The sequence below is a fragment of the Caulobacter sp. GW821-FHT09H08 genome (assembly GCF_059415885.1).
This window is the reverse complement of sequence record NZ_JBWKOC010000005.1, coordinates 286,127-340,388: the sequence shown is the minus strand read 5'-3', so window position 1 is coordinate 340,388 and position 54,262 is coordinate 286,127. Positions and strand designations below refer to the sequence as shown.

The window sequence follows — 54,262 nt, the reverse complement described above, 5'->3', positions numbered from 1 at the left end:
AGGGTGCGGGTGTCGCCCGACCATAGGGCCGAGCCGGCGGCGGAGGCGACCTCCTCGAACCGACCCCGTTCAAGGGCGTCGGCCAGCACGGTCTGCAGTCGCCGCGTAGTCTCGGGATCGGGCAGGGCGGCCTTGGCCGGGAAGCCCAGGCCCCGGGCCCGCGCCAGCCGCATCGCGTCGCGCAGGCCGTAGGCGCGAAGGCGCTCGCGGTCCGGGGCGGCGGAATCCTCGGGCGGCGGGACCAGCCACGGCTCGATCTCGACCGCATAGCGCGCCCGCAGCCGGGGCAACATCTGCACCGCCAGATGCGAATAGGGGTCGTCGGCCTGGTGGAAGTAGCGGATGGTCGGCTTCTCGCCGCCCAGGCGGGCGCGGAGCGCGGCGACGTCCCGCGCCATCCGGCGGCGGGCGGGGCTGGTCAGGGCGGTGGTCACGCCTCGCATGAGTTGGGTGCGCAGGGACACGGGCTGAACCTCCGGGATGTCGGGTGGATGACATCTAGCGGCACGATGAATGTCAATATATGCTCTCGCCAACGATATAAGGGAGGCGCGCGTGAAGGCCTGGAAGGCGCTCGTGGCGATTGTTGTCGTCCTGGCCGTGGCCGGGGTGGCGGCCTGGCATTTCCGTTTCGACCTCATCATTATGGTCGCCAAGTCGCGGCTGCCGAAGATCGAAGCCAACCAGCCGGTGACCTGGGCCAAGGGCCCCGAGGCTCCGCCTGCTGGAGAGCGCCCGCCGAACGTGGTGTTCATCCTGGCCGACGACCTTGGCTACAACGACATCACCCTGAACGGCGGCGGCGTGGCCGGCGGGACGGTTCCGACCCCCAGTATCGACTCGATCGCCCACCAGGGCGTGACCTTCGCCAACGGCTACAGCGGCAACGCCACCTGCGCCCCGTCGCGCGCGGCGATCATGACCGGCCGCTACGCCACCCGCTTCGGCTTTGAGTTCACCCCGACACCCGTGGCTTTCTCGCGCGTGGTCGGCGGCCACGGCGGCGACCCGCTGCATCCGACGCGCTTCAACAAGGCCGAGGTCAAGAACGCGCCCGAGGACGACAATTCCGAAGCCGTGCCCTCGACCGAGATCACCATCGCCGAGGCGTTGAAGACCCGCGGCTACCACACCGTCCATCTGGGCAAGTGGCACCTGGGCGGCATTAAGGGCTCGCGGCCCGAGGACCAGGGCTTCGACGAGAGCTTGGGCTTCATGGCCGGCGCCTCGATGTTCGCCCCGCCCGGCGATCCGTCGGTCGAGGAGTCGCGCCAGGACTTCGATCCGATCGACAAGTTCCTGTGGGGCGCCGCGCCGTTCGCCGTGCAGTTCAACGGCGGCAAGATGTTCCATCCGTCGACCTACATGACCGACTACCTGACCGACGAGGCGATCAAGTCGATCGACGCCAACAAGAACCAGCCGTTCTTCATGTACCTGGCCTACAACGCGGTCCACACGCCGCTGCAGGCGCCCAAGGCCGACTATGCGGCGCTGTCGCACATCAAGGATCACCGCCTGCGGGTCTATGCGGCCATGGTCCGTAACCTCGACCGCAACATCGGCCGGGTGCTGCAGGCGCTGAAGGACAAGGGCCTGGACGACAACACCCTGGTGATCTTCACCTCCGACAACGGCGGCGCGAACTATATCGGCCTGCCCGACATCAACCGTCCGTATCGCGGCTGGAAGGCGACCTTCTTCGAGGGCGGCATCCATGTGCCGTTCCTGCTGCGTTGGCCCGGCCAACTGCCGGCGGGCGCGGTCTATCGCAGCCCGGTCGGCCACGTGGACATCTTCGCCACCGCCGCCGGCGCGGCGGGCGCGACTCCGCCGAAGGACCGGGTGATCGACGGCGTGAACCTCGTGCCTTTCGTGAAGGGCGGCGCCAGCGGCGATCCGCACAAGGCGATGTACTGGCGCTCGGGCCGCTACAAGACCGTGCTGGCCGGCGGATGGAAGCTGCAGGTCGCCCAGGAGCCCAACAAGATCTGGCTGTTCGACCTGTCGACCGACCCGACCGAGCGCCACGATCTCTCCAAGGCGCGGCCTGACAAGGTCCGGGAGTTGCAGGCGACCCTGGCCCAGTTGGACGGCCAGATGCAGAAGCCCGCCTGGCCTTCGCTGGTCGCCGGCGCCTTCTATATCGACCATCCGGGCGGCCAGAAGCCCAAGCCGAGCGACGAGTACATCTATTGGGACAACTGAGGGCAGGTCTCGCCTTCCTGGCGGCCCTGACGCTGGCCGGCTGCGGTGAGCGCGCGCCCAAGGCTTGCCTGGCCGGCCTGCCAATCCCCGATCCCGCCCATCGCACGGCGGGCATGATCAAGATGTCGGGCGGCGATTTCTTGATGGGCGCGACGGGGATGCGCCCGGAGGAGGGCCCCGCCCAGGTGGTCAAAGTCCCGCCGTTCTGGATCGACCGGACCGAAGTCACCAATGCCGCCTTCGCGCGGTTCGTCGAGGCCACGGGGTACCGCACCGTGGCCGAGCGGCCGCTCGATCCCGCGCGCTACGCCCAGCTGACGGCGGCGCAGCGGAACCCGGCCTCGCTTGTCTTCGTGGGGGCGAAGGCGGCGAGGTCGGACGACCCTTCGCAATGGTGGCGGGTCATGCCCGGCGCCGACTGGCGTCACCCGGACGGGCCACGCTCGAACATCAGGGGCAAGGAGGCCTGGCCGGTCGTCCACATCGCCTGGGAGGACGCCATGGCCTACGCCAAATGGCTGGGCCGCGACCTGCCGACCGAGGCCGAGTGGGAGTACGCCGCGCGCGGGGGTCTGGTCGGCAAGCGCTATGTCTGGGGCGACCAGCCGCAGGACGCCGCCCATCCCCGCGCCAACACCTGGCAGGGCGCATTCCCGGCCCAGGACCTGGGCGGCGACGGCTTCAAGGCCAAGGCCGCGCCGGTCGGCTGCTACCCGCCCAACGGCTATGGCCTAGTCGACATGGCCGGCAATGTCTGGGAATGGACGAGCGACTGGTTCAAGCCGGGCCTCGATCCTGTCAGCGTCATCGAGACCGGCGGCCCGCCTGAAATCCGCGCCCTGGATCCCGACGAGCCGAACACGCCCAAGCACGTGATCAAGGGCGGCTCGTTCCTGTGCACCGACGACTACTGCTTCCGCTACCGGCCGGCGGCGCGTACGCCTGGACCGGCAGACAGCGGGGCCTCGCACATCGGCTTCCGCACCGTGCTGCGCGCGCCGAAGGGCTAGAAGCCGGGCGCGGGCTTGGTGCGGATGTTCAGCTGGCCCGCCAGGCCGGCTTTGCGGTGGTGCTCGATGGCGTGCATTTCGGCGGACAGGGCCATCTTCTGGAAGGCGGCCAGGGACGGGTACTCGGCCAGGGCCACGGCGTCCCACATCTCTTCGACCTCGCCGATCATCAGGTCCGTGACCGGCCCGCTGTAGCGGATCTTGCCGCCCAGGGCCGTGACCAGCTTGGCGACTTCCACGCCGTAGCGGTTATAGGCCTCGCGACCCGACAGCTCGGGCTCCGATCCGTCCTCATACTCGGCCTTCGCCTTGAACTTCAGCAGGTTGACCATCACGAACGGCCCGTCCTCGGCGCCGCCGAAGAAGGCCTGGAACTGCTCGGGCGAGGGGAAGACGTGATTGACGACGTTCATTCCGCTGGCTCCGGTTCCTTGAGGCTGGCGACGACGCCGTCCAGCAGGGCGGCGATCTCGGCGGGGCTGTCTTCCTGGACGAAGTGGCCGCCCTTCAGCGTGGTGTGGGCGACGTTCCGCGCGCCCGGCACGCGGGACTGGAACACGGTCTCGCCGCCCTTGGTGATCGGGTCCGCATCGCTGAAAGCGGTGATGAAGGGCTTGTCGAACTGTTCCAGCACCTGCCAGGCCGCCTTGTTCTCGGCGACGGACGCATGCTCGGGCGTGATCGGCACCAGGGCCGGGAAGATCCGCGCGCCTTCCTTGTAGCGCTCGTCGGGGAAGGGGGCGTCGTAGGCCGCGCGCTCGGCGTCGGACAGCTCGCGCGCCGTCCCGCCGTTCAGGATGAAGCCCACCGGCAGCTCGGGGACGCTCTGGCTGAAGTTCAGCCAGGCCTCGAAGCCGGCCGTCTTGCCCGAGCCGACCGGCAGGCCGGTGTTGGAGACGACGACGGCGGAAAATCGCTCCGGGAAGGCCGCGACCAGCCGCAGACCGATCAGCCCGCCCCAGTCCTGGCAGAACAGTACGATGTCGGTCAGCTCGTTGCGGACCAGCCAGTCGCTCATCCAGGCTACGTGCTTCTCGTAGGTGTAGTCGGCGCGGGCGGCCGGCTTGTCGGAACGCCCGAAGCCGACCAGGTCCGGCGCGATGGCCCGACGTCCCTTGGCCGCCAGCTCGGCGATCACGCCGCGATACAGATACGCCCACGACGGCTCGCCGTGCATCAGCAGGATCGGCCGCTGGTCCTTGGGGCCCTCGTCGACGTGATGGATGCGTAGGGATGCGCCGTCGGCGTCGAAGACCGGGGTGTAGCGCGGTGCATACGGCCAGTCGGTCAGGCCTTCGAACCGCTCGTCCGGGGTGCGCAGGACGTCCATGGGCTCCTCCCTCCGTTTTTGACGGATTGATATTGGCATTATGCGTGCCATTATATCTTCCGACGGTCAAGGAGGCGGACATGCGCAAGATCTGGGTCGGGCTAGGGGTTGTGGGCGTCGTACTGGCCGTGACGCTTGGGGCGGCCTGGCTGTTCCGCGAGCGCCTGGCGCTGGTCGCCATGCGCAAGGTCTACGCCCAGGCGCTGGCGACCGATCCGATCGCCGAGCTGCCGGACGGCCTGCATGTCGGCCTTTGCGGGGCGGGGGCGCCGATGCCTGATCCGACCCGGGCGGGACCCTGCGTGGCCGTGCTGGCGGGCAAGGACCTGTTCGTCGTCGACTCCGGCTCTGGCTCGGTGCGCAACCTGCTGCTGATGAACCTGCCGCCGCCGCGCCTGAGCGCGGCCTTCATCACCCACTACCACTCCGACCACATCGCCGACCTGGGCGAGCTGATGCTGCAACGCTGGGGCGGCGGCGCGACCCATGCGCCGCTGCCGATCTACGGGCCGGCAGGGCTGGACCAGGTCGTGAAGGGTTTCCAGGACGCCTACACCCTGGATCGCGGCTACCGCATCGCCCACCACGGCGAGGCCGTGATGCCGCCTTCCGGCTTCGGCGGCGCACCGCACGCCTTTACGGCCGATCTGAACGGACCCGACGTCCTGGTGCTGGAAAAGCCCGGTCTGAAGGTCTGGGCCTTCCCGGTCGCGCACCACCCTGTCGAAGGGGCGGTCGGCTACCGCTTCGAATACAAGGGGCGCAGCGTGGTGATCAGCGGCGACACCGGTCCCTCGGAACGCCTGACCCGCGCCGCCAAGGGCGTCGATCTCCTGGTCCACGAAGGCCTGGCCCCGAACCTGGTGGCCATCCAGCAGGCGGAGGCGGAGAAGGCCGGTCGGGCCAACTATGCCAGCATCTTCCACGACATCCTGGACTATCACGCCGCGCCCGAAGCCGTGGCGGGCGAGGCCAAGACGGCGGGCGCCAAGGCGATCCTCTTCTACCACATCATCCCGCCACTGCCGGTGCGGGCCCTGGAGGGACCGTTCCTGGGCCGCTCGCGCCAGATTTTCGGCGGGCCGATCAAGGTGGGGCGGGATGGTGACTTCGCGTCGCTGCCGGCCGGCTCGGACAAGGTTCTTTGGTCGAACCGACTGAACATGTTCCAGTTTTGAGGTTTTGGGTTGGCCGTTCGTCTCCGGCCGGTCTAAGCAAAGGGTAGGAGAGGGAGAGCCTGGGCCGTGAACGCCGCCGCGCGACATCTTCACCGGGAAACCGAGGCCGAGGCTCCGGACGCCGACGGCCGTCGCCGCCGCTCGCAGGACAGCCGCGCCCGCATCGTGCAGGCCATGCTGGAACTGGTCCACGGCGGCGACCCGTCACCCTCGGCCGAGTTGGTGGCCGCGCGCGCCGATGTCGGCCTGCGCACCGTCTTCCGCCACTTCAAGGACCTCGACAGCCTGTATCGCGAGATGTCGGCGGTCATCCAGAGCGAGCTGATGGCGCTGGTGCATACGCCCTTCAAGGGTGTGACCTGGCGCGAGCGGGTGCTGGAACTGGTCGAGCGTCGCGGCTGGGCCTACGAGAAGATCGGGCCGTTCCGGCGAGCGTCGGAGGTGCACCGCCACCACTCGCCGGCCCTGGAGGTCGATCACGTCAAGCTGGTCCAGATTTCGCGCGAAATCCTGCGGCGCGAACTGCCCGCCGACTTCGCCAAGGACCGTATCCGGTTCGAGGCCATCGACCTGCTGCTCAGCTTCGACGCCTGGAACCGTCTGCGTCGCGACCAGGACCTGAGCCCCAAGCGCGCGACCGAGGTGTTGCAGTCGGTCATCGCCGGTCTGCTCGACGCGCCGCTGCAGGACTGAGATTTTCCGAGAAAGTGGAGGGTCGTCGGTCGGAGCTGCTCAATTCTCCGACCGACAGGCTCGCCGACGGTAAGGGGCAGCCGGCGTCCTCCGATAGAGAGACGCCTCTGCAAACGTTCTCCCTCCATCGCGCGCACGAATTAACCCCTCAATCTGGGTATCATTTGTTCAAGCCTTGCGGATCGGCTCCTGACACAGCGTGTCAGCAACTCGGCGCGGCCTGGCTTGTCACGAAGGGTTGGAACACCGAAGTTCCGGGAACGTTGTCGTGGCTGGGGCTGTAGCGAGGCCTGGCTGTGGTCCCGCAGGAGTATTCATGACCCCGGATGATCTGCCCGCGATGACCCTTTCCGAGGTTTCCGCCGACGCGCTCGTCGATCGCTATCGCCAGGTGCGTCGTCGCACCGAGGCTCTGGCCGCGCCGCTATCGCCCGAGGATCAGTCGGCCCAGTCCATGCCGGACGCCAGCCCGACCAAGTGGCACCGAGCCCATACGACCTGGTTCTTCGAGACCTTCCTGCTGACGCCGTTCCTGCCGGGTTACGCGGCCTATGACGCGGCGTTCGGCTACCTGTTCAATTCGTACTACGAAGCCGTCGGCCCCCGTCAGCCGCGCCCACAACGGGGCCTGCTGACCCGGCCCTCCGCCCAGGCGGTCGGCGCCTACCGCGCCCATGTCGACGCTGCCATGATCCGCCTGCTGTCAGGCCCGCTGATGGCCGAGATCCGCGAGCGGGTCGAGCTCGGCTTGAATCATGAGGAACAGCATCAGGAGCTGATCCTGATGGACATCCTGCATCTCTTCGCCCAGTCGCCGCTCAGCCCTGCCTATCAGGCCGGCGTCACGACGGTGCGCGCCGACGCGGGACCGCAGCGCTTCCACCGCTTCGCCGGCGGCCTGGTCGAGATCGGCGCCTGCGAGGCGGGGTTTGCCTTCGACAACGAGCGCCCGCGCCACAAGACCTATGTCGCCCCGTTCCGGCTGTCCGATCGACTGGTGACCAATGGCGAGTGGCTGGCCTTCATCGAGGCCGGCGGCTACGGCCGCGCCGACCTGTGGCTCTCAGAGGGCTGGGCCAGGGTCAACGAAGAGGGCTGGGAAGCTCCGGGCTACTGGCGTCGCGACGAAGCCGGCGCCTGGACCACCATGACCCTGCGCGGCCGGCATCCGGTCGATCCGAACGCGCCGGTCGTCCATGTCAGCTACTACGAGGCCGCGGCCTATGCCGCCTGGGCGGGCCGTCGCCTGCCGACCGAGGCCGAGTGGGAGGCTGCCGCCACCGCTACGGGCGTGACCGCCCTGCGCCAGCTCTACGGCTCGACCTGGCAGTGGACCGCCAGCGCCTACGGGGCCTATCCGGGCTTCAAGCCAGGGCCGGGCGCGCTGGGCGAGTACAACGGCAAGTTCATGGTCAGCCAGATGGTGCTGCGCGGCGGCTGCGAGGCCACGCCCCCCGGCCATACGCGGGCGACCTACCGCAACTTCTTCCCTCCCGGCAGCCGCTGGATGTTCGGCGGCGTGCGCCTGGCCGACGACGACCGCCTGGTCGAGGTCATGCCCGGCGACAGCTTCCTCAACGAGGTGGTGGCGGGGCTGTCGGCCACGCCCAAGACCTTGCCGGCCAAGTACTTTTACGACGCCGAGGGCTCGCGCCTGTTCGAGGCGATCTGTGAGCTGCCGGAATACTACCTGACCCGCACCGAGACGGCGCTGCTGCGCCGGATCGCGCCGGAGATCGCCGCGCGCATCCCGCAGGGCGCCGCCCTGGTCGAGTTCGGCAGCGGGGCCAGCACCAAGACCCGCATCGTCCTGGACGCCGCGCCGCAGATCGCCGTCTACGCCCCGGTCGACATCAGCCCGACTGCTCTGGACGAGGCCGCCGCCAGTCTGCGCAAGGACTATCCGCACCTGGCCGTCGCGCCGCTGGTGGATGACTTCACCAAGGCCATGACCCTGCCGGAAGGCGCCAAGGGCCATACCCCCGTCGGCTTCTTCCCCGGCTCGACGATCGGCAATTTCGCGCCCGACGAGGCGGAGGCGCTGCTGCGCCAGGCCCGGACCCTGCTGGGCGAGGGCTCGCTGTTCATCGTCGGCGCCGACGTGGCCAAGGACCCGGCCGTGCTGATCCCGGCCTATGACGACGCCCAGGGCGTGACGGCGGCCTTCAATCGCAATGTGCTGGTCCACATCAATCGCGAGCTCGGCGGTTCCTTCGACCCGACGGCCTTCGCGCATCGCGCGGTGTGGAATGCAGACGAGAGCCGCATCGAGATGCATCTGGAAAGCACGCGCGACCAGATCGTCATGGTCGGCGACTACGGCTTCCGGTTCGCCGCTGGCGAGAGCATCCACACCGAGAACTCGTACAAGTATCGGGCCGAGGCCTTCGAGAAGATCGCCACCCGCGCCGGCTGGACCGTGGTCCAGCGCTGGGTCAGCGAAGACCCGGCCTTCGCGGTCTATGCGCTGACCGCCTGACCTGGCGCAGCGCTGTCACGACGCGCGAAAACGCGCCGGTTCCGAAGGCTCGGGACCGGCGCGTTCTGGATTCGAAAATCCGATCGTCTAGAGGATACGTTCGCCGGGGCGACCGCCGCGCGAGGACGAACCGCCCTTGCGTCCAGCGTTCGCCGCGAGATCGCGATCCTTGGCGAAGCTGCGCTTTTCGCTGGGCACGCTAGCTCCGCCCTTCCTGGCGATCTCGCGTCGGCGTTCCGGGTCCATGGCGGCGAAACCGCGACGGCCGCGGGGACGTTCGCTATCGGTGTCCATGTGGGGGCTCCTAGGGACTATCACAGGCGGTACGAACGGGAGGCGGCGCCATAGGGACGGTCGTCCCCTGGATCGACCGGCGGCGAGGTGGGGGGCTCCTCGACGGGGACGACGCCGGGCTCGTACTCGGGCGGCTTAGGCTCGGGCGGCGGCGGGGCGTCTGGGTCGGTCACTGGTGTCGTTTCCTGCGCGTTCCGGTGAAGTAACCAGCGAAGACGCTTTCGGTTCACCGTGAGAACGCACTAATTACGCCGGACAGGGACAAGCGGTCCGGCAAGGAGTCGCCTGAGAATGACCCGCAAGACCAAGCAGATGGTCGATCGCGCCACCGCCCACTGGCGTTTGGCGGCCGGTTTGGCGGCCGGAATTTTCGTCTGGAGCATCGCCAGATATTTCGGCGCGCCGCGCGGATCGCATCTGTTGCTGGGCTGGGACGCCGCCGCGATCGTCTATCTGGCCACGACCTGGGCGCTGTTCTTGAAGGCCGACGAGGCCGAGGTCCGCTCCCGCGCCGCGCAGGAGGACGAGGGCGTACCCGTCTTGCTGCTGATCGTGCTGGCGGCGATCGTCGCCAGCCTGGTGGCGGTCGTGGACGCCATGATCGTCGCCAAGGACGCGGCCGCAGCCACCAGGGGCTTCATCGCGACCTGCGCGGGGACGACCCTGGTCCTGTCATGGCTGCTGCTGCAGTCGGTGTTCGTGCTGCACTACGCCCATCGTCATTTCGGCGACGGCTCGGGCAAGGGCGGTATCCAGTTTCCGGGCGAGCAGCCGACCAGCTACATGGACTTCGCCTATCTGGCCTTCAGCGTGGGCGCGACGTTCCAGGTCTCGGACAACAGCATCCTGACCGCCAAGCTGCGCCGCCTGGTCACGGCCCACGCCGCCACGGCCTATTTCTACAACACCGCCATCCTGGCGCTGGGGATCAACATCATCGCCAGCCTGGTCGGCGGCTGAGCTCAGCCGCCCCGACCGCCGCCCGGGCGACCGCCGCCGCCGGGAGGGCCGCCCCGGCCGCCTGACCGACCGCCCATCTTGCCGCCCTTGCCGCCGCCCGGACCCGCTCCAGGCCGCAGGCCGCTCTGCGCCGGGGTCTGGGGCAGCTCCGCCAGCTTCAGGACGCCGTCCTTGTCGGTGTCGAGCAGGGCGAAGCGGACTTTGGCGGCCTTGGTCGCCTCGTCCTTGGTGATGCGACGGTTGAAGTCGCCGTCGGCGGCCATGACGGGTTCCGGCTCGGCGATCAGGCCATACAGGGCCGCGCCCTGCAGCACGTTCGTGCCCGAAGGCCGGCGGCCACGGGGGGACATGTCATCCTCACCGTCCCCGCCCGGGCCTTGCCCCATCGGACCCCGCCGAGCCGTACCCGGCGCGACCCCGCCGACGATCTCGGGGGCGATGCGGGTTTCGTAGGTCGAGACCTCGAACCCGTCGATGACGCCGTTGTGGTCGGTGTCGACCACGGCGAAGAAGCGCAGGGAGTCGGCGACGAACTCGTCGCGGCTCAGCGCGCCGTCGTGATTGGCGTCAGCGCCCTCGAACCAGGCCGCGATGGGGTAGGGCGCGCCGGGCGGAGCGCGGAACGGCTCGCCGGCCGGGCTGATGAACAGCTGCGGGCCGCGCATGGGGCCAGGGCCGTGGTCACCACCGGGGCCGCCCGGGCCTCCACGCCCGCCAGGACCTTCCGGCGGCGCGCTGGCGCAGGCGGCGAGGGTGGCGGCGGCGATGGCGGTCAGGCCCAGCGTGCGGAACGTCATTCAGGAATCTCCAAGCGGCCAAGCTTTGAAACCCGGCAGGTTTGCCCGGAAATGTCAGCGGACAGACGCGCCTTGCCGGCGCGCAACATTAGGCGCGGTTTTTGCCGCAATCTCCGCCATCGCCAGCCTAGGCGGGCAGGCGCACGCAGGCTTTCAGGCCGCCTTCGGTGCGATTGTGCAGCGTCACGTCCCCGCCGTGGGTGCGGGCCAGGGAGCGCACGACGGCCAGGCCCAGGCCGATGCCGCCCGTCTCGCGATTGCGCGAAGGCTCGCCGCGGAAGAACGGCTCGAACACCCGCTCTTGCTCGGCCAGCGGAATGCCCGGACCGTCGTCGTCGATCTCGACGATCGCCATGCCGTCCTCGGCATAGACCCGGCCCCGGGCGCGGCTGCCGTACTTCAGGGCGTTGTCGACCAGGTTCGAGACCAGACGCTTCAAGGCGACCGGGTCGCCTTCGATGACGACCTTCTCGGAGCGTTCGACCGTGGTGTCGCCGCCGGTCTCGGCCGCTTCGTCCATGACGCTCTCCAGCAGGGACGAGAGTTCCAGCTTGGTGCGCTCGGCCGGGCGGTTGGTGTCGCGGACGAAGCCCAGGGTGGCGGCGATCATCGCCTCCATCTGGTCGATGTCAGCGGCCAGTTTCGGACGGATGTCGTCCGGCGTGGCCTCGATGCGGAACTTCAGCCGGGTTAGCGGCGTGCGCAGGTCGTGGGCGATGGCCCCGACCATGGCCGTGCGGTCCTCGACGTAACGGCGCAGGCGCTCCTGCATCATGTTGAAGGCAGCGGCGGCGGCCACCACCTCGCCGGAGCCCGAGATGCTGAGCGGCGGCGTGCGCGGGTCCTTGCCCAGGCGCTCGGCGGCGTCGGCGAAGGCGGTGATCGGCTGGGCCAGACGGCGGGCGAACAGCCATGCCAGCGGCGTCACGGCGATCACCGACAGCAACAGGATCAGCAGGATCCGCTGCTGCCAGCTGTCGAAACGGAAGGTCGGCTTGGGCTCGACCACCAGCCAGTGGCCGTCGCTCTGGCGCACCCCCAGCTTGAAGTCGCCGAAGATCAGGGGCTCGTCGCGGCCACGCGCACCGGGAGGACCTCCAGGGCCGCCGGGAGGGCCGCCTTCGCGAGCGAAGGGTTCGCGCGAACCGGGCGCGCCGTTGGCGGCGCCATTGCGCGGCGCGTCGGACTTGGGACGCTCGACCGGCGTGCGGCGCACGAAGAAGCGCGGACCGTTGTCGATCTGCAGCTCGATGCGGTTCACCGGCACGTCGATGGCGCGGCTGATGCCGGCCTTGAAGTCGGCGCGGCGGGGGCTGTCGGGGCCGAGGGACCGGATGGAACCGCGTTGCTTGACCACCAGCAGGCGGCCGTCGCGCGGCTGCACCGACTCGCCGGTCTTCAGGGCGCGCACGATCTCGCTGGACCGGTAGAATTCCGGCGGCGGCGGGGGCAGGGTGAAGATAACGGCAATCGAGATCAGCTGGGCCGCCACCAGGGTGACGATCACCAGGCCAAGCGCCTGTACGAACAGCGGCGCGCCGCGCCGGAGAAGGGTCATGGGGTGCGGACGACCTTGGCGGTGAACATGTAGCCTTCGCTGCGGATCGTGCGGATCAGCTCGCTGCCGCCGCCGTCGTCCAGCTTGCGACGCAGACGGCTGATCTGGACGTCGATGGCGCGGTCATAGGCGTCGCTGTCGCGGCCTCGGGCCAGGTCCAGCAGCTGGTCGCGGGTCAGCACCCGCTGAGGGCGCTCGACGAAGGCGCGCAGCAGCGAGAACTCGCCGCTCGAAAGGTTCACGACTACCGACTGCGGCGAGCGCAGTTCGCGGCGGACCAGGTCCAGGCGCCAGCCGGCGAACTCGCAGGCCGCGCCCATGGCGTCATCGACGGCGCGGGGCTCCTGGCGGCGGCGCAGCACGGCGCGGACACGGGCCAGCAGCTCGCGCGGATTGCAGGGCTTGGGCAGATAGTCGTCGGCGCCGAGCTCGAGGCCGACGATCCGGTCGGTGTCCTCGCCCATGGCCGACAGCATGATGATCGCCGGGCCGTCGGCGGCCGACGACAGGCGGCGGCAGATGGCCAGGCCATCCTCGCCCGGCAGCATGACGTCCAGCACGATCAGGTCGATCGGGCCGCGCGCCAGGACCTGTTCCATGGTGCGGGCGTCCTGGGCGGCCTCGACCACATAGCCGTGGCGGGCGAGGAAATCGGAGACGACGTCGCGGATGCCCGGGTCGTCATCGACGATCAGGATGCGGGGGGCGGCGCCGCGCGGAGCGTCGAGGTCGCCTTGGCCAATCGTCCCTGGGACGGTGTTCTGGACGTTTTCCATGCGAATTTCCTGTCACGCCCCCGTCACGTTCAGATTTCACGCCTGAAACAGCCGTGCAACCCCGTCGTGCGATCCAGTGTCGCACCGAGGTCGTCTGTCCCCCATAGACGACTTTCGGCGTACGGGACCTGGCCGGCCTCTCCCCCCCTTGGCCGGCCGGGGCCCGACGGTTTCAACCCAAATCAGCCCGGCGAATGGTTCTTCGGAATCTGGAAGCCCGCGCCCTGGGTCTTCATCGCCGCGACCACGCGGTCCCCCACGAACGGATTGGATCTGCGCTCGGCGCCGAAGGTCGACATCGGCCCGTGGCCCGGCACGAACCGCACATCGTCGCCCAACGGCCAGAGCTTCTGGGTGATCGCGTCGATCAGGTCCTGGTGATTGCCGCGCGGGAAGTCCGTCCGCCCGATGGAGCCCTGGAACAGGACGTCGCCGACCTGGGCGAACTTGGTCTCACGATGGAAGAACACCACGTGGCCGGGCGTGTGGCCGGGGCAGTGGAAGATCTCCCACTCGGTCTCGCCCAGGGTGACGGTGTCGCCGTCCTTCAGCCAGCGGTCGCTGACGAAGATGCGGGCTTCGGGTATGCCGTACATTTCGCCGCTCTGCTGGATCTGGTCGATCCAGAACTGGTCGTCCTCGTGCGGGCCCTCGATCGGAACGCCCGTGCGAACCTTCAGCTCGGCCGCGCCGCCGGCGTGGTCCATGTGGCCGTGGGTGATCCAGATCTTCTCCAGGGTCAGGCCCTTGTCGGCGATGGCCTTCAGCAGGCGATCGACTTCGCCGCCCGGATCGATGACGGCCGCCTTCATCGTCTTGGTGCACCAGACGATCGTGCAGTTCTGCTGCAGCGGGGTGACCGGGGCGATCACGGCGGCGATGGGCATGGCGCCTTGGGTCATCGGAACCGAACTCCAAAAGAAAAGGGCGGGAGCCGAAGCGCCCGCCCTTTCCGACCTATAGCCTATCGGCCGCAGATCAAGATCATTCCGCGCCGGGCAGACCGGTGGGCGGAGCGTCGTCGTCCAGTTCGTGCACTTCGCCGCGCAGGCCCTTGCCGACGTGGCTCTTGCGGAAGCCGTAGGCGAAGTAGATCACCAGGCCGATGGCGCCCCAGACGGGCAGCACGGCCATCGCCTCGAAGGGCAGGTTGAAGTACAGCACCGCGCAGCCGACCATGGCGACCGGGGCGATGACCCAGACCAGCGGCGTGCGGAACGGACGCGGACGGCTCGGATCCTTCACGCGCAGCACCATCACGGCGATCGACACCATGAAGAAGGCGAACAGCGTGCCCGAGTTCGAGATGTCGGCCAACTGACCCACCGGGAAGAAGGCGGCGGCGATGGCGACGCAGACGCCGGTGAAGATGGTGACGATGTACGGCGTCTTCCACTTCGGGTGGATGGTCGCGAAGCTCTGCGGCAGCAGGCCGTCGCGGGCCATGACGAAGAAGATCCGGGTCTGGCCGTAGATCATCATCAGGATGACCGAGGGCAGAGCCAGGTTGGCGGCCAGGCCCAGCAGGTTGCCGAGGACCGGGAAGTTGATCTGGCGCAGGACGTGGGCCAGGGCCTCGTTCGAGCAGACCAGCTGTTCCTTGTTGGCGGCCAGGTTACAGGCGGCGGTGAAGGCGGCCGAGCCCGGCTGGACGACCGAACCGTCCAGGCCGTGCACCGGCTGGGCGCCGATGGCGCCGATCGCGCCTGCGGCGACCAGCAGATAGAAGACCGTGCAGAGGGCCAGAGAGCCGATCAGGCCGATCGGAACGTTGCGCTGCGGGTCCTTGGTTTCTTCGGCGGCCGTCGAGACGGCGTCGAAGCCCACATAGGCGAAGAAGATCGAGGCGGCGGCGCCGACCACGCCCATGCCGGTGGTGCCGGTGGGGCCGAACCAGCCGTTCGGGGTGAACGGCGAGAAGTTGCCGGTCTTCAGGACCGGCAGGGCCATGACGACGAACACGGTCAGGGCGGTGACCTTGATGGCCACCAGCACGGCGTTGACGCGGGCGCTTTCGGTGGTGCCGATGACCAGCAGGGCGGTCACGGCCAGGGCCACGATGATGGCCGGAACGTTGACGATGCCGGCGCTGAAATCGGCGACCGGCATGAAGCCGTTCATCGACCAGGCGGGACCGTGTCGCAGAGCGTCAGGCCAGTGGAACCCAAGGGCGTTCTCGATCAGGCCGAGGAAGTAGCCGGACCAGCCGACCGACACGGCGCTGGCGGCGACCGCGTATTCCAGGATCAGGGCCCAGCCGACCATCCAGGCCAGCAGTTCGCCCATGACGGCGTAGGAGTAGGTGTAGGCGGAGCCCGAGACGGGCACCATCGAGGCCAGTTCGGAGTAGCAGAGGGCGGCGAAGGCGCAGACAGCGCCGGCGATCACGAAGGACCACATCATGCCCGGGCCGGCCTTCTGGGCGGCGGCGGCGGTCAGAACGAAGATCCCGGTGCCGATGATCGCGCCAACACCCAGCAGCGTCAGCTGGATGGGGCCTAGCGAGCGGTGAAGGGATTTTTTCTCAGCCGTCGCCAAGATCGCATCAAGCGATTTTACGCGCCACATAGTTCCTCCTGGATAGGCAAGGATCCCCCCCGGGGGTCGCCTTTAGAAAATTTTGCGGACCGTGACCCGTTTATGAGCATGGGGTCAAGGCCGAGCGGTGGATGCGCGTAAATGTTCTCCGCCAGCCTAGCTAGTCCAGCCCTGCTTGGCGGGACGGGCCGTGACCGGTAAAGCGGGCGCGATGTTGCCCATTTTCGAGGCCCTTCCGGCGCTGAAAGGCGCCTTGAGCAAGCGGGAAACCGCTGTTCTCGTCGCGCCGCCCGGGGCGGGTAAGACGACCGCTGTTCCCTTGGCGCTCTTGGAAGAGCCGTGGGTCGAGGGCCGCAAGATCATCGTCCTGGAGCCGCGCCGCCTGGCCGCCAGGGCCGCCGCCTCGCGGATGGCCGCGACCCTGGGCGAATCCGTCGGCGAGACGGTCGGTTTCCGAGTCCGCCTGCAGTCGAAGGTTTCTGTGAAGACTCGCATCGAGGTCGTCACCGAAGGCGTCTTCACGCGGATGATTCTCGACGACCCGGGCCTGGACGGCGTCGCCGCGGTGCTGTTCGACGAGTTCCACGAGCGCAGCCTGGACGCCGACCTCGGCCTGGCCTTCGCCCGCGACGTCCAGAGCGTGCTGCGCGACGACCTGCGCCTGCTGGTCATGTCGGCCACCCTGGACGGCGCCCGCATCTCGTCGCTGCTGGCCGACGCGCCGATCGTCGAGAGCCAGGGGCGGATGTTCCCGGTCGACACCCGCTACCTCGGCCGCGACGAGCGCCAGCGGCTGGAGGAACGCGTCGGTCGCGCTGTCGAACGTGCGCTGGCGGAAGAGGGCGGCTCGGTCCTCGTCTTCCTGCCCGGCCAGGGCGAGATCCGTCGCGCCGAAAGCTGGTTGAATGAGCGCCTGCGCCGGCCGGACGTGGACGTGGCGCCGCTCTATGGCGCGCTGGAGCCGGCCGTGCAGGACCGCGCCATCGCCGCCGCGCCCGCTGGCCGCCGCAAAGTGGTGCTGGCTACCTCGATCGCCGAGACCAGCCTGACCATCGAGGGCGTCCGAGTCGTGATCGACGCTGGCCTGGCCCGCGTACCGCGCTACGACCCGGCCTCGGGCATCACCCGGCTGGAGACCGTCCGCGTCAGCCGCGCCGCCGCCGACCAGCGCCGGGGCCGCGCCGGCCGCACCGAGCCCGGCGTCTGCTACCGCCTGTGGGACGAGCCCGAGACCCGGTCGCTGCCGGCCTTCGCGCGGCCCGAGATCCTGGAGGCGGACCTCTCGCGCTTGGCCCTGGACCTGGCCCGCTGGGGCTCGCGCGATCCGTCGGGGCTCACCTTCCTGGACCCACCGCCGGCCGCCGCCTTCGCCGAGGCGCGGACCTTGCTGACCCGCATCCAGGCGCTGGACGGGCAGGGCGATCTCACCCCGCACGGCAAGGCCCTGGCCGAGATGCCGCTGCCGCCGCGCCTGGCCCACATGGTCGTCCGCGCCGCCGCCTCGGGCCAGGCCCGCGAGGCCGCCGAGATCGCCGCCGTGCTGACCGAGCAGGGCCTCGGCAGCAAGGATGTCGACCTGCGGCGACGTTTGGAGAACCTGCACCGCGATCGCTCGCCCCGTAGTCGCGACGCCATGGCCCTGGTCGAACGCTGGAGCCGCGCGGCCGGCAAGCGCTCGGGCGCGCGGGAAATGGAGATCGGCCTGATGCTGGCCGAGGCCTATCCCGAGCGGGTGGCCAAGGCGCGCGGCAAGCCCGGCGAGTTCCAACTGGCCGGCGGGCGCGGCGTCTATCTGGAGCCGACCGATCCTCTGGCCCGCGAGAGCTGGCTGGCCGTCGGCGAGTTGGGCGGCGGCGACAGTCGCGACCGCATCCTCCTGGCCGCCGCCGTCGACGAGGCCGACCTGCGCGAGGCCTTCGCCGACCGCATGGTCGCCGAGGACCGCCTGGAGACCGCCGGCGGCAAGGTGCGCGCCAAGCGCCTGCTGCGCCTGGGCCGGCTGGTCCTGGAAGAGCGCCTGATCGAGAACCCCGACCCGGCGATGATCGCCGGCGCGTTGCTGGACCAGGTCCGCGCCGATGGCCTCTCGGGCCTGCGCCTGGGGCCGGGGATCGAAGGCTTCCGCAGCCGGGTCGCGTTCCTGCGGTCGCTGGACGGCGAGGCCTGGCCGGACATGTCGGACGCCGCCCTGATCGCGCGGCTCGACGAATGGCTGGAGCCGCTGCTGCATGGCCGCTCGTCCCTGGCCAGCGTCGACGAGAACAGCCTGGACGGGGCGATCCGGTCGTTGGTCCCCTGGGACCTGCAGCAGAAGGTCGACGCCATGTTGCCGGACCGCTTCAAGGCCCCGACCGGCACCACCGTGGCCATCGACTACGCCGCCGAGGCGGGTCCGCGCATCGATATCCGCGTGCAGGAGCTGTTCGGCCTGACCGAGCATCCCAGCATCGCCGGCGGCAAGGTCCCGCTGGTGCTGTCGCTGCTGTCGCCCGGCCACAAGCCGATCCAGATCACCCGCGACCTGCCCGGCTTCTGGAAAGGCTCGTGGCGCGAGGTGAAGATCGAGATGAAGGGCCGCTACCCGCGCCACGTCTGGCCGGACGACCCGGCCAACACCGCGCCGACGACGCGGGCCAAGCCGCGCGGGACCTGAACCGGCGCCGGCCGACTTGCCCGAAGGTTGCGACTGATGTGTCTAGAGGTTGCGAAGCGGAGCTGATTCCGCGATCGGGGGGAAAAGATGCGCCGTTTGCTGATCTCGCTGGCCGCCGCCGCGGCCGTCTGCGCGCCGAGCCTGGCCCATGCCGGCGTCTTCGCGGACGACATGTCCAAGTGCTTGGTCCGCTCGGCCAATGCCACCGACCAGCGGGACTTGATGGTGTGGATCTTCGGGGCGATCGGCTCGCATCCAGACGTGGCGAGCTATGTCACGATGACGCCGGCCCAGCATGACGCGGTCACGCGCAAGGGCGCGGACCTTTTCCAGCGCCTGCTGATGGTCGACTGCCGCAAGGAAACGGTCGCTGCCCTGAAGTATGAAGGGATGGCGTCGATCCAGCAGGCATTCGGCGTGCTGGGGCAGGTCGCCATGCAGGGGCTGATGACCAATCAGGCCGTCAATCAGAACATGGAGGCCATGGCTTCGGCGCTGGATCTCGAGAAGCTGGGCGCCCTGTTCAAGGAAGCCGGCGTCGCTCCGGACGCGGCCAAGGAGTAGCGCCCGCCGCTGAACGTCCTACGGGCTGAGCCAGTGCAGGACGTTCAGCAGGAACGGCTTGTTCTGGACGGCCGGCGGCGAGTTGAAACCGGTCAGGCGGCCGTCGCTGTGGCGCTGGGCGCTGAACATCGCCGCCTCGCTGAACATCGCCACCCGGCCCTTGCCGACCTGCAGCACCGCGCCACGCAGGTCCTTGTCGTCGGACGGCCGGGTGGGCACGCCGTCGAACTTCCACGGTACGGTCGGGTAGTAGATCGTCCAGCCCGGCCCTAGCCGCAGGATCGTGGTCGCCTCGGACGGCGCGTGCAGCACCGTGCCGGTGAAGGCCAAGAGGCTGTCGACCGGCGAGCCCTTGGGCTCGCCGCGCGCGATGGGGCTGTCGACCAGCCGGCCGTTGGCCTTGGAGAACGGCTCGGGGCCCCGCTCGGGCAGGAAGGCGAAGCTGCTCTCGAACTGGAAGCCAAAAGCCCGCGCCAAGCCGTCGGCGGCATGGGCGAAGGGCATGTGGTCGGCGATCAGCAGCAGGGCGCCACCCGCTTCGACCCAGGCGCCGACGGCGGCGATCTCGTCGGCGGTGAGGTTCTGGGCCGCATTGGCCATGACCAGCACCTGGACCTTGGCCAATCCCTCGGCGCTGAAGGGTTTGTCGTTGGAGACCACCCGATAGCCGTCGTTGCGCGTCACCGCCGCGAACGGGGCGTAGCGGCCGTCCAGGGTGTGAAAGTTCTTGTGCGCGGCGTCGATGGCCAGAACCGGGCCGGCGCCCTTGGCCCAGGCGGGCGCGGCGACGCTGACATCGGCCTTGTCGTCGGGGAACTGCTGCTGGGCGAGTGCGGGTGTTGCGATGAGCGCCAGGGACAAGGCCAGCCAACGCATCGCGATCACGCCTCCGAAGGGATTCTAGCCCGTCACCGTATAGATCATGATCCCCGTCGCAACGCTGAGGTTCAGGCTGTCGGCCCGGCCGCGCATCGGGATCTTGACGTTGACGTCGCAGGCGGCGGCCAGCTCGGGCGGCAGGCCCTGCTGCTCGTTGCCCATCAGGATCAGCGACGGCTTCACGTAGTCGGCGGACTTGTGATCGACCGTGGCGGTCAGCAGGGTGCCGACCACGCTGCCGGGCCAGGTCTCGCGCCAGGCCAGGAACTCGGCGATGCTCGCCTTGGCGATCTTCACGGCGAAGATCGAGCCCATGGTCGCCCGCACGCCCTCGACCGAGTAGGGGTCGACGCAGTCGCCGACCAGGATCACCCCGCCGCAGCCCGCCGCGTCGGCGGTGCGGATGACGGTGCCGAGGTTGCCGGGATCACGGACGGCCTGCATGGCCACCCAGCACGGCGCGCTCTCGGGCACGATGGCCGACAGCGGCGTGTAGACTTGGCTGAACACGGCGACGACCGCTTGCGGGTTGTCGCGACGCGAGACCTTTTCCAGGATCTCGCGATTGACCTCGATGACCTCGCCGCCGGCCTTCAGGCACGACGCCACGGCCTTCCTCAGCATCGGGTGGTCGGCGGCGTCGGGACCGTACATGACAATCTTGGGCGCGTGGCCGCAGTCGATCGCCTCGATGACGATCTTCAGGCCCTCGGCCAGGAACAGGCCGCTCTCCTCGCGTTCCTTGCGCATGTGCAGGGCGCGGACGGCCTTGACGGTGTTGTTGGTCAGGGAGGTGACGGTCTTGGTGTTCATGTCCCTCAGCCCTCAGAAGACCAGCGGGCGAAGAACGACAGGCCGATCTGGCGGTCGCCTTTTTCCTCGACCAAGGAGAGCTCGCCCCAGTCGATGACGCCGCCGCGGCCTTGCAGCTCCTGCGCCAGCAGGCCCGACATCGCCGCGCCCGAGACGCGGGCGGCATAGGCGTTCATCAGCAGGAACGAGGCGTCGTCGCTGAGCAGTTCGGCGCAGTCCTTGGTCAGGGCGGCCAGATCCTCGAACAGGCGCCAGACCTCGCCATCGGCGCCGCGCCCGAACTTCGGCGGGTCCAGGATAATGCCGTCGTACTTGTTGCCGCGCCGGACCTCGCGGGCCACGAACTTGCGGGCGTCCTCGACGATCCAGCGGATCGGCTTTTCGGCGAGGCCGGCGAAGGCGGCGTTCTCGCGCGCGAAGCCGACCGACTTCTTGGAGGCGTCCACGTGGGTGACGGCCGCGCCGGCGGCGGCGCAGACCAGCGAGGCCACGCCCGTATAGCCGAACAGGTTGAGGATCTTGGGCTGCGGACCCGAGCCCGCGCAGAGCGCCCGGACGCGCTCGTCCTGCCAGGCCCAGTTGGCGGCCTGCTCGGGGAAGAAGGCCAGGTGGCGGAACGGCGTGAACTGGCCGTGGAACTTGGCGCCGCCCCAGGCCAGGTCGAACTTCTCGATCGGCTTGCCCTTGAAGCGCCAGCGGCCGGCCTCGTCCTCGTCGCTGGGATCGAAGACCGCGTCGGCGTTGTCCCAGACCTTCTGGTCCAGGCGCGGGGCCCAGAAGCACTGCGGCTCGGGGCGCACGACCGTGTAGCGGCCATAGCGTTCCAGCTTCTTGCCGTTGCCGCTGTCCAGCAGGGCGTAGTCCGCCCAGCCGGTGGTGCGCATGACGATGGGGGCGGGAGCGATCTTCGGTGCCATCGCCCGCCCATACCGCCTTAGGGTGTTGGCCGTCCAGAGCGCGGCGCGTGCAGGGTCTTGTCCCAGCGGTGCGGCGCGGTGACGAACTGGTGCAGGGCCTTGGTCGCCGCCACGCTCTGCAGCAGCCAGTACCAGACCATGCCCAGCAGATGTAGCGACCGGACTTGGCCGCCAGCGCGCATGACGCCCCGCACCCCCGCGATCGCCGCCGAGCCCCAGCCCAGCATGTAGAGCATCACGTCCGCGATCGGGATGCGCACTTCAGCGTCCGGCAGGAAGTCGACCAGCGCCACGGTCAGCGCCACCGCCATTACCGGCCCGTGCAGGTGTGACGAGGCGACCGACTGGGCCAGGGTGACGACCAACGACACGGCGTTGCGCGGCTGGCGGCGAACCTGACCGCGTGCGTGGACGGCGAGGGTCTGCATGTGGCCCTTGATCCAGCGCGCCCGTTGCGGAAGCCACTGACCCCAGGTCGTGGGCGCGGTCTCCCAGGTCGGACGCTGGATGACGCCGAGGCGGTAGCCGGCCGCCGCCAGGCGGAAGCCGACATCCGCATCCTCTGTCACATTGTACGGGTCCCACGCGCCGATCTCGCGCAAGGGGCCAGCCTTGAAGTGGTTGCTGGTCCCGCCCAGGGGAAAGGTCAGGCCCCAACGCGCCAGGGCCGGCAACAGCACCTCGAAATGGGCGGCGTATTCCAGCCGGAACTGCGACGGCAGGAACAGCGAGAAGCCGGGATCCTCGATCCGCAGCGGCGCCTGCAGGCAGGCCATGCGCGGGTCACAGACGGCGAACCGGGCGGCGGCTTCGCGCAGCTGTCCGGGATCGGGCATGTCCTCGGCGTCGTAGATGACCACCAGCTCGCCGCGCGCCCGGTCCAGCGCGTGGTTGCAGGCGCGCGGCTTGGTCTTGGGCGTCCCCGGCGGGGCGATCAGCACCTGGACGAAGGGTGGCAAGGCCAGGGCGCGCGCCGCCGCCAGTGTCACGTCGTCGTCCGTCTCCAGTACGATCAGCGCTTGCAGGCGATCGCGCGGATAGTCGATGGCGCTGAGGTTCTGCACCAGCTCGGCCACGACCTCGGCCTCGCGATAGAGCGGGGCGATGATCGTGTAGGTCGGCAGGTCCTCATCGGCGAGCGGCGGCGGTTCCGAAGGCGGCAAGGGCGTGCAGGCCGCCGCCAGCCGTGTCGCCCCGCCTAGCAGGAAGATCGCGAAGAACAGGTGATGCACGACGGTAACCGCCGCGTGCGGGTCCAGGGCGATGCCAACCGCCGTCGAGAACCCGGCCAGGGCCAGGAACACGGCCTGCGCCGTCGACAGGGTGCGATGCGCCCCGTCTCGGTCCGTCGGCGCGGTCGCCGCGAGGTCCGCTATCCGTTCGGCGGACACAGGTCCGCCCGCCGGCGCAAGCGCCGGTTCCAGCCGTCTTTCTTCCCGCGCCATGGATGCCCCTGAACGCCAACGCCCCAACGACGTGGATAACGGAATCACAACCAAGAGCTGTCAAATGGAAAAAATGCGCGTCTCGCGCACAATTTTTCCGAAAGTCGCGTTTGAATTCTCCTGCGACGCACGTTCTTGCGACGGCTGAGTGATTCCCGTTTAGTGTCGCCCGGGGGAAATGCAGGGGAAACCAAGTCCGTGACGGTCGTTCTGAAGAAGCCTCACAAGTCCGCGCGAAAGCCCAAGGGCGACGGGCACTTGCGTCGGGGCGAGATCCTGGCGGCGGCCGAGAGGATTTTCATCGCCGAAGGCTATTCCGGCGCGACGATCCGCAAGATCGCCGATGCGGTGGGGGTGTCGTCGACGGCGCTCTACATGCACTTCCGCGACAAGGACCAGATCCTGATGGAGATCAGCAACGACGCCATCGAGCGTCTGCTGGAGCTCAACACCGAGATCGCGGCCCAGCCGATCGACCCGGTCTCGCGGGTGCGGGTCATGCTCGAGGCCTACATGAAGTTCGCGCTCGACAATCCCAACACCTATCAGCTGGTCTTCTGCAGCACTGGCGACCACGTCTCGCCCGAGAAGTCGGCCGACGTCATGGCGCTGGGCGACCGCTGCTTTGAGAAGTTCAGCGAGCCGGTCCACCAGATCGCCGCCCAGGGCCGCCTGCGCTCGGGTTCGGCCAAGGAGGCGGCCGAGGTGCTGTGGAGCGGCTGTCACGGCTTGGTGTCGCTGCTGATCACCAAGCCCTCGCGCGGCTGGTCCGACGCCGACCACCTGATGAAGGTCATGCTGGACGGTCTGCTGTACGGTCTGGTCACGGACTGATTTCATGAACGCCGCCAAGGCCTTGTGCACGCTTCTGGCGGTGGTTTCGCTTGCGCCGGTTTCCGCGGTCGCCGGCCCGCGCGTGATGTCCTTGGACTCCTGCGCGGACCAGTACGTCCTGGCCCTGGCCCCGCGCGACAGCATCGTCGGCCTTTCGCACCGGGCGATCTCGCGCGACAGCTACATGCGCCGCCAGGCCGCTGGCCTGCCGCTGCGCCGCGCCACCTTCGAGAGCCTGGTCGCCGCCAAGCCCGACGTGGTGGTGCGCCTGTGGGGCGGTGACGCCCGGCTGTCCAAGGCCCTGGAGAAGAAGGGCGTCGCGACGGTCGCCCTGGACGACGCCGCCGACTTCGAGGGCGTCCGCGTCAATCTCCGCAAGGTCGCCGTTGCCCTGGATCGCAAGGCGCAAGGCGAGGCGGTCATCGCGCGCATGGACGCCCAGCTGGCCCGCTCGGCCGGAGCGGGACGGGGGCGTTCGGCGCTCTACCTGACGCCGGGCGGCTATACCGCCGGCTCAAGCACCTTGATCGACGCGACGCTGAAGGCCGCCGGCTATTCCAACGCCCAGACCGCGCCTTACTTCGCGCCAGTGTCGCTGGAGCAGATGGTCATGAAGCCGCCTGCCGCCCTGGTGCTGGGCCTGTTCGACATGGCGCGCGCCGGTTCGGACCGCTGGGGTCCAGGCCGCCACGCCGCCCTGCAACGCGCCGTGAAGACGCGCACCGTCGCCTCGCTGCCGGCCAAGGTGGTCGGCTGCCCTGGCTGGTTCGCGGCCGACGGCGTCGAAACGCTGGCGAGGGCCGCCCGATGAGCTTGCCACGCCTCTGCTTCCTGATGCTGCTGGTCTTGGCCGGCGCGGCGATCCTGGCCGTGTCGCTGGGCGAGACGCCGTTTGCCTTCGTACAATACGCCCAGGCCTTGAGCCACCCGGCCTCGCCGCCGGGCGAGGTGCTGTGGACCATCCGGGCGCCGCGCGTGGTCGTGGCGGCCTTGGTCGGCGCCGCCCTCGGCCTTGCCGGCGCGACCATGCAGGGTCTGCTGCGCAATCCCTTGGCCGATCCCGGCGTGCTGGGCGTCTCCGCCGTGTCGGGGCTGGGCGCGGCGTTCGCGATCTCGGCGGGCCTGGCCGTCGTGCCGGGCGGCATCGAGCTCTCGGCCCTGGCGGGCGCGCTGGTCGCCGGCGCCATGGTCGTGGCCCTGGCCGCACGGTTCCGCGAGCCCGAGGCGCTGATCCTGTTCGGCGTGGCCCTGTCGGCGTTCGGGGGCGCGCTGACGGCCCTGGTTTTCAACCTGTCGCCCTCGCCGGTGGCGACGGCCGAGATCCTGGCCTGGCTGATGGGTTCGGTCGAGAACCGCGACGCCATGGACGCGGTGCGGGCCCTGGTTCCGATGGCTCTCGGCGCGGCGCTGTGCGTCAAGGCCAGCGGCGGTCTGCGGATGCTGACCCTGGGCGAAGAGGCCGCGCGGATGTCGGGCCTGCCGATGGCGCGACTACGGGTCTACGCCGTTGCCGGTTCGGCCCTGCTGACCGGAGCGGCCGTGGCGGCGGCGGGCGTGATCGGCTTCGTCGGCCTGGCCGCGCCGCATCTCGTGCGCGCCTTGGTCAAGGACGATCCCAAGCGCATCCTCTGGCCCTCGGCCCTGGCTGGCGCACTGCTGATGGTGCTGTCGGACCTGGCCGCCCGGATGATCCCGACCGAGCAGGAGCTGAAGCTGGGCGTGGTTACGGCCCTGTTCGGCGCGCCGGCCTTCGCCCTGCTGGCCTGGCGAGCCTCGCGGAGCTGGCGGGCATGAGCGCGCTCTGGACGCTGACCGCGATCACCGCGCGCCAAAGCCGCAAGACGGTGCTGGAGGGCGCCTCACTGACCGTCGCCTCGGGCGAGGTGGTCGGTGTCGTCGGCCCCAACGGCGCGGGCAAGACCAGCCTGCTGCGCGCGGGCCTGGGTCTGCTGCCTTTGTCGACGGGCGAGGCGAGGCTATCGGATCGCCCGCTCGCCCAGCTGAAGCCCGATGAGCGCGCCAAGCTGGTCGGTTACCTGCCGCAGGACCGCCGCGTGGCCTGGAACCTGCCGGCCCGCATGGTCGCCGCTCTGGGCGCGACCGACCTGGCGGACAGCGCCGCCGACGCGCTGGCGCGCGAATGCCTCGACCGGGTGGGCGCGGGCGACCTCGCCGATCGCGGCGTGTTGGACATGTCCGGCGGCGAGCGGGCCAGGGTGCTGCTGGCGCGGCTCCTGGCCACCCGCGCGCCACTGCTGGTCGCTGACGAGCCGGTGGCGGGCCTGGATCCCGACGCCCAACTGCTCACCCTCGACTTGCTCCGAGCTGAAGCCGCCAAAGGCGCGGGTGTGGTGGTGACCTTGCACGATCTGGGCCTGGCTGCCCGGTCCTGCGACCGCATCGTCGTGGTCTCGCACGGCCGCATCGTCGCCGAAGGCTCGCCGCGCGTGGCGCTGTCGCGCGAGGTGCTCAGCCAGGTCTTCCTGCTGGATGGCGAACTGGTGGAAACCTCGGCGGGGCCCGTGCTTGCGGCGAAGCGGGCCTAAGCCCAAACACCCGATCTTCCCGGCGAATGCCGGGGAAATCGGGTCCTGAGAGTCTAAGGCTGGGCCGTCGCCGTATCGGCCGAGGCCACCGCCGGCGTGTAGACATAGCCGCCACGCTTGAGATCGGTGGACAGGGTCAAGGGCGCCACGCCGCCGTTCAGGCGAGCGCGGTAGACCATGGTCGTCTCCAGCGTCCGCATCACGTAGTTGCGGGTCTCCGAGAACGGGATGCACTCGATGAAGTCCAGCGGATCGGTGCCCGCGCCACGCGGGTCGCCGCAGAGGCCGGCCCAGGCGGCGGGACGGCCCGGACCGGCGTTATAGGCGGCGGCGGCCATGATGTACGAGCCACGGAAGCCGTTGATCATGTCGCCCAGGTACACCGAACCCAGGCGCATGTTGTACGAGGCCTCGCCGAGGCGATCGATGCTGTGGGCCTCGCCCAGTTTGCGCGCGACCTGCGAGGCGGTGGCCGGCATCAGCTGCATCATGCCGCGCGCGCCGACGCCCGAGCGGGCGGCCGGGTCGAAATTGCTTTCCTGGCGCGAGATCGAATAGACGAACGCCGTCTCGGCCGCGCCCGGACCCGGGGTGAAGTGGTGGTCCAGCAGCGGATAGCCGCGCTCGCTCAGGATCATGCCGCGCTGGGCGGCGGTGCGGACGGCCCGCATGGCCAGGTCCTGGTCGCCATAGCCGCGCGCGAAGTCGACCAGCAGGGCGCTTTCCTCGGCGTTGGGCAGGGTGTCGTCGATATAGAGCACCAGGCTGCGGAACAGGTCCTTGGAGCCGATGTCGGCCAGGATTCGCGCGGCGCGAACCTGCTCGCGACCATAGAAGCGGGCGCGGTCGGCCTGGGTGATGACCGGGTCGCGGTCCAGGCGCAGCTCTTTCAGGCCCGCCTTCTCGGCGGCTAGCTGGCCATAGAAGGTGGTGATGTAGCGCGCGCCTTCGCCGTAGAAGGCCTGGGCGGCAATCGGGTCGCCCTGCGCCTCGGCGGCGCGGCCCTGCCAGTAGAGGGCGCGGCCCTTGGTGATCGGCGAGGCGCCGACGGCGGCGATCTGGGCAAAGTGGGCGGCGGCCGCGTCGGCGTTCTTCAGGCGGGTCAGGGCGATCCAGCCGGCGTAGAACTCGCTCTCGGCGATGTCGGCGGGCGCGATGGCCTGGGTGTTGGCGGCGGCGGCATAGGCGCCGCTGCTGTCGCCCGAGCGCAGGGCCGAGACGATCAGCTGCTTGCGCTCCTTCCAGATCGCGGTCGAGGCTTCCTCGGTCGGCGGGGCCGGGAAGTTGACCACCATCGGCAGGGCCAGGGTGTCCATGCCCCGGCGGCGCAGATAGGCGGCGCGCTCGAACACCACGCCCGGCGTGACCTGCAGGTCCGGCGTCAGGCCGTTGTAGAGCTCGTTGGCGGAGGCCGAGTTGGCGCGATAGGCCATGCGCACGCGAGCGGTGGCGGCCTGGGTGTCGGACAGGGTGGCGACCATGTCGCGAGCCGCCGGGCCTTGCTGGCCGTACAGCAGGATGTCGGCGCGGCGGGCGTAGTCGTCGGCGGTCAGCATGCCGCCGAAGCGGGCGATCATGGCGCGCTGGGCGTCGGCTTCGAACACCTTGTCGCGGAAGGTGCGGCGGATGAGGTCGGTGGCCTGCTGGGCCTTGCCGGTCGCCTGCCAGGCGCTGGCCAGGGCCATCGCGCCATCGGCCGTGGCCGGCTGGGCGCCGCCGAACCAGGCGATGATGCGGGCCGGATCGAGACCCGAGGTGGACAGGCCCTTCTCGGCGGCGGCGTCGCGGCGGGCGCCGCGCGGCCAGCCGGCGAGGTCGCGGCGGGCGGCGTCCAGCTCGAAGAAGCTCAGGGCCTCGGCGTTGCTGTCCACCAGCTGCCATTGGGCGATCTTCTTGGCGATCGGATCCTGCAGGCTGTCCATGGCCATGCGCGCGCCCGACACGTCGCCGCGCTTGGCGGCCGCCAGGGCGGTCTGCAGGTTGGCGGCGTCGGTGTCCGTGAGAGCGGCCGAGACGGCGGTCGGCGGCGTCGTGATCAGGCCGGGCTGGCTCTGCGAGGTGGCATAGCTCGAGGTCGTCTGGGCGTCCGCCGCCCCGACCATGGCCACGATACAAGCTCCCCCGAGCAGCAACCGACGCATCACTGAAGCCAAAACGCTCTCCATAGTCAGGCCCACGAGAAGCCTTTTACGCGAATCGAAGCCCACGCCCTATGCGACGATTCAGGCCCTAATAGGTTTATGTCCCGTTGGCGGGCTTGACCGCAGGGCCTTCGCCCATCAAATCCGCACGTGTCCCGAAGCATCGGTTGCGATGCGACGGGGTAGGGACATATTGTCCGCCCCCATCATCCTGCCGCAACCGACGCGGCGTCTGCTCACGGCAATTTGCAAGTCATGGTCCATTCTCCGTTCAAGGGCGTCCTTCCGGCCCTCGTCACGCCGTTCCAGAACGGTGAGGTGGATGAGAAAGCCTTCGTGGCTCTCGTCGAGCGCCAGATCGCGGGCGGCGTGCACGGGCTGGTGCCCGTCGGCACCACCGGCGAGACCTCGACCCTGTCGCACGAAGAGCACAAGCGCGTCGTCGAGCTGTGCGTGAAGACGACGGCCGGTCGCGTGCCGATCATCGCCGGCGCGGGGTCGAACTCGACCGACGAAGCCATCATGCTGGTCCGCCACGCCAAGGCCGTCGGCGCCGACGCGGCCCTGGTCGTGACGCCGTATTACAACCGCCCGAGCCAGGAGGGCATGTATCAGCACTACAAGGCGATCAACGACGCCGTGGAGCTGCCGGTGTTCGTCTACAACGTGCCGGGTCGCTCGGGCGTCGACATCTCGAACGAGACCCTGGAGCGCCTGTCCAAGCTGCCGAACATCATCGGTATCAAGGACGCGACCGGCGACCTGACGCGGATCAGCTTCCAGCGCCTGATGTGCGGCCCCGACTGGGTGCTGCTGACGGGCGACGACCCGACGGCCCTCGGCTACATGGCCCACGGCGGTCACGGCGTGATCTCGGTCACCTCGAACGTCGCGCCGGAAGCCTGCTCGGCCTTCATGAACGCCTGCATGCAGGGCGCCTGGGAAACCGGCCTCTACTGGCAGGACCGCCTGGTGCGCCTGCACAAGGCCCTGTTCCTGGACAGCTCGCCGGCCCCGACCAAGTTCGCCCTGGCGCATCTGGGTCTGTGCTCGGAAGACGTCCGCCTGCCGATCACGCCCTGCGCCGAAGCCGTGCGTCCCGTCATCCTGGAGGCCATGCGCGAGGCTGGCCTGTCGTAATGACCAAGCCGATCGCGGAGAACCGGCGCGCCCGGTACGACTACTTCATCGAGGAGGTCTTCGAGGCCGGCATCATGCTGACCGGCACCGAGGTGAAGTCGTTGCGCGTCGGCCGGGCCAATATCGCTGAGTCCTACGCTTCGGTCGAAGGGCGTGAGATCAAGCTCATCAACGCCGACATTCCGCCCTACGGCCACGCCAACCGTTTCAATCACGAGCCGCGCCGGCACCGGAAGCTGCTGCTGCATCGCAAGCAGATCGACAAGCTGATCGGCGCGGTCCAGCGCGATGGCCGGACGATGATCCCGCTGAAGCTCTATTGGAACGAGAAGGGCCTGGCCAAGCTCGAGATCGGCCTGGCGAAGGGCAAGAAGAACCACGACAAGCGCGAGACCGAAGCCGCTCGCGACTGGCAGCGCGACAAGGCCCGCCTGATGAAGAGCGGCGGCCGGGACGACTGAGGCGGCTTAGCGCAGGCCCAGGACCGTAAAGCCGATCGCCAGCCCTGCCACGAACGCGCCGGCGCTGAGGTAGAGGAACGCCCGGATCTCGGTGCGCAGGTGGTGACGGGGCTGGGCGTTGTGCGCCTGGGCCATGACGTGGCTCCCGCTGACCGCGCCCGTCGCGAGCGCGGCGGATCAGTTCCGAGCCATGATGTTAGCCCTAACATCGCCGGACGATTGTCAACGATTGTAAAGCTAGGTTGTGGAATCCTCGCGCCGCATCCGTAGGGCGGCGGCGATCGTCCAGCCGGCGAAGGCCAGCACCACGAAAAGCGCGCCATGGATCGTCGGCCGCCAGGTCCCGGTCGCCAGCCAGACCAGGAAGGCGCCCGACAGCACCAGGCCGCCGATCGCCAGGCCCTTGGCCTGCTTCAGCAGCGCCAGGCTGAACAGGCCGATCGCGATCATGCCCTGGGCGTAGTGGACCGTCGCGAAGCCCTGGTTCAGCCAGTACCCGAAGTGACGGAGCGCGCTCAGCATCTCGGCCGGGAACTCCGCCTTCTGGGCCGCGTGGGCGATCTCCGGCGCGACCAGGCCGCTCAGGATCGCCGCGCCCATGCCGGCGAACAGGCTGAAGGCCATGGCGCAGGTCGCAAGACCCACCAAGGGCCGTCGGATGTCGATCCAGCGCGCCAGCTCCAGATAGCCATAGGCGAACAGGGGCATGACCAAGAGGCCGGTCCAGTGCACGGCGTCGTTCAGGTCGATATGGCCGACGGCCGGTCCGCCGGTGTGGCTGGGATGGACCGCCATCAGCAGGATGTAGGCCAGGCCGCCGGCGATCAGGGCCAGGGCGCCGCTCTTGGTTCGCATGGATATCTCCGTTCGTTGTCCTTGCCGTGCCCGCCTCCGACCTGCGACACCAGGGGGCCAAGGCCGCTTCGGCGGCGTTCCGGGACACGGGAGGGGTCTTTGTCCGGCAAAAACATCGACCAGCGCGCCGCCCGGACCCGCGGTCAGTTGGCGCGAGCGCTGATCGCTCTCAGTCAGGCGGGCGATATCGATTCCCTCGGCGTGGGCGATATCGCGCGGACGGCCGGGGTGGGACGCTCGACCTTCTATGCCCACTTCAAGGATCGCGACGACTTCTTCCGGCGCTCGTTCGCGGGGATGATCGGGATGTGCGACGCCCGGGCGCGAGAGGACGGCTCGGACGACGTCCTGCCGGTTGGCCACCTGATGAACCACATCGCGGGCAACCGGATCTTCGCCACCAGCGTCGCGCGCTCGCGGGCGTTGGAGACGATGCTGGTCGCGGGAGAGGCGCGGCTGCGCCAGATCGCCGAGGCGCGGCTGGAGGCCCTGCGCCCGGATCTGTCCGGCGAGGCGCGACGGCAGATGGCGGTGTTCCTGGCCGGCGGGCTGATCGGCCAGATGCGGTTATGGCTGTCGAGCGGTGGCGTCAGCGCGCCGGACGCCGTGATCGCGGCGCACCGGGCGCTGTCGGCGGCGGTGGTTTCGGCTCAGGCCAGCGCGGGCAGTTCGTAGACCTGCGAGGCCACGCCCTGCTCGAACAGCTCGCCACAGATGGCGAGCGCCCGCTGATAGGCGGTCTCGACATTGTCGAAAAGTTCGGCCGGTCGCCCGTCCTCGATGACGATCCAGCCCTCGGTGACGGGGGCGATCTCGATACGCTGGCAGTGCGCGGCGTCTTCCCTCACGACGACGAGCTCCCTGATGCGGCCCGCGCCCTATGGTGAGCGCTGGATCGTCCTTAACGCGAGTCTCCTGTGGGACATTGTCAAGGATTGTAACAGGGGGCGGACGATCTCCCGGGATCGGGGATTCAACCGTTCTCGAGGGCCAGCAGGGCGAAGGTCGCCAGCCAGTGCTCGCCCATATAGTCGCCCGAGACGTGCGGCACGGCGGCGGCCAGGTGGGTCATCGCCGCGTTGATCGCATGGTGCTTGGCCGGATCGGCCTCGGACATGGTGCTGGCCAGCAGGCGCCAGCACCAGGCGCGTGACAGGTTCAGGCCGTCCAGGTGAGCGATCTTGCCGTCGGTGCGGTCGCTGACGCGCGCCGGGGTGAACAGCGCCGCCGGCTGCTTGTCGGCCAGATCGGGCAGGAAGCGCGGGAACCACAGTTCGAACCGCTCGCGCGACAGCAGCCGGCGCATGCACTCGGCCTCGATCAGGGCAGGGGAGAGGAAGTCGTCGCCGGACGGCTCCCAGGCCTGGCAGGCGGCGTCCTGACCGTACCAGACCAGAGCCCGGCTCTGCATCAGGTCGAAGAACGGCTGGTCGCCGGTCATCTCGGCGAACTCGTAGGCCAGGGCCAGCGCGAAGGCGGTGTTGTAGTGCGTGCCCGCGCGGACGGGATAGTCGGCGATGGGCAGGAAGGCCTCGAACCGCGCCTTGAACGCCAGCGCCAGCGGCATGTGGGTCGCGGCCCACGGACGGTCGCGGTGGCGCAGCAGTTCGGCCTGCAGCATCAGGCTCCAGGCCCAGCCATAGGGGCGCTCGAAGCCCCGGCTCTCGGGACGCGCCAGATAGGCGACCTCGCTGGCGACCTTCTCGGCGGTGAAGGCGTCGTCGAACAGGGCGACGATCTGCTCGGCCTCGGGCATTTCGGGGCGCAGCCGCAGCAGGGTCGCCAGCAGCCAGTAGCCGTGCACGCAGGAATGCCAGTCGAAGCTGCCGAAGAAGATCGGATGCAGGTCGCGGGGCGAGCGGACATCGTCCGGCCCGGCCATCACGTGGTCCAGCTTGTTGGGGTACTCACGGGTCAGATGACCAAGGGCGATCTTGGCGAAGCGCGAGGCGGTGGAGCGGGCAAGGCTCATTTGTGAAAAGCGAGGGCGTTCATCAGGACCACGTTGACGACCAGCATCAGCACCGCGGTCGGCGCCTGGGCGCGGATCACGGCGTAGCGGTCCTTCAACTGCAGCAGGGCGGCCGGCACAAGGTTGAAATTGGCCGCCAGCGGCGTCAGCAGCGTTCCGCAGAAGCCCGACAGCATGCCGATGGCGCAGACCACGGCCGGATCGCCGCCGAAACGACCGATGACCAGGGGCAGGGCGATGCCGGCGGTCATCACCGGGAAGGCGGCGAAGGCGTTGCCCATCATCGTCGTAAAGGCCGCCATGCCCAGGCAGTAGGCGGCGACGGCGGCGAAGCGGCTGTCGACGGGCGTGATCATCACTGCCAGCTCGCCGATGGTCTTGCCGACGCCGGCCAGGGCGAAGACCGCTCCGAGGGCCGCGAGCATTTGCGGGAGGAGCGCGGCCCAGCCGACCAGGTCCATCAGGCGGCGGCCTTCCTGCACCGGCGCGGCGGCGGGCTGGCGGAACATGAGCTTGGCCAGGATCGCGGCGACCAGGGCCGCGAAGGCTAGGGAGATCAGCGTCGCCTGCTTGGGATCGACCAGCGGCGCGCCGTTGATGGTCAGTCGTTTGAGGGTCAGTGAGCCGGCCAGCACCAGCACCGGGATGACCAGAGCAGGAATGTAGAGGCGCGCGCCATGGGTCGCCGCCAGGCTCTCGCGCTCGCCGGGCGAGGTGGACTTCGGCGCGCCCACGCCCAGTTGACCGAACCCGGCGATCAGGGCGAGCGCCAGCGCCAGGATCCCGTTGCCGAGATCGCCCAGGCGGTCGCCAGCGAGGAAGCTGATCGCGAACAGCCCCCAGAACGCGGCGTTGCCGAAGCGCTTGGGGTTCGCACGGTCGGCGGCGCTGAGGCCCGCGAAGGCCGCGAACATCAGGCCGGCCAAGAGATAGACCAGGGGAAGGCCGATCATGGCTGGACCTCATCCTTGGCAAGGCCGCGGTCGAACAGCAGCAGCCGCGCCGCATGGATCAGGAAGGCGCAGATCGCCGTCGGGATCGCCCAGACGGACAGGGCCAGAGGCTCCACCGTGATGCCGCTCTGGTCCAGGAAGCCGACGATCAGCAGGATCGAGCCGATGGCCAGGAAGATGTCCTCGCCGAAGAACAGGCCGACATTGTCGGTGGCGGCGCTCATCGCTTTCACCCGTTCGCGGTGGTCGTCCGACAGAGGGCCGGCGGCCGCCTCGGCCATGGGGGCCACCAGCGGCCGAACGGTCTGGGCCTGGCCGGCGACCTGGGTCATGCCCAGCGCCGCCGCGATCTGGCGCACGGCCAGATAGGCGATCAGCACCCGGCCGGGCGTCGCCGCCTTGAGGCCCTGGATCGTCCGACGCGCCTGTTCTTGCAGGCCGGCCCGCTCCAGCACTCCGATCGCGGGCAGGACCAGCCAGGCGACGCTGACATAGCGGTTGGTGTTGAAGGCCTTGCCGAACGCGGCCAGCACCTCGACGGGCCCGAGGCCGGCCGCGAGCCCCGAGGTCATGGCGGCGACGATCACGACCAGCAGCGGATTGAAGCGCAGGGCGAAGCCCAGCACGATCACCGCCACGCCCAATAGGGTCAGCATTCCCCCGCGACTCCCCCTCGTTCGAAGGGACGGTCCGACGCCAGGGCGAGGCTGGCAAGCGGGCAGGGCGGTTTATCGGGCCTCTTGACGGTGAGGCGCCCCGGCGCGAGGCTCTAAGTCAACAATGATAACCTACGGGAGGCTCACCATGGCCGACGGTGCTCTGCCCATCACGTCCCTCAAGGGCAAGGTCAGCGAAGCGGAGTGGCAGGCGCGGGTCGATCTCGCGGCGCTCTATCGTCTCGTGGCCCTGCACGGCTGGGACGACATGATCTTCACCCACATCTCGGCCCGCATTCCGGGTCCCGAGCATCACTTCCTGATCAATCCGTACGGCATGTTCTTCGGCGAGATGACCGCCTCGTGCCTGGTCAAGGTCGATCTGGACGGCAACGTCATCGACAAGACGCCGTACTACATCAATCCGGCGGGCTTCACGATCCACTCGGCCATCCACGCCGCGCGCGAGGACGCCCATTTCGTCATGCACCTGCACAGCGACCAGGGCGTGGCGGTGTCGGCGCACAAGGAAGGGCTGCTGCCGCTGACGCAACATGCGCTTATCGCCTTGCCTCAACTCGCCTATCACGATTATGAAGGAATTGCTCTCAACTTGGACGAGCGGGAACGGCTGGTGGCCGACCTGGGCGCGACCAAGAAGCTGATGATGCTGCGCAACCACGGCACGCTGTCGGTGGGCAGCTCGGCGGCCGAGTGCTGGTTGGGGATGTTCTTCCTGGAGCGAGCGTGCGCGCAGCAAGTCATGGCTCTGTCGATCGGGCGCGAGAACGTGCTCCTGGCGCCCGATGGCGCGCAGGAAGAGGTGCGCAAGCAGACCGGCATGGGCATGGGCATGATCGGCGGCCTGGCGTGGCCGGGCTGTCTGCGCAGGCTGGATCGCGAGCTGCCGGGCTACGCGGACTAGGCTACGTTCTCGAAACACCGAAGGCCGTCGCGATCCTGGCGATCGCGGCGGCTTTTTCATGCCTGGGCGCCGGCGCGGCCCAGGCCGGCGCCTGGCCGCTGGAGAAGGGCAAGACCCAGGTCATCGCCAAGTACGAGCGCACGACCGCCGACCAGGCCTATGACCCGAACGCCGTGCTGGTCCCCGTGCCGCGCCGTCGGGACGAGAACCTGTCGCTGTTCGCGGAACATGGCCTGTCATCGCGCCTTACCTTGCAGGCCAAGGCCGGGGTCACGCGGGGCGAGGACCCGTTCGTTAGCTATTCGGGGCGCGGTCCGCTCGAACTCGGTCTGCGCTGGACCGCCCGCCGCACCGACCGTTCGTCGCTCGCCGTCTATGTCGGCGCGGCCGAGCCGGGCGAGGGCCGCAATGCGGGCTACGCCGCGCCGGGGCAGGGGAGCCTGGACCTGGAGGCGCGGGTCCTCTACGGCCGTTCGGGCGTGTGGCGCGGGCGAAAGGTCTATGTCGATCTCCAGGCCGCCCGGCTGCAACGCCGAGGTCTCGCCGACGAGAACCGCCTCGATACGACCCTGGGCGTCAAGGTCAGCGATCGCTGGGAAGTGCTGGTCCAGACCTATGCCGGCCAGGCCGACCAAGGCGCCGTACGAGCCCGCTGGCTGAAGACTGAACTCTCCGTTGTCAGAGCATTCGGCGACTGGAGCCTGCAGGCCGGATGGCGCGACACGGTGTCGGGTCGCGAGACTGCCCGAGATCGCGGCGTCGTGCTCGCCGTATGGCGTCGGCTGTAGCTTGTTTCAGGGCTGCAATAGTCAGTCATCCGCCTGTCACTGGACGCCGCTTTAGGCTGCGGTCATATCTCGCCGCACTTATCACTTCGCCGAGTCTGTTCGGCGCCCGGAGCGTTTCGTTGATCCGCAGGCACTTCTTCCTCGTGGTGGCCCTGGTCGCCGTTGTCCTGATGCTGGTGGTGGGCGGCGTGAAGCTGGCCTTCGCCAATAAGGAAACCAAGGGCGCGGGCGGCGGCGGTCGCGCGACCAATGTCTCCCAGGCCGTGGTCGGCACGCGTCCGTTCACGGATCGCATCGAGGTGCTGGGCGCGGCCAAGGGCCGGCAGTCGGTGACGATCACGTCCAACACCGCCGAACTTATCACCGCCGTGCACTTCGCCGACGGCCAGGCCGTCTCGCGCGGTCAGGTGCTGGTCGAGCTGAAGGCCGACTCCGAGGACGCCGGCATCGCCGAGGCCAAGGCGCGCGCCGCCCAGGCCGAGCGCGACTACAAGCGCTGGAAGACCCTGGCCGACCAGGGCATCGCCCCGCGCGCCACGGCCGAGCAGTATCTGGCCAGCTACGAGACGACCAAGGCCGCCGTGGCCTCGGCCCAGGCCAACAAGCTGGATCGCGTGATCCGCGCGCCGTTCGCCGGTCGCGTCGGCATTTCGGACGTCGCGCCGGGCATGCTGATCAGCCCGGGCACCGCGATCGTCAGCCTCGACGACGCCTCGGTGATCCGCGTCGATTTCTCGGTGCCGGACCGCTACCTGCAGACCCTGCGCATCGGCCTGCCGATCGCCGCGCGGCCCGACGCGCTGCCGGGCGAGACCTTCGCGGGCAAGATCGCCCAGATCGACACCCGCATCGACCCGACCACCCGCGCCATCAAGGCCCGCGCCGAGTTCCCGAACGCCGGCGGCCGCCTGAAGCCGGGCATGCTGGTCAAGGTCGCCATCGACCAGGGCATGCGCGAGAGCGTCGCCGTGCCGGAAGCGGCCGTGCAGTTCGAAGGCAACCAGGCCTCGGTCTTCCGCATCGCCAAGGGCCCGAAGGGCATGGTCGCGCGCCGCACCGACGTCGACACCGGCATCACCGAAGGCGGCTTCGTCGAGATCCGGGCCGGCCTGAAGAAGGGCGACAAGATCGTGGCCGACGGCCTGAACCGCATCCAGGACGGCGCGTCCGTCGGCGGGGGGAAGGGTGGCCCGGGCGGCGGCAAGGGCGAAGGCAAGGGCCAAAAGGGCGGCGAAAAGGGCGGTTCTGACCGGAAGGCCGGCTGATGCTGTCCGACCTTTCTGTTCGTCGTCCCGTATTCGCCGCCGTCGCGGCGATCATCCTCTGCGTTATCGGCCTGGCGGCCTTTACCTCGCTGCCGATCCGCGAGCTGCCCAGTGTCGATCCGCCCGTCGTGTCGGTCTCGACCAGCTATCGCGGGGCCTCGGCCGAAGTCATCGAGGAGCGCATCACCCAGGTGATCGAGCGCCAGGTGGCCGGCATCCAGGGCATCGACCGCGTGAACTCGAGCAGCCGCGACGGCCGCTCGCAGATCACCATCACCTTCAACCTCGACCGCGACCTCGACGCGGCCGCCAACGACGTGCGCGACGCCGTCAGCCGGGTGACCAGCAACCTGCCGGACCAGGCCGACCCGCCGCAGATCGCCAAGGCCAACGCCGACGCCTCGCCGATCATCATCCTGAACCTGACCTCGACCACGCTGGATCAGCTGCAGCTGGCCGACTACGCCGACCGCTACCTGGTCGAGCGGATGTCGACCATCGACGGCGTGGCCCAGGCCAACCTGTTCGGGGCCAAGATCTACGCCATGCGGATCTGGCTGGACGCCAACGAGATGGCCGCGCGCGGCGTCACGGTGGACGATGTCGAGACCGCCCTGAACGCCCAGAACCTGGAGCTGCCGGCCGGCTCGCTGGAAAGCACCTCCAAGGACTTCACCATCCGCGTGGCCCGCAGCTACGCCAAGCCCGAGGAGTTCGCCCGCCTGCCGCTGCGCGCCGCCAACGGCAGCGGCTATGTCCTGCGCCTGGGCGACGTGGCCCGGATCGAGGAAGGTCCGGACGAGCGTCGCAAGATGTTCCGCGGCAACGGCATCGACCAGGTCGGCATCGGCCTGACCCGCCAGTCGCAAGCCAACGACGTCGCCATTTCCGAGGCCGTCCGCAAGGAAGTCGAGGCGATCAACGAGACCCTGCCGCCGGGCACCAAGATGGTCGTGGCCGTGGACAACTCGGTGTTCACCGCCGAGGCCATCCACGAAGTCTGGATCACCATGGGCATGTCGATCGGCCTCGTGGTGCTGGTCAACCTGATCTTCCTGGGGAGCTGGCGTTCGGCCCTGATCCCGTCGCTGGTCGCGCCGATCTGCATCCTGTCGACCTTCATCGTCCTGGCTCCGCTGGGCTTCTCGCTGAACCTGCTGACCCTGCTGGCCCTGGTGCTGGCCGTCGGCCTGGTCGTCGATGACGCCATCGTCGTGGTCGAGAACATCCAGCGCCGCGTGGACGAGGGCGAGCCGGCCCTGGTCGCCGCCGAGCGCGGCACGCGTCAGGTGTTCTTCGCCGTCGTGGCCACCACGATCGTGCTGATCTCGGTGTTCGCGCCGCTGATGTTCCTGCCCGGCTATATCGGCCGCCTGTTCGTCGAGCTGGCCGTGGCCATCGCCGCCGCCGTGGGCTTCTCGGCTCTGCTGGCGCTCAGCCTGTCGCCGATGATGGCGTCCAAGCTGCTCAAGCCCGCGCACGGGGAGGGCTGGTTGGCCCGCCGCGTCGACGCGGCCATGGACGCGCTGCGCAAGTCGTACCGCGCCTCGCTGGAAAGCATCCTGGGCGGCTGGTCGGCGGCGATCGCCGGCGGCCTCGTCGTGCTGCTGGCGGCCTTCGCGGCCCTGCTGTTCGTCAACCTGCCCAAGGAGTTGGTGCCGCCGGAAGACCGCGGCCGGGTCGACGTGTCGATCAACGGCCCCGAAGGCGCAGGCTACGACTACACCGCCGCCATCGGCCTGAAGGTCGAGAAGATCATCGCCAAGTACCGCGAGCAGGGCGAGGCCGAGCGGACGATCGTGACGATCCCGCGTTTCGGCGGCAATTCGTTCAACAGCGGCAACAGCGTCATCGTCATGAAGCCCTGGGGCGAGCGCACGAAGACCGCAGACCAGGTCGCCGCCGAGCTCAACAAGGATCTGGCCAAGATCACCAGCGTGCGCGCCGTGGCCAGCGTGCGCGGTCCGTTCCAGCGGGGCGGCGGTGGCGGCGGCGGTGGCGGCACCAATGTCGACCTGATCGCCGTCGGCAACGACTACGGCCAGCTGGCCGAATGGCTCAAGCCGATCTTGGACGCGGCCCAGGACAACCCGGGCATGGCGCGTCCGCGCCTGGACTACGAACCGACCGCGCCGCGCCTGTCGGTGCAGATCGACCAGGACAAGGCCGCCAGCCTGGGCGTTTCGGCCCAGTCGATCGGCCGGGCCCTGGAGACCATGTTCGGCTCGCGCCGGGCCACGACCTACATCAAGAACGGCCAGGAATACGACGTCATCGTCCAGACCAACCTGGACCAGCGTCGCAGCATCGAGGACCTGAACCGGCTGAACGTCCGCACCGCGTCCGGCGCGGTGGTGCCGTTGTCGACCGTGGTGACGACCCAGTTGCGGGGCGACACGCCGGACCGTCCGCGCGTCGACCGCCTGCGCTCGGTGACCCTGACCACCCAGCTGAACCCCGGCTACACCGTCGAGAAGGCCGTGGCGTTCTTCAAGGACCAGGCCGACCAGCGGCCGGTTCCGGGCGTCAGCATCAAGTGGGGCGGCCAGGCCAAGGACTATCTGGAAGGCTCGGGCGGCATCGCCGTCGCCTTCGGCCTGGCCCTGCTGCTGGTGTTCCTGGTGCTGGCGGCGCAGTTTGAGAGCTGGATCCACCCGGCCGTGATCATGCTGACCGTGCCGCTGGCGGCGCTGGGCGGCCTGTTCGGCCTGCTGGTGATGGGCTCGACCATCAACACCTACAGCCAGATCGGCCTGATCATCCTGATCGGCATCGCCACCAAGAACGGCATCCTGATCGTCGAGTTCGCCAACCAGCTGCGCGACGAGGGCCTGACCGTGCGCGAGGCGGTGATCGAGGCGGCGGCCCTGCGCCTGCGTCCGATCATCATGACCTCGATCTCCGCCGCCATGGGCGCCCTGCCGCTGATGCTGTGGGCCGGCGCCGGCGCGGGCAGCCGCAAGACCATCGGGTCGGTGATCTTCACCGGTTCGATCTTCGCGACCCTGCTGACGCTCTTCATCGTGCCGGTGTTTTATGACCTCCTGGCGCGCTTCACGAAGTCGCCGGAGTGGACGGCCCGGCAGATCGAGGAGTATGAAGCCGGCGAAAAGAACGGTGAGGGGCAAACTTCACCGGTGTAACCCGGTGAGGAAGCATGCCTGACGGCTCACTGACGGCCAAGCGGCAGGAAATCGCTCTGCTGCGCCGTCTCGAGGAACGGATTCTCTGGTTGGCGGCGTGGACCATCCACAACGCCAACCATATCCGCGAAAGCCGCGACGGCCTGAAGGTCGGCGGCCACCAGGCGTCGAGCGCCTCGATGGCCACCCTGATGACCGCGCTCTACATGAAGGCGCTGCGGCCGCAGGACCGGGTGGCGGTCAAGCCGCACGCCAGCCCGTTGTTCCACGCCATCCAGCACCTGTTCGGCCGCCAGAGCCTGGAAAACCTCCAGCGGTTCCGGGCGCTGGGCGGGGCGCAGTCCTATCCCTCGCGCACCAAGGATGTGGACGACGTCGACTTCTCGACGGGTTCGGTCGGCCTTGGCGTGGCCATGACCGCCTTTGCCTCGCTCACCCAGGATTACCTGGCCGCGCGCGGATCGGTGAAGCCCGAGAAGATGGGCCGGATGATCTCGCTGCTGGGCGACGCCGAGCTGGACGAGGGCAACATCTACGAAGCCCTGATCGAGGCCTGCAAGCACGACATCCGCAACACCTGGTGGATCGTCGACTACAACCGCCAGAGCCTGGACGCGACCACCCAGGACCGGATGTTCACCCGCTATGGCGAGATCTTCGAGGCCGCCGGCTGGACCGTCGAGACGCTGAAGTGGTCCAAGCGCCAGCGCGAGGCCTTCGCCAGGCCGGGCGGCGACAAGCTGCACGAGTGGATCGAGACCGCGCCCAACGACCTGTTCGCGGCCCTGAGCTACCAGGGCGGCGCGGCCTGGCGCGAGCGGCTGAACGCCGACCTGGAGGGTAGCCCCGCGACCCTGGCCCTGATTGCCTCCTACAAGGACGTCGACCTGGCCGAGCTGATGACCGAGCTGGGCGGCCACTGCCTTGAGACCCTGCTGGAGGCCTTCGAGAAGGCGGGCCAGGACGACCGGCCGCGCTTCTTCATCGCCTACACCGTCAAGGGCCTGCGCCTGCCGTTCCAGGGCCACAAGGACAACCACGCCGGCCTGATGACTCCGTCCCAGATCGCCGAGCTGCGTGAGCGCCTCGGTGTGGTCGAGGGCGAGGAGTGGGATCCGCTATCGGGCCTCTCGGCCGCCGAGCGCACCGCGCTGAAGGGCTTGATCGCCCGCGCACCCTTCGCCGCCGAGGTCGAGCGGCAGCACGTGGCCCCGACCATCCCGACGCCGACCGTCGATGAGCTGCTGGCGGCCGTCACCGGCGGCAAGAACGACAGCGAGCAATCGACGCAGGCGGCCTTCGGCAAGGTCATGTTCGAGATCGCCGCCCGCAAGGACGAGTTCGCCGGCCGGGTCGTGACCACCTCGCCGGACGTGACGGTATCGACCAACCTCGGCGGCTTCGTGAACCGACGGGGCGTCTTCCAGCGCCGCGCCCACGACGACGTCTTCAAGCGCCGTCGCATCCCCTCGGCCCAGGTCTGGTCCAAGGCCGAGACCGGCCAGCATGTCGAGCTGGGCATCGCCGAGAACAACCTGTTCATCGCCCTGGCGGCGCTGGGCCTGACCGCGCCGCTGTTCGGCGAGCGGCTGTTCCCGGTCGGGACGCTGTACGACCCGTTCATCGCCCGGGGCCTCGATGCCCTGAACTATGCCTGCTACCAGGACGCCCGCTTCCTGCTGGTCGCCACACCGTCCGGCCTGACCCTGGCTCCCGAAGGTGGCGCGCACCAGTCGATCAACGCCCCGGTCATCGGCATGGCCCAGCCGGGTCTGGACACCTACGAGCCCGCCTTCGCCGACGAGACGGCGGTGCTGATGGCCCACGCCTTCGACTGCATCCAGGCCGAGGACGGCGCCTCGACCTATCTGCGCCTCTCCACCCGCGTCATCGCCCAACCGGAACGGGCGGACGACGCCTGGCGTCAGGGCGTGGTCGACGGGGCCTATTGGCTGAAGGCGCCCAAGCCCGGCGCGAAGCTGGCCCTGGTCTACAGCGGCGCCTTGGCGCCCGAGGCTCTGGCGGCTTTCGAGGCTTTGGCGGAGGATATGCCAGAGGCGGGCCTGCTGGCCGTGACCTCGGCCGATGTCCTGCACCGCGACTGGACCGCTTCAGGCCGCGCGCGCTGGACGGGGGAGGGGAACAAGGCCTCGACCATCGAGGCGCTGCTGGCGCCGCTGGACCGCGACGCCGGCCTGGTCACCCTGACCGACGGCGCGCCTCTGGCCCTGTCCTGGCTGGGCTCGGTGCGCGGGCAGCGCGTGCGGGCCCTCGGGCTTGAGGTGTTCGGTCAGTCGGGCGACCTGCCGGACCTCTACGCGAAATACCGCCTGGACGCGGAAGCCATCCTCGACGCCTGCGCGGACCTGCTGGCCTAGAAGCCTCGCAGGATCGTCTGGCCCGACAGCAGCCCGTCGCGGAAGTGGTAGACCAGCCGCGCCTGGGTGTCGGTCCAGATATGACCGTCCGGGCTCTCAACCGAGTACTGGGCCTCGGTCGTCAGGCTGTCGGCCGTCTCCTCGACGATCCGGATCATCTGGATGTTCGGCAGGATGGTGGCGAAGATGCGGGCGAAGTAGCTGAGCACGGCTTCCTTGCCGACCGGGTCGTCGCCCTCGTCCAGCGTGTTGGGCCAGACCGCCTCGTCGTGGAACAGCGGACGCAGGCGCGCCAGGTCCTTGGCGTTGAACGCCTCATAGGCCTCGTCCAGCACCGCCCGCAGCGTGCTCATGACGCGTTTCCGTCGCTTCCGCTGTCGTCGACGTCCTGCTCGACGATCAGCCCGCTCTCCAGACGATACCAGACGGTGATGGTGTCGTCCTGCCAGAGCCCGCCGCTGGGGCCGCGCGTGACGACGTTCAGCCTGGCGCGTACGCGGTCGTCGGGCTCCAGGACATGGTCCATCACCGTGATCTCCACACGGACCGTCTCGAACAGGTGCTCGAAGTGGGCGCGGATGGCGGCCTCGCCCGCGATCTCGCCGCCTTCCAGCTTATCGATGAAGCGGGCGGTGGGAGCGTAGCAGGCGACGGCGCCCTCGACGTCGCGGCCGTTGACGGCCCGATGCAGTCGTTCCAGCACCTCCGCCACGCCGGAGAAGGTCACGGCCTGGCTGCCCTGCTCGGATTCCATTCGGGCGATCAGGCCGTCGCGGAAACTATAGCGATGGATGACCCGCGTACTGGACCAGACCGAGCCGTCGGCGGCGCTGGTGATGGTCTGGCGCGTCAGGACGTCGACGCGCCCCTCCGGTGTCGTTTTTAGGCTGACCACATCGTAGTGGGCTCGCAGGGGCGAGGTGACTTCGGTGAAATAGGCCCTGACCGCTTCACGGCCTTCCAGCAGGCCGTCCTCGGCCTCGTCGGGCCAGACGACGTCGTCGGCCATCATCGCGACGCAACCCTCGAAGTCGCGGGCGTTGAAGGCCTTGTACAGGCGCGCGATCCGATCTTCGTCGGGCGTCATGGGCCTGGATCCGCGTCCCCCCTGGAAACCATATCCATGCGCCAGAACAGGCCGTCGCGGAGCGTGTAACAATGCCGCACGCACAGGTCCGACCACAGCTGGCCCGAGCGGTTCCAGACCACCTGGTTGGCGTCCACCAGGACGCGGCCGTCGTCCAGCATGTGGACCTCGACCGGCGTGATCTCCACGCGGATGGACGCGTCGTTATAGGTCCAGTAGTCGCGGACGGCCTCGGGACTGGTCAGCACACCGCCGCGCGTCAGGTCCGGCCAGACCAGCTGCGGGTGGACCAGGGCGCGGAACGCCTCGAAGTCGCGCCGCCCGTTGGCGTCGTAGAGGCGCTGGACCAGCTTCTCCAGTTCTGGCGGGGCCGGGCGCACCGCTACGGAGCCGGCTTGTAGCCCGTCTCGACCTTCAGATACGCGATGAGGTCGACCCGGTCCTTCGGATCCTTGAGGCCGGCGAACGTCATCTTGGTGCCCGGCATGAAACCGCGCGGATCGGCCAGCCACTTGTCCAAGTGCTCGGCGTCCCAGGTGAAGCCCGCAGCCTTCACGGCGTCCGAATAGCTGTAGCCGGCCTTCGAGCCGACCTTGCGGCCGAACACGCCGTAGAGGTTCGGACCGGTCAGGTCCGGACCGCCCTCGGTGATGGTGTGGCACGAGCGGCAGAGGGCAAACTTGCTCTGGCCGTTCGACAGGTCGCCGGTGTTGTAGGGAGCGGGGAGGGCGGCCAGGGCCGCGGCTTTCTCGGCGTCGGTCGGGGTCGCGGCGGCGGGCGCATCGGCCGGCGCCGAGGCGGGGGCCTCGCCCGAGCTGCCGCCATCCTTCGAACATGCCGAAACGGTCAGGCAGAGGGCGGCGAAGGCGGCCAGTTTCAACGTACGCATGAGGGTCCCCGACAGACGTTTCGTCGCACGGTCTGCGACGGCGCGACGCATTGTAACCCCTTATAAAATCTGGCCCCGCCGCTTGTCACGTAACAATGGTACTTAAGCGAAGCTTGGCCGGAGGGGCTGCGACAATTGACGGTATCTACGTGATTCTCTTGGTGAAAAGTGGAATCGCAAACCGTGGGTCTGCACATAACTATTTGACGGTCGTTAACCATAAACCTTACCCATTTCCTCACGGAGCGGGCTGGCTCCGGGCAGGGCTGGAAAACAAGATCATGGACTGGAGCGAAGAACGCACCGCGACGCTCAAGAAGCTGTGGCTCGAGGGTCTCAGCGCGAGCCAGGTGGCCCGACAGCTGGGCGGCGTCAGCCGCAGCGCCGTCATCGGCAAGGTGCACCGTTTGGGCATCACCGTCCGCGAAACCCCCGTCCGTCAGCGGGCGACCTCGGTCCGCTCGCCGTCGCGGATCGTTCGCCAGCGTCCGACCCGTGAAACCACGGCCGCCCCCCACGTCGCCCCGCGCTTCGAGCGCACCGAGGAAGACCTGCTGCCGACCTCGGGCATCCTGGAACTGGGCGTCCACTCGTGCCGCTGGCCGATCGGCAATCCGGAAGGCGACGACTTCGGCTTCTGCGGTCGTCCCAAGCTGACCGCTCGCGGCTCGTACTGCGAGCAGCACACGGCCGGCGCCTTCCGCCGCCTCGCCACCGGCGCCGCGGTCGAAGCTTGGGCCCTGAAGGGCGTCAAGGAAAAGCGCGTTCAGCCGAGCCTGTTCTAGGCGCTTCTCCCGAACGTCCCCGACCGTCTTTCCCTCTTCCTCGAGATCACCGAGTAGCTCCCATGAACATGGTCCTGATCGAGAACGCCGCCGGCAGCAGCCAAGTGATCACCATCATCGAGGAGTTCGCCGGCCACTCGGTGTCGCGCGACCTGAACCCCGGCGACCACGCCAGCATCCCGGTCACCCAGTTCAAGTCGATCACCGTGCGCGAAACCTATCCCGACGACTGGTTGACCCGCGGCCGCAACCGCAACCGCGCCGCCGCCGACGCCTGAGGAAGCTTGAGCAAACCGATTGCGCCCATACGGTGAAAATGCGGCGGAAGTCGCGTTTGTTAACGGAAATTCCCGGATAGATTGAAAGTTATGACCCCGCGAAGCCTTTCGCGGGGTTTTTCGTTTCCGCAAACGATACCGCAGATTGCGTGGCCATTAACCTTATGACACACAGATCGCCGTTTTGTGGGGACGGAAACGACAATGGTTGAGGGGGATGAGCGCGCCGACGTGGCGGAAGACCACGCGCTGCCGTTGCCGAGCTATCTCAGCTACCTGCTTTACCAGACCGAACAGCACCGCCGGGCGGTGGCGGCGGACCTGCTGGCGCAGCATGGCCTGACCTTCGCCAAGTGGGTGGCGATGATCTCGCTGCGTCGGTTCGGCGACCTGTCGATGACCCGGCTGGCCAAGCTGGCGGCGACGGACCGCACGACCTTGACCCGCTCGATCGACAGCCTGATCGCCGAAGGCCTGGTGGCGCGCGGCGTCTCGCCCAGCGACCGCCGCATCGTGGTGGTCTGCCTGACCGACACCGGCCGCGCCCTGCTCGAGAAGATCCGCGCCGAGATCCGTCCGCTGAACCGCGAGATCTGCGGCAACCTGACGACGGAAGAGCAGGCGGCCATGACCCGCTACCTGCAGAAGATGTTGTCCGGCCTGATCGGCGAGCCCGACTGGCAGCAGGACGTCATCGGGTTCTCCGCGCCGGCGCCGCCGGAGACGGCTTGAGCCGCGAAACCTCGCCCTTCGACAGGCTCAGGGTGAGGTTTCTACTGAACGGTCGTTGGAAATAGTCCTCACCCTGAGCTTGTCGAAGGGCGAGGGCGGCCCCTCAGTCGTCGAACTTCACCCGTCCGCGCCCGGACTTTACCGTTCCGCGCTTGGCCTTGCCATCCAGCCGCTTGAGCTTGCTGGAATAGGTCGGCTTCGTTGGCCTTCGCGGCTTGGGCTTCTCGGTCGCCCGGCGGATGAGGTCGACCAGGCGTTCCTGGGCGTCCTGGCGGTTCATCTCCTGCGAGCGCGAGCCCTGCGAGAACAGGATCAGCACCCCGTCCTGGGTCAGGCGGCTGCCGGCCAGGGTCTCCAGCCGCGCCTTCACGTCGTCGGGCAGGTAGGGCGAGTTGCGGACATCGAACCGCAACTCGATGGCGGTCGAGGTCTTGTTGACGTGCTGGCCGCCGGGGCCCGAGGCGCGGGTGGCCTTCCAGACCAGTTCGTCCTCGTCGATCCGCAGCCAGGAGGTGATCTCGATCATCGCGGGCATGAGGCTAGCGGGGCGCCGCGCGCTTGGCCTTGACCACCAGCTGGTCCAGCGCCTGCAGGAAGCGCGAGCGGTCGGCGTTGGCGAAGGCGGCCGGGCCCTTGGTGACCTCGCCCATCGAGCGCAGGTGCTCGCCGATCGAGCGCGAGGCCAGGGCCGAGCCGATCATGTCGGCCGAGAACACCCGTCCGTTCGGCGCCACGGCCGCGCCGCCGGCCTTCAGCACGCGGTCGGCCAGGGGAATGTCGTTGGTCACCACCACGTCGCCAGGACCGCAGCGCTCGGCGATCCAGTCGTCGGCGACGTCCGGGCCGGCGTCGACCACGATCTGCTCGATCACCGGCGTCAGCGGGACACGGATCCAGCTGTTGGAGACGACGAAGGTCTTGAAGCCGTGACGGGCCGCGACCTTGTAGGCCTCGTCCTTCACGGGGCAGGCGTCGGCGTCGATGAAGAGGGTGGCGGCCATCGCGCGGAACCTGGGGAAGCTGGTGCCGGTTGCAGGGATTGAACCCGCGACCTTCGGTTTACAAAACCGCTGCTCTACCGCTGAGCTAAACCGGCGTTTCACGGGTCGATGACCCGAGGTCAGGGCTTATGCCGTTTGCCGGGGCGGACGGCAAGGGTGGCTAAAGATCGAACCGCACCCCCTGGGCCAGGGGCAGCGCGCCCGAATAGTTCACCGTCGCGGTCTGGCGGCGCATGTACTGCTTCCAGCTGTCGGAGCCGCTCTCGCGGCCGCCGCCGGTTTCCTTCTCGCCGCCGAACGCGCCGCCGATCTCGGCGCCCGAGGGGCCGATATTGACGTTGGCGATGCCGCAGTCGCTGCCGGCGGCCGACAGGAAGGCTTCGGCCTCGCGGACGTCGTTTGTCATGATGCAGGAGGACAGGCCCTGCGGGACGTCGTTCTGGATCGCCAGGGCGCCCTCGAACGACGTGTACGGAACAACGTGCAGCAGCGGCGCGAAGGTCTCGCGCTGCATGCAGGCGGTGGCCGCCGGCAGGCGGGCCAGGGCAGGGCGGACGTAATAGGCGTCCGGATGCTCGTCGATCAGCAGGCGCTCGCCGCCACTGACGGCGCCGCCCTCGGCGCGGACCTGGTTCATGGCCTCGACGAAGGCGTCGTAGGCGGCCTTGTCGATCAGCGGGCCGAGCAGGGTCTTGGGATCGCGCGGGTCGCCGACCGGCAGGCGCTGGAAGGCCGTGTCGACCGCGTCCGCGACCTTGTCGACCAGGCTTTCGTGCACGACCAGCCGGCGCAAGCTGGTGCAGCGCTGGCCCGCCGTGCCGGCCGCCGAGAAGACGATGGCGCGCAGGGAGAGCGACAGGTCCGCCGACGGCGTAACGATCATGGCGTTGTTGCCGCCCAGTTCCAGGATCGAGCGGCCGAAGCGCGCGGCGACCAGGGGGGCGACGGTCTTGCCCATGCGGGTCGAGCCGGTGGCGCTGACCAGGGCGATGCGCGGGTCGCGAGCCAGGCGCTCGCCGGCGTCGCGGCCGCCCTGGATCACAGCGCAGAGGCCGTCGGGCGCGTCCTCGAACCGCTCCAGGGCGCGCTGCAGGATGGCGTGGGTAGCCAGGGCCGTGAGCGGCGTCTTCTCGGACGGCTTCCAGATCACCGGATCACCGCAGACCAAGGCGAGGCAGGCGTTCCAGGCCCAGACGGCGACCGGGAAATTGAAGGCGCTGATCACCGCGACGGGACCCAGCGGGTGCCAGGTCTCGCGCATGGCGTGGCCGGGGCGCTCCGACGCTATGGTCAAGCCGTGCAGCTGACGCGACAGGCCGACGGCGAAGTCGCAGATGTCGATCATCTCCTGGACCTCGCCGGCCGCCTCGGAGGCGATCTTGCCGGCCTCCAGGGTGACCAGGGCGGCGAGGTCGGCCTTGGCGGCGCGAAGTTCCTCGCCGAACAGCCGGACCAGCTCGCCCCGGCGCGGGGCGGGGACGACACGCCAGGCCTCGAATGCGTGGCAGGCGGCGGAAACCTTGGAGCCGATCTCGCGGGCGTCGTCGAAGGCCACATGGGTCAGGACAGCGCCGTCGATCGGGCTGCGGATCGGCTGGCCGCCATCGGCCGGCTGCGCGGGCACGCCCAGCTTGGCCAGGAGCTCGCGGGCATGGGCGTCGGGAGTCGGGAAGGACTGGCTCATGACGGGAGCACACGCCGGGTAGGGGAGGTGGTCAACCCCTCAGCGTTGCGAGTCTCGCCTCCAAAGGCTAGGGACGGGCAACGCAGGAGAACGACCATGGCGCAGGGCAAACTCATCGACGGCAAGGCCTTCGCGGCCGATCTGCGGGCCAAGATCGCCGTGGAGGTCGCGGCGCTGAAGGCTGAACATGGGATCACCCCCGGACTGGCCGTCGTGCTGGTCGGTGAGGATCCTGCCAGCCAGGTCTATGTCCGCAACAAGGGCGAGCAGACCGAAGCCGCTGGCATGTACTCCGAGACCCACCGCCTGCCGGCCGAGACCACCCAGGACGAGCTCTTGGCCGTGGTCGCCAAGCTCAACGCCGATCCGAAGATCCACGGTGTGCTGGTCCAGTTCCCGGTGCCGGCCCATATCAGCCAGATGGACGTCGTGGCCGCCCTGTCGCCCGACAAGGACGTCGACGGCCTGACCGTGGCCAATGCCGGCCGCCTGGCCAGCGGCCTACCGGCCCTAGCGCCCTGCACGCCGACGGGCTGCATGATGCTGTTGAAGGACGTGATCGGCGACCTGACGGGCAAGAACGCCGTCGTGATCGGTCGCTCGAACCTGATGGGCAAGCCGATGGCCCAGTTGCTGCTGGCCGCCGACTGCACGGTGACCATCGCCCACTCGCGCAGCCAGGACCTGCCGGGGATCGTCCGGCAAGCCGACATCGTCGTCGCCGCCGTCGGCCGGGCCGAGATGGTCAAGGCCGACTGGGTGAAGCCCGGCGCGGTGGTGATCGACGTCGGCATCACCCGCTTCCCGGCCCGCGACCCGGAAGCCGCGGCGGCGGGCAAGACCCGGCTTGTCGGCGACGTCGCTTTCGACGAGGTTCGGGAAGTCGCCGGCGCGGTCACGCCGGTTCCGGGGGGCGTTGGACCGATGACGATCGCTTGCTTGCTGGCCAATACCGTGACGGCGGCCAAACGCCTGTCGGGGATCGCTTAGTGCGGGGGGCGCTGGTTCTCGCCGCCTCCGCCCTGATCCTGGCCGCCTGCGGGCCCAAGGTTCCACCGACGCCGACGCCCGAACAGGCCCTGGCCCTGCGCCCGGCCGACGCCAAGCTCTCGGCGCTCTACGAGACCTCTTGCCACGCGTGCCACGCCATCCCAGACACGGGCGCGCCGCTGGTCCATGACCGCGCCGCCTGGGACCCGCGCTGGAAGCAGGGCGAGCAGGTTTTGCTCGACCACGCCATCCAGGGCTTCAACGCCATGCCGGCCACCGGTCAGTGCGCGACTTGCACGCCGGCCGATTTCCAGGGTCTGATCCGATTCATGGCGGGGCGCGAAGACTCGGCCAAATAGGCGAGGCGGCTACATGATCTCCAGGCGCGGGGCCCTGATCGCGGGCGGAACGGGAGCAGCGGTGGTCGCTGGCGGCGCGGGCGCGGCCTATGTGGTCGCCACCGGAGACAAGCCCGAACCCACGGCCCCGGCCTCGGTCAACGCCCAGGGCAAGCTGCTCTGGCGCAACTGGTCGGGTATCCAGAACGCCTATCCGTCCGCTCGCCTGGGACCCAAGGACGAGGGCGAGCTCGCCACCGCCCTGAAGGTCGCCCAGGCGCCGATCCGGCCCGTGGGCTCGGGCCACTCGTTCACCGCCTTGGCCCCGACCGACGGGACCCTGATCTCGCTGGACGCCATCGCCGGGGTGGTCGGCTGGGAAGGCGACGAGGCGATCGTCCGCACCGGCACCCGGCTCGGCGCTCTGGGCCCGCTGTTGGCCGAGAAGGGCCGGGCGCTGCCGAACCTGCCCGACATCAACAAGCAGTCGCTGGGCGGAGCCCTGGGCACCGCCACCCATGGCACGGGCGAGAAGATCCGCGCCATCCATGGCGACGTCACGGGCCTGCGGCTGGTCACCCCTTCAGGCAAGATCATCGACGCCGACGCGGCGAAGAACCCTGAGATCTTCCAGGCCGCCAAGGTCTCGCTGGGCGCGCTGGGCGTCATCACTCAGGTGCGGATCAGAACGAGCGCCAACCGCCGCCTGCGCCGCAGGGTCTGGCTGGAGCCCTTCGACGAGGCCCTGGCCAAGGCCGACGCGCGCTGGGCTCAGCACCGGAACTTCGAGTTCTACGCCGTGCCGTTCACGGGCCTGGCCGCCAATATCAGCCACGACGAGACCGACGATCCGGCCGAGGCCCGTGGCCCCGACCAGGACGTCGAGTTCCTGCAGGCCCTGAAGGGGCTGCGCAACCTGCTGGGCTTCGCCACGCCGCTGCGCAAGGCGGCCGCCAAGGCGCTGCTGTCCTCGGCCAAGCCCGAGACGGCTGTCGACGAGGGCTGGAAGCTGCTGTCGACCGAGCGGCCGGTGCGCTTCAACGAGATGGAATTCCACCTGCCGGTCGAGAACCAGCTGAAGGCGCTGGCCGAAGTGGTGGCGACCATCGAGAAGGAACGTCCGGACGTCTTCTTCCCCATCGAGGTACGCCGCATCGCGCCGGACGACGCCTGGCTGTCGCCCTTCCAGGGCGGACCGCGCGGCTCGGTGGCGGTGCACGCCTATTACCGCGACGACTTCAGCTTCCTGTACGAGCTGATCGAACCGATCTTCCGCCGCTACGACGGCCGGCCGCACTGGGGCAAGCTGCATACCCTGCGCGGGCAACAGCTGGGCGCGATCTATCCGCGTTGGAACGACTTCCTGGCCGTGCGCCAGGAACTGGACCCGGAAGCCCGGATGCTCAATCCGTACCTGAAAGGCCTGTTCGGCCTGACGTGACGAGCGTGGTTAGGCCGCGGCGTTGCCGAGATAGTCGGCGACGCGGGATTCCAGCTCGGTCGACAGGGCCTTGCCCACCGGATGGGTGTCGACCTTGATGTCGTCGCGGACGCAAGCCTTGATCGCGTCGATGTGCGCGTCGACCAGGAACATCGGCGCCTGGAGGCGGGTGTCCGGATCGTCGATCAGCTTGCAAAGCGAAGCGGCCAGACGCGTGATGAGCGGGAACTCGTAGGTCGCGCCCAGGCCCTTCAGGTCGTGAGCCCGCAGATAGAGGGTCTCGACCGTTTCGGCGTTCAGGCCTTCGGCGCGCACAGCCTGGCGGGCGGCTTCGAGCTTGACGATCTCGTCGTTCAGCCATGCGGCGAAGTTGCCCGACAGGCTCTTCAGCGCGGCCTCGGCCTTGGCGATCGCGGCCATGTCGATACCACCACGTCCGCCCACCTTGAGCTTCAGCATGTTCGGCACCTGGATCACCTCAGCGGTGTTCTTGTTCGTCACGATTCGCCTCCCCAGCGGCGGATAGTTGGGAACCGGTAACATAGCAGGCGTTAATATTGGATGAGACCGGAGTTTCTGCGACCCAACGTCTCAGGTGGAAACTCAAGCCGAGAACTGCTCGGCCAGAACTCTTTCCTCCAGGCTGCGCCCCGCATCGAAAAGCATCGACAGCGAGGTGCCGCGATCCTCGGAAATGTGGACCTCGATGACGTCGCGGACCTCGAAATTGTCGGCCACCGCCGAGACGGGGCGCTTGTCGGCTTCCAGCACCTCGAACGTCACCCGCGCCGATTGCGGCAGCAGGGCTCCGCGCCAGCGGCGAGGGCGGAAAGCGCTGATCGGGGTGAGGGCCAACACCTGGCCGTCGATCGGAATGATCGGGCCGTGGGCGGACAGATTGTAAGCCGTCGAGCCGGCGGGCGTGGCCAGCAGGGCCCCGTCGCAGACCAGCTCGCCCATCCGCACCTTGCCGTCGATGGAGATGCGCAGCTTGGCCGTCTGGCGAGTCTGGCGCAGCATCGAGACTTCGTTGATCGCCAGGGCCCGATGCTGAACCCGGCGCGCATCGATCGCGACCATGGCCAGCGGATGGATGACGGCGCGCTCGGCGGCGTTGATCCGCTCCAGCAGGCCATCCTCGCTGTACTCGTTCATCAGGAAGCCGACCGAGCCGCGGTTCATGCCGTAGATCGGGGTCTGGCTGGCGATCGAGTCGTGCAGGGTTTCCAGCATGAAGCCGTCGCCGCCGAGGGCGACGATGACCTGGGCGTTGTCGCCCGCATCGCCATAGCGCTCGATCAGTCGCTCTCGTCCCTCGATGGCCTCGGGCCGGTCGCTGGACCGGAAACCCAGGCGAGTCACGAAGGGTTGCGCTTGGTACATGGCGCCAAGAGGCGTGAAGCCCCCAGGTTTGTCAAAGGGGCTTGTGGGACAGGGCCTGTCAGGCCGTGCCGACGGCCTGGCGGAAGGCCATGCCGGCGATGTCCGGCGTGAAGGGGCCGAAGGCGCTGGCGGCGCGGCGCACGCCTTCGTCGCCGCCGCCCGGACGGCCGCCGTTCAGCTGGCGGACGTGTTCCAGGATGGTCGGGAAGACGCTGCGGTCGATACCCACGGCCGAGCAGGCCAGGGCCAGCAGTTCGGGACGGCCGCTGTCGAGGGCGCGACGGATCTGGGCGGCCTCGAATTTACCCAGGCGCGCCAGGGCCAGGACGAACAGCGGCAGGCGGCCTTCGCGCAGGACGCGCAACAGGTAACCGGGCCGAAGCTGTCCAGCGGAGTCGAGCTTCTCGATCAGCGAGCGCTCCATGTCCTCGCGGTCCTCGTCCTGCTCGACGGGGCCGATCTCGGGATCGGATTCGCCGCGATGGGCCGCGCGCAGGGCCTCGTC

57 protein-coding genes and 1 tRNA gene (2 of these 58 cut by a window edge) are annotated in these 54,262 nt (G+C 69.0%); 26 read left to right on the top strand and 32 right to left on the bottom strand.

The genetic code is table 11. The annotated features are described in order from the left end of the window. Window positions 1–443 carry the start of a DsbA family protein gene (locus AC07NN_RS19460; protein WP_494645034.1) on the bottom strand. The gene continues 865 nt to the left of window position 1, outside the view, so only the first 443 of its 1,308 coding nucleotides appear in the window; its start codon is at window positions 441–443; its stop codon lies beyond the left edge, outside the window. A 112-nt stretch (window positions 444–555) separates the two neighbouring features. Between AC07NN_RS19460 and AC07NN_RS19455 the strand changes: the two genes are divergently transcribed. Beyond that, complete coding sequence (locus tag AC07NN_RS19455; RefSeq protein WP_494644818.1) at window positions 556–2,208, top strand: sulfatase-like hydrolase/transferase; 1,653 nt, start codon at window positions 556–558, stop codon at window positions 2,206–2,208. Further along, on the top strand, window positions 2,196–3,218 hold the full coding sequence (locus tag AC07NN_RS19450) for a formylglycine-generating enzyme family protein (RefSeq protein WP_494644816.1): 1,023 nt from the start codon (window positions 2,196–2,198) through the stop codon (window positions 3,216–3,218). The genes AC07NN_RS19455 and AC07NN_RS19450 overlap by 13 nt, the downstream gene beginning before the upstream one ends. Here AC07NN_RS19450 and AC07NN_RS19445 read toward each other — a convergent pair. Together AC07NN_RS19445 and AC07NN_RS19440 are read right to left on the bottom strand one after the other, a co-directional pair. Next, the gene (locus tag AC07NN_RS19445) at window positions 3,215–3,631 is read right to left on the bottom strand and encodes a DUF1330 domain-containing protein (protein ID WP_494644814.1); all 417 of its coding nucleotides are present in this window, start codon (window positions 3,629–3,631) and stop codon (window positions 3,215–3,217) included. The two genes, AC07NN_RS19450 and AC07NN_RS19445, sit on opposite strands and share 4 nt — an antisense overlap. Then, on the bottom strand, window positions 3,628–4,548 hold the full coding sequence (locus tag AC07NN_RS19440) for a haloalkane dehalogenase (RefSeq protein WP_494644812.1): 921 nt from the start codon (window positions 4,546–4,548) through the stop codon (window positions 3,628–3,630). The genes AC07NN_RS19445 and AC07NN_RS19440 overlap by 4 nt, the downstream gene beginning before the upstream one ends. A gap of 80 nt (window positions 4,549–4,628) precedes the next feature. Between AC07NN_RS19440 and AC07NN_RS19435 the strand changes: the two genes are divergently transcribed. From AC07NN_RS19435 to egtB, 3 genes are all read left to right on the top strand, one after another. Next, on the top strand, window positions 4,629–5,726 hold the full coding sequence (locus AC07NN_RS19435; protein ID WP_494644810.1) for an MBL fold metallo-hydrolase: 1,098 nt from the start codon (window positions 4,629–4,631) through the stop codon (window positions 5,724–5,726). Between the two features lie 66 nt (window positions 5,727–5,792). Further along, window positions 5,793–6,419 carry a TetR/AcrR family transcriptional regulator gene (locus tag AC07NN_RS19430; RefSeq protein WP_494644808.1) on the top strand — a complete coding sequence of 209 codons (627 nt, stop codon included), beginning with the start codon at window positions 5,793–5,795 and terminating at the stop codon, window positions 6,417–6,419. Window positions 6,420–6,735: 316 nt separating this feature from the next. After that, window positions 6,736–8,898: an ergothioneine biosynthesis protein EgtB gene (gene egtB / locus AC07NN_RS19425; RefSeq protein ID WP_494644806.1), complete on the top strand. Its 2,163-nt coding sequence runs from the start codon at window positions 6,736–6,738 to the stop codon at window positions 8,896–8,898. A gap of 87 nt (window positions 8,899–8,985) precedes the next feature. Here the strand turns inward: egtB and AC07NN_RS19420 are convergent, their stop codons facing one another. After that, the gene (locus AC07NN_RS19420; RefSeq protein ID WP_494644804.1) at window positions 8,986–9,192 is read right to left on the bottom strand and encodes a con-10 family general stress protein; all 207 of its coding nucleotides are present in this window, start codon (window positions 9,190–9,192) and stop codon (window positions 8,986–8,988) included. 20 nt (window positions 9,193–9,212) lie between these two features. Further along, window positions 9,213–9,365 carry a hypothetical protein gene (locus AC07NN_RS19415; RefSeq protein ID WP_494644802.1) on the bottom strand — a complete coding sequence of 51 codons (153 nt, stop codon included), beginning with the start codon at window positions 9,363–9,365 and terminating at the stop codon, window positions 9,213–9,215. Window positions 9,366–9,483: 118 nt separating this feature from the next. Between AC07NN_RS19415 and AC07NN_RS19410 the strand changes: the two genes are divergently transcribed. Further along, window positions 9,484–10,152: a DUF1345 domain-containing protein gene (locus tag AC07NN_RS19410; RefSeq protein WP_494644800.1), complete on the top strand. Its 669-nt coding sequence runs from the start codon at window positions 9,484–9,486 to the stop codon at window positions 10,150–10,152. Window positions 10,153–10,154: 2 nt separating this feature from the next. On the opposite strand, the gene AC07NN_RS19405 is transcribed toward AC07NN_RS19410, so the two are convergent. The 5 genes from AC07NN_RS19405 to AC07NN_RS19385 form a co-directional block, all read right to left on the bottom strand. Further along, window positions 10,155–10,949 carry an EF-hand domain-containing protein gene (locus tag AC07NN_RS19405; RefSeq protein ID WP_494644798.1) on the bottom strand — a complete coding sequence of 265 codons (795 nt, stop codon included), beginning with the start codon at window positions 10,947–10,949 and terminating at the stop codon, window positions 10,155–10,157. Window positions 10,950–11,076: 127 nt separating this feature from the next. Further along, the gene (locus AC07NN_RS19400) at window positions 11,077–12,507 is read right to left on the bottom strand and encodes an ATP-binding protein (protein ID WP_494644795.1); all 1,431 of its coding nucleotides are present in this window, start codon (window positions 12,505–12,507) and stop codon (window positions 11,077–11,079) included. Continuing rightward, entirely contained in the window at window positions 12,504–13,283 is a 780-nt protein-coding gene (locus AC07NN_RS19395; RefSeq protein ID WP_494644793.1) for a response regulator, read from the bottom strand. Before AC07NN_RS19395 ends, AC07NN_RS19400 begins: the two co-directional genes overlap by 4 nt. A gap of 182 nt (window positions 13,284–13,465) precedes the next feature. Beyond that, window positions 13,466–14,185: an MBL fold metallo-hydrolase gene (locus AC07NN_RS19390; RefSeq protein WP_494644791.1), complete on the bottom strand. Its 720-nt coding sequence runs from the start codon at window positions 14,183–14,185 to the stop codon at window positions 13,466–13,468. Between the two features lie 82 nt (window positions 14,186–14,267). After that, complete coding sequence (locus AC07NN_RS19385) at window positions 14,268–15,851, bottom strand: amino acid permease (protein ID WP_494644789.1); 1,584 nt, start codon at window positions 15,849–15,851, stop codon at window positions 14,268–14,270. A gap of 181 nt (window positions 15,852–16,032) precedes the next feature. On the opposite strand from AC07NN_RS19385, the gene hrpB reads away from it, so the two are divergent. Together hrpB and AC07NN_RS19375 are read left to right on the top strand one after the other, a co-directional pair. Beyond that, window positions 16,033–18,474: an ATP-dependent helicase HrpB gene (gene hrpB, locus AC07NN_RS19380; protein ID WP_494644787.1), complete on the top strand. Its 2,442-nt coding sequence runs from the start codon at window positions 16,033–16,035 to the stop codon at window positions 18,472–18,474. A gap of 87 nt (window positions 18,475–18,561) precedes the next feature. Then, window positions 18,562–19,038 carry a hypothetical protein gene (locus tag AC07NN_RS19375; protein WP_494644785.1) on the top strand — a complete coding sequence of 159 codons (477 nt, stop codon included), beginning with the start codon at window positions 18,562–18,564 and terminating at the stop codon, window positions 19,036–19,038. A gap of 18 nt (window positions 19,039–19,056) precedes the next feature. Here the strand turns inward: AC07NN_RS19375 and AC07NN_RS19370 are convergent, their stop codons facing one another. From AC07NN_RS19370 to AC07NN_RS19355, 4 genes are read right to left on the bottom strand one after another with little or no spacing between them, the layout of a single operon-like run. Next, complete coding sequence (locus AC07NN_RS19370) at window positions 19,057–19,914, bottom strand: DUF4350 domain-containing protein (RefSeq protein WP_494645032.1); 858 nt, start codon at window positions 19,912–19,914, stop codon at window positions 19,057–19,059. Between the two features lie 24 nt (window positions 19,915–19,938). After that, a complete protein-coding gene (locus AC07NN_RS19365) occupies window positions 19,939–20,730 on the bottom strand; it encodes a TrmH family RNA methyltransferase (protein WP_494644783.1) in 792 nt (263 codons plus the stop codon). Window positions 20,731–20,735: 5 nt separating this feature from the next. Continuing rightward, window positions 20,736–21,647, bottom strand: coding sequence for a class I SAM-dependent methyltransferase (locus AC07NN_RS19360; protein WP_494644781.1), 912 nt, complete (start codon window positions 21,645–21,647; stop codon window positions 20,736–20,738). Between the two features lie 17 nt (window positions 21,648–21,664). Then, window positions 21,665–23,092 (bottom strand): glycosyltransferase, encoded by a 1,428-nt coding sequence (locus tag AC07NN_RS19355; protein ID WP_494644780.1) that lies wholly within the window; start codon window positions 23,090–23,092, stop codon window positions 21,665–21,667. Between the two features lie 198 nt (window positions 23,093–23,290). On the opposite strand from AC07NN_RS19355, the gene AC07NN_RS19350 reads away from it, so the two are divergent. From AC07NN_RS19350 to AC07NN_RS19335, 4 genes are read left to right on the top strand one after another with little or no spacing between them, the layout of a single operon-like run. Next, the gene (locus tag AC07NN_RS19350) at window positions 23,291–23,926 is read left to right on the top strand and encodes a TetR/AcrR family transcriptional regulator (RefSeq protein ID WP_494644778.1); all 636 of its coding nucleotides are present in this window, start codon (window positions 23,291–23,293) and stop codon (window positions 23,924–23,926) included. A 4-nt stretch (window positions 23,927–23,930) separates the two neighbouring features. Continuing rightward, on the top strand, window positions 23,931–24,737 hold the full coding sequence (locus AC07NN_RS19345) for an ABC transporter substrate-binding protein (protein WP_494644776.1): 807 nt from the start codon (window positions 23,931–23,933) through the stop codon (window positions 24,735–24,737). Beyond that, the gene (locus tag AC07NN_RS19340) at window positions 24,734–25,720 is read left to right on the top strand and encodes a FecCD family ABC transporter permease (protein ID WP_494644774.1); all 987 of its coding nucleotides are present in this window, start codon (window positions 24,734–24,736) and stop codon (window positions 25,718–25,720) included. Before AC07NN_RS19345 ends, AC07NN_RS19340 begins: the two co-directional genes overlap by 4 nt. Beyond that, window positions 25,717–26,472 carry an ABC transporter ATP-binding protein gene (locus AC07NN_RS19335; protein ID WP_494644772.1) on the top strand — a complete coding sequence of 252 codons (756 nt, stop codon included), beginning with the start codon at window positions 25,717–25,719 and terminating at the stop codon, window positions 26,470–26,472. The genes AC07NN_RS19340 and AC07NN_RS19335 overlap by 4 nt, the downstream gene beginning before the upstream one ends. Window positions 26,473–26,525: 53 nt before the next feature. Here AC07NN_RS19335 and AC07NN_RS19330 read toward each other — a convergent pair whose 3' ends face one another. After that, window positions 26,526–28,625 carry a lytic transglycosylase domain-containing protein gene (locus tag AC07NN_RS19330; RefSeq protein ID WP_494644769.1) on the bottom strand — a complete coding sequence of 700 codons (2,100 nt, stop codon included), beginning with the start codon at window positions 28,623–28,625 and terminating at the stop codon, window positions 26,526–26,528. 243 nt (window positions 28,626–28,868) lie between these two features. Here AC07NN_RS19330 and dapA point away from each other — a divergent pair, with 243 nt between their 5' ends. Continuing rightward, complete coding sequence (gene dapA / locus AC07NN_RS19325) at window positions 28,869–29,753, top strand: 4-hydroxy-tetrahydrodipicolinate synthase (protein WP_494644766.1); 885 nt, start codon at window positions 28,869–28,871, stop codon at window positions 29,751–29,753. Further along, on the top strand, window positions 29,753–30,214 hold the full coding sequence (gene smpB / locus AC07NN_RS19320) for an SsrA-binding protein SmpB (protein WP_454716805.1): 462 nt from the start codon (window positions 29,753–29,755) through the stop codon (window positions 30,212–30,214). Before dapA ends, smpB begins: the two co-directional genes overlap by 1 nt. 6 nt (window positions 30,215–30,220) lie before the next feature. On the opposite strand, the gene AC07NN_RS19315 is transcribed toward smpB, so the two are convergent. After that, window positions 30,221–30,349: a hypothetical protein gene (locus AC07NN_RS19315; RefSeq protein WP_494644761.1), complete on the bottom strand. Its 129-nt coding sequence runs from the start codon at window positions 30,347–30,349 to the stop codon at window positions 30,221–30,223. Window positions 30,350–30,451: 102 nt separating this feature from the next. Further along, on the bottom strand, window positions 30,452–31,069 hold the full coding sequence (locus AC07NN_RS19310) for a hypothetical protein (protein ID WP_494644757.1): 618 nt from the start codon (window positions 31,067–31,069) through the stop codon (window positions 30,452–30,454). 99 nt (window positions 31,070–31,168) lie between these two features. Here AC07NN_RS19310 and AC07NN_RS19305 point away from each other — a divergent pair, with 99 nt between their 5' ends. Continuing rightward, complete coding sequence (locus AC07NN_RS19305; RefSeq protein WP_494644753.1) at window positions 31,169–31,744, top strand: TetR/AcrR family transcriptional regulator; 576 nt, start codon at window positions 31,169–31,171, stop codon at window positions 31,742–31,744. Here the strand turns inward: AC07NN_RS19305 and AC07NN_RS19300 are convergent. From AC07NN_RS19300 to AC07NN_RS19285, 4 genes are all read right to left on the bottom strand, one after another. Further along, entirely contained in the window at window positions 31,720–31,917 is a 198-nt protein-coding gene (locus tag AC07NN_RS19300; protein WP_494644751.1) for a hypothetical protein, read from the bottom strand. The genes AC07NN_RS19305 and AC07NN_RS19300 overlap by 25 nt on opposite strands. Window positions 31,918–32,042: 125 nt before the next feature. After that, on the bottom strand, window positions 32,043–33,041 hold the full coding sequence (locus AC07NN_RS19295) for a DUF2891 domain-containing protein (RefSeq protein WP_494644749.1): 999 nt from the start codon (window positions 33,039–33,041) through the stop codon (window positions 32,043–32,045). Then, the gene (locus tag AC07NN_RS19290; RefSeq protein ID WP_494644746.1) at window positions 33,038–33,994 is read right to left on the bottom strand and encodes a DUF979 domain-containing protein; all 957 of its coding nucleotides are present in this window, start codon (window positions 33,992–33,994) and stop codon (window positions 33,038–33,040) included. The genes AC07NN_RS19295 and AC07NN_RS19290 overlap by 4 nt, the downstream gene beginning before the upstream one ends. Next, window positions 33,991–34,650, bottom strand: a complete 660-nt coding sequence (locus AC07NN_RS19285; protein ID WP_494644744.1) for a DUF969 domain-containing protein — start codon at window positions 34,648–34,650, stop codon at window positions 33,991–33,993. The genes AC07NN_RS19290 and AC07NN_RS19285 overlap by 4 nt, the downstream gene beginning before the upstream one ends. A gap of 148 nt (window positions 34,651–34,798) precedes the next feature. Between AC07NN_RS19285 and AC07NN_RS19280 the strand changes: the two genes are divergently transcribed. The 5 genes from AC07NN_RS19280 to AC07NN_RS19260 all read left to right on the top strand — a co-directional run bounded on the left by AC07NN_RS19280 (window position 34,799) and on the right by AC07NN_RS19260 (window position 43,149). Continuing rightward, a complete protein-coding gene (locus AC07NN_RS19280) occupies window positions 34,799–35,575 on the top strand; it encodes a class II aldolase/adducin family protein (RefSeq protein WP_494644742.1) in 777 nt (258 codons plus the stop codon). A 98-nt stretch (window positions 35,576–35,673) separates the two neighbouring features. Beyond that, on the top strand, window positions 35,674–36,363 hold the full coding sequence (locus AC07NN_RS19275) for a hypothetical protein (RefSeq protein WP_494645030.1): 690 nt from the start codon (window positions 35,674–35,676) through the stop codon (window positions 36,361–36,363). Between the two features lie 119 nt (window positions 36,364–36,482). Next, window positions 36,483–37,628 (top strand): efflux RND transporter periplasmic adaptor subunit, encoded by a 1,146-nt coding sequence (locus AC07NN_RS19270; protein WP_494644739.1) that lies wholly within the window; start codon window positions 36,483–36,485, stop codon window positions 37,626–37,628. Beyond that, window positions 37,628–40,771, top strand: coding sequence for an efflux RND transporter permease subunit (locus AC07NN_RS19265; protein WP_494644736.1), 3,144 nt, complete (start codon window positions 37,628–37,630; stop codon window positions 40,769–40,771). The genes AC07NN_RS19270 and AC07NN_RS19265 overlap by 1 nt, the downstream gene beginning before the upstream one ends. 14 nt (window positions 40,772–40,785) lie before the next feature. Further along, complete coding sequence (locus AC07NN_RS19260; protein ID WP_494644734.1) at window positions 40,786–43,149, top strand: thiamine pyrophosphate-binding protein; 2,364 nt, start codon at window positions 40,786–40,788, stop codon at window positions 43,147–43,149. On the opposite strand, the gene AC07NN_RS19255 is transcribed toward AC07NN_RS19260, so the two are convergent. The 4 genes from AC07NN_RS19255 to AC07NN_RS19240 are packed head-to-tail and all read right to left on the bottom strand — an operon-like array spanning window position 43,146 to window position 45,125. Further along, entirely contained in the window at window positions 43,146–43,502 is a 357-nt protein-coding gene (locus tag AC07NN_RS19255; RefSeq protein WP_494644733.1) for a nuclear transport factor 2 family protein, read from the bottom strand. The two genes, AC07NN_RS19260 and AC07NN_RS19255, sit on opposite strands and share 4 nt — an antisense overlap. Further along, window positions 43,499–44,236 (bottom strand): nuclear transport factor 2 family protein, encoded by a 738-nt coding sequence (locus AC07NN_RS19250; protein ID WP_494644731.1) that lies wholly within the window; start codon window positions 44,234–44,236, stop codon window positions 43,499–43,501. Before AC07NN_RS19250 ends, AC07NN_RS19255 begins: the two co-directional genes overlap by 4 nt. Then, a complete protein-coding gene (locus AC07NN_RS19245; protein ID WP_494644728.1) occupies window positions 44,233–44,616 on the bottom strand; it encodes a nuclear transport factor 2 family protein in 384 nt (127 codons plus the stop codon). The genes AC07NN_RS19250 and AC07NN_RS19245 overlap by 4 nt, the downstream gene beginning before the upstream one ends. A 2-nt stretch (window positions 44,617–44,618) precedes the next feature. Beyond that, window positions 44,619–45,125: a c-type cytochrome gene (locus AC07NN_RS19240; RefSeq protein ID WP_494644724.1), complete on the bottom strand. Its 507-nt coding sequence runs from the start codon at window positions 45,123–45,125 to the stop codon at window positions 44,619–44,621. 281 nt (window positions 45,126–45,406) lie between these two features. Here AC07NN_RS19240 and AC07NN_RS19235 point away from each other — a divergent pair, with 281 nt between their 5' ends. The 3 genes from AC07NN_RS19235 (at window position 45,407) to AC07NN_RS19225 (ending at window position 46,920) form a co-directional block, all read left to right on the top strand. Beyond that, window positions 45,407–45,910, top strand: a complete 504-nt coding sequence (locus tag AC07NN_RS19235; RefSeq protein WP_494644719.1) for a GcrA family cell cycle regulator — start codon at window positions 45,407–45,409, stop codon at window positions 45,908–45,910. Window positions 45,911–45,972: 62 nt separating this feature from the next. After that, complete coding sequence (locus tag AC07NN_RS19230; RefSeq protein WP_494644715.1) at window positions 45,973–46,188, top strand: hypothetical protein; 216 nt, start codon at window positions 45,973–45,975, stop codon at window positions 46,186–46,188. Window positions 46,189–46,392: 204 nt separating this feature from the next. Beyond that, entirely contained in the window at window positions 46,393–46,920 is a 528-nt protein-coding gene (locus tag AC07NN_RS19225) for a MarR family winged helix-turn-helix transcriptional regulator (RefSeq protein WP_494644712.1), read from the top strand. Window positions 46,921–47,023: 103 nt separating this feature from the next. Here AC07NN_RS19225 and arfB read toward each other — a convergent pair whose 3' ends face one another. The 4 genes from arfB to amaB all read right to left on the bottom strand — a co-directional run bounded on the left by arfB (window position 47,024) and on the right by amaB (window position 49,605). After that, on the bottom strand, window positions 47,024–47,455 hold the full coding sequence (arfB, locus tag AC07NN_RS19220) for an alternative ribosome rescue aminoacyl-tRNA hydrolase ArfB (RefSeq protein ID WP_494644709.1): 432 nt from the start codon (window positions 47,453–47,455) through the stop codon (window positions 47,024–47,026). A 4-nt stretch (window positions 47,456–47,459) separates the two neighbouring features. Then, a complete protein-coding gene (locus AC07NN_RS19215) occupies window positions 47,460–47,921 on the bottom strand; it encodes a YaiI/YqxD family protein (RefSeq protein ID WP_494644705.1) in 462 nt (153 codons plus the stop codon). Between the two features lie 20 nt (window positions 47,922–47,941). Further along, window positions 47,942–48,016, bottom strand: a tRNA-Thr gene (locus AC07NN_RS19210). A gap of 65 nt (window positions 48,017–48,081) precedes the next feature. Continuing rightward, window positions 48,082–49,605, bottom strand: coding sequence for an L-piperidine-6-carboxylate dehydrogenase (amaB, locus tag AC07NN_RS19205; RefSeq protein WP_494644701.1), 1,524 nt, complete (start codon window positions 49,603–49,605; stop codon window positions 48,082–48,084). Between the two features lie 96 nt (window positions 49,606–49,701). Between amaB and folD the strand changes: the two genes are divergently transcribed. The 3 genes from folD to AC07NN_RS19190 are packed head-to-tail and all read left to right on the top strand — an operon-like array spanning window position 49,702 to window position 52,374. Then, on the top strand, window positions 49,702–50,595 hold the full coding sequence (folD, locus tag AC07NN_RS19200) for a bifunctional methylenetetrahydrofolate dehydrogenase/methenyltetrahydrofolate cyclohydrolase FolD (RefSeq protein WP_494644696.1): 894 nt from the start codon (window positions 49,702–49,704) through the stop codon (window positions 50,593–50,595). After that, window positions 50,595–50,954 (top strand): c-type cytochrome, encoded by a 360-nt coding sequence (locus AC07NN_RS19195; RefSeq protein WP_494644690.1) that lies wholly within the window; start codon window positions 50,595–50,597, stop codon window positions 50,952–50,954. Before folD ends, AC07NN_RS19195 begins: the two co-directional genes overlap by 1 nt. A 13-nt stretch (window positions 50,955–50,967) precedes the next feature. Then, on the top strand, window positions 50,968–52,374 hold the full coding sequence (locus tag AC07NN_RS19190) for a D-arabinono-1,4-lactone oxidase (protein WP_494644687.1): 1,407 nt from the start codon (window positions 50,968–50,970) through the stop codon (window positions 52,372–52,374). 9 nt (window positions 52,375–52,383) lie between these two features. Here the strand turns inward: AC07NN_RS19190 and AC07NN_RS19185 are convergent, their stop codons facing one another. The 3 genes from AC07NN_RS19185 to AC07NN_RS19175 form a co-directional block, all read right to left on the bottom strand. Beyond that, the gene (locus AC07NN_RS19185; RefSeq protein WP_494644684.1) at window positions 52,384–52,875 is read right to left on the bottom strand and encodes an Hpt domain-containing protein; all 492 of its coding nucleotides are present in this window, start codon (window positions 52,873–52,875) and stop codon (window positions 52,384–52,386) included. A 102-nt stretch (window positions 52,876–52,977) separates the two neighbouring features. Then, entirely contained in the window at window positions 52,978–53,757 is a 780-nt protein-coding gene (locus tag AC07NN_RS19180) for an NAD kinase (protein ID WP_494644677.1), read from the bottom strand. 58 nt (window positions 53,758–53,815) lie between these two features. Next, window positions 53,816–54,262, bottom strand: the 3' end of a protein-coding gene (locus tag AC07NN_RS19175) for a DUF2336 domain-containing protein (RefSeq protein WP_494644669.1). It continues 639 nt past the right edge of the window; 447 of the gene's 1,086 nt are visible here — the last part of the coding sequence; its start codon lies off the right edge, out of view; the stop codon is at window positions 53,816–53,818.

What these genes read in the sequence shown, in the direction of transcription:
- AC07NN_RS19355 (WP_494644780.1), bottom strand. Translation starts at nt 23,092, where the DNA reads ATGGCGCGGGAAGAAAGACGGCTGGAACCGGCGCTTGCGCCGGCGGGC.
- AC07NN_RS19420 (WP_494644804.1), bottom strand. Translation starts at nt 9,192, where the DNA reads ATGGACACCGATAGCGAACGTCCCCGCGGCCGTCGCGGTTTCGCCGCC.
- AC07NN_RS19255 (WP_494644733.1), bottom strand. Translation starts at nt 43,502, where the DNA reads ATGAGCACGCTGCGGGCGGTGCTGGACGAGGCCTATGAGGCGTTCAAC.
- AC07NN_RS19365 (WP_494644783.1), bottom strand. Translation starts at nt 20,730, where the DNA reads ATGAACACCAAGACCGTCACCTCCCTGACCAACAACACCGTCAAGGCC.
- AC07NN_RS19410 (WP_494644800.1), top strand. Translation starts at nt 9,484, where the DNA reads ATGACCCGCAAGACCAAGCAGATGGTCGATCGCGCCACCGCCCACTGG.
- egtB (WP_494644806.1), top strand. Translation starts at nt 6,736, where the DNA reads ATGACCCCGGATGATCTGCCCGCGATGACCCTTTCCGAGGTTTCCGCC.
- AC07NN_RS19315 (WP_494644761.1), bottom strand. Translation starts at nt 30,349, where the DNA reads ATGGCCCAGGCGCACAACGCCCAGCCCCGTCACCACCTGCGCACCGAG.
- AC07NN_RS19400 (WP_494644795.1), bottom strand. Translation starts at nt 12,507, where the DNA reads ATGACCCTTCTCCGGCGCGGCGCGCCGCTGTTCGTACAGGCGCTTGGC.
- AC07NN_RS19385 (WP_494644789.1), bottom strand. Translation starts at nt 15,851, where the DNA reads ATGTGGCGCGTAAAATCGCTTGATGCGATCTTGGCGACGGCTGAGAAA.
- AC07NN_RS19225 (WP_494644712.1), top strand. Translation starts at nt 46,393, where the DNA reads ATGGTTGAGGGGGATGAGCGCGCCGACGTGGCGGAAGACCACGCGCTG.
- AC07NN_RS19260 (WP_494644734.1), top strand. Translation starts at nt 40,786, where the DNA reads ATGCCTGACGGCTCACTGACGGCCAAGCGGCAGGAAATCGCTCTGCTG.
- AC07NN_RS19445 (WP_494644814.1), bottom strand. Translation starts at nt 3,631, where the DNA reads ATGAACGTCGTCAATCACGTCTTCCCCTCGCCCGAGCAGTTCCAGGCC.
- AC07NN_RS19295 (WP_494644749.1), bottom strand. Translation starts at nt 33,041, where the DNA reads ATGAGCCTTGCCCGCTCCACCGCCTCGCGCTTCGCCAAGATCGCCCTT.
- AC07NN_RS19240 (WP_494644724.1), bottom strand. Translation starts at nt 45,125, where the DNA reads ATGCGTACGTTGAAACTGGCCGCCTTCGCCGCCCTCTGCCTGACCGTT.
- AC07NN_RS19190 (WP_494644687.1), top strand. Translation starts at nt 50,968, where the DNA reads ATGATCTCCAGGCGCGGGGCCCTGATCGCGGGCGGAACGGGAGCAGCG.
- AC07NN_RS19290 (WP_494644746.1), bottom strand. Translation starts at nt 33,994, where the DNA reads ATGATCGGCCTTCCCCTGGTCTATCTCTTGGCCGGCCTGATGTTCGCG.
- AC07NN_RS19345 (WP_494644776.1), top strand. Translation starts at nt 23,931, where the DNA reads ATGAACGCCGCCAAGGCCTTGTGCACGCTTCTGGCGGTGGTTTCGCTT.
- AC07NN_RS19375 (WP_494644785.1), top strand. Translation starts at nt 18,562, where the DNA reads ATGCGCCGTTTGCTGATCTCGCTGGCCGCCGCCGCGGCCGTCTGCGCG.
- hrpB (WP_494644787.1), top strand. Translation starts at nt 16,033, where the DNA reads ATGTTGCCCATTTTCGAGGCCCTTCCGGCGCTGAAAGGCGCCTTGAGC.
- AC07NN_RS19370 (WP_494645032.1), bottom strand. Translation starts at nt 19,914, where the DNA reads ATGCGTTGGCTGGCCTTGTCCCTGGCGCTCATCGCAACACCCGCACTC.
- arfB (WP_494644709.1), bottom strand. Translation starts at nt 47,455, where the DNA reads ATGCCCGCGATGATCGAGATCACCTCCTGGCTGCGGATCGACGAGGAC.
- AC07NN_RS19310 (WP_494644757.1), bottom strand. Translation starts at nt 31,069, where the DNA reads ATGCGAACCAAGAGCGGCGCCCTGGCCCTGATCGCCGGCGGCCTGGCC.
- AC07NN_RS19250 (WP_494644731.1), bottom strand. Translation starts at nt 44,236, where the DNA reads ATGACGCCCGACGAAGATCGGATCGCGCGCCTGTACAAGGCCTTCAAC.
- AC07NN_RS19180 (WP_494644677.1), bottom strand. Translation starts at nt 53,757, where the DNA reads ATGTACCAAGCGCAACCCTTCGTGACTCGCCTGGGTTTCCGGTCCAGC.
- AC07NN_RS19265 (WP_494644736.1), top strand. Translation starts at nt 37,628, where the DNA reads ATGCTGTCCGACCTTTCTGTTCGTCGTCCCGTATTCGCCGCCGTCGCG.
- AC07NN_RS19390 (WP_494644791.1), bottom strand. Translation starts at nt 14,185, where the DNA reads ATGACCCAAGGCGCCATGCCCATCGCCGCCGTGATCGCCCCGGTCACC.
- AC07NN_RS19285 (WP_494644744.1), bottom strand. Translation starts at nt 34,650, where the DNA reads ATGCTGACCCTATTGGGCGTGGCGGTGATCGTGCTGGGCTTCGCCCTG.
- AC07NN_RS19405 (WP_494644798.1), bottom strand. Translation starts at nt 10,949, where the DNA reads ATGACGTTCCGCACGCTGGGCCTGACCGCCATCGCCGCCGCCACCCTC.
- AC07NN_RS19235 (WP_494644719.1), top strand. Translation starts at nt 45,407, where the DNA reads ATGGACTGGAGCGAAGAACGCACCGCGACGCTCAAGAAGCTGTGGCTC.
- smpB (WP_454716805.1), top strand. Translation starts at nt 29,753, where the DNA reads ATGACCAAGCCGATCGCGGAGAACCGGCGCGCCCGGTACGACTACTTC.
- AC07NN_RS19215 (WP_494644705.1), bottom strand. Translation starts at nt 47,921, where the DNA reads ATGGCCGCCACCCTCTTCATCGACGCCGACGCCTGCCCCGTGAAGGAC.
- folD (WP_494644696.1), top strand. Translation starts at nt 49,702, where the DNA reads ATGGCGCAGGGCAAACTCATCGACGGCAAGGCCTTCGCGGCCGATCTG.
- AC07NN_RS19360 (WP_494644781.1), bottom strand. Translation starts at nt 21,647, where the DNA reads ATGGCACCGAAGATCGCTCCCGCCCCCATCGTCATGCGCACCACCGGC.
- AC07NN_RS19280 (WP_494644742.1), top strand. Translation starts at nt 34,799, where the DNA reads ATGGCCGACGGTGCTCTGCCCATCACGTCCCTCAAGGGCAAGGTCAGC.
- AC07NN_RS19435 (WP_494644810.1), top strand. Translation starts at nt 4,629, where the DNA reads ATGCGCAAGATCTGGGTCGGGCTAGGGGTTGTGGGCGTCGTACTGGCC.
- AC07NN_RS19395 (WP_494644793.1), bottom strand. Translation starts at nt 13,283, where the DNA reads ATGGAAAACGTCCAGAACACCGTCCCAGGGACGATTGGCCAAGGCGAC.
- AC07NN_RS19335 (WP_494644772.1), top strand. Translation starts at nt 25,717, where the DNA reads ATGAGCGCGCTCTGGACGCTGACCGCGATCACCGCGCGCCAAAGCCGC.
- AC07NN_RS19230 (WP_494644715.1), top strand. Translation starts at nt 45,973, where the DNA reads ATGAACATGGTCCTGATCGAGAACGCCGCCGGCAGCAGCCAAGTGATC.
- amaB (WP_494644701.1), bottom strand. Translation starts at nt 49,605, where the DNA reads ATGAGCCAGTCCTTCCCGACTCCCGACGCCCATGCCCGCGAGCTCCTG.
- AC07NN_RS19440 (WP_494644812.1), bottom strand. Translation starts at nt 4,548, where the DNA reads ATGGACGTCCTGCGCACCCCGGACGAGCGGTTCGAAGGCCTGACCGAC.
- dapA (WP_494644766.1), top strand. Translation starts at nt 28,869, where the DNA reads ATGGTCCATTCTCCGTTCAAGGGCGTCCTTCCGGCCCTCGTCACGCCG.
- AC07NN_RS19340 (WP_494644774.1), top strand. Translation starts at nt 24,734, where the DNA reads ATGAGCTTGCCACGCCTCTGCTTCCTGATGCTGCTGGTCTTGGCCGGC.